Source organism: Chryseobacterium indologenes, from assembly GCF_001295265.1.
Lineage (GTDB): Bacteria > Bacteroidota > Bacteroidia > Flavobacteriales > Weeksellaceae > Chryseobacterium > Chryseobacterium indologenes_A.
On sequence record NZ_LJOD01000001.1, the window covers coordinates 288,358 to 346,028 of the forward strand.

Genomic DNA, 57,671 nt, shown 5'->3' on the forward strand with positions numbered 1-57,671 from the left:
GTGTACCCTCCATTCTGATTTAACACTGCAGCTCCCTTCGATAGAGCATCATCAATGCATTCCTGAAGATACGGTGGCTTATTAACTTCCGGAAGAGGGGTAACTTTAACTCCACTCTCCCATGGAAGTCCGGGTTTAAGAGCGGAAACGGCATCACTTAATTTTTGGGTAAACGCTGCAGCTACTTCTTTTTGAACAAAAATCAGCTTCAATGCGGTACATCGTTGCCCATTAAAAGACAGTGCACCTAAAATGCACTCATTCACTGCAACATCTAAATCGGCATTTTTAGTTACAATTGCAGCATTTTTTGCATCTAAGCTTAGAATAGCCCTAAGCCGGTTTACCTTAGGATGCAGCTTTTTCAGTCCATTCGCCACTTTGCTGGAGCCAATAAAAGCCAGGACATTTACTTTTCCGCTTTCCATGATGGGAGTAATGATCTCCGAACCTTTTCCGTAAAGGGTATTTACTGTTCCTTTCGGGAAGGCTTCCTTAAAGGCATTCAGTAACGGATAATGGGCAAGAACTCCATGTTTGGGAAGTTTAAACAGAATTGTATTTCCCATGATAAGCGCAGGGATTAATGTCGTAAAGATTTCATTTAAAGGATAATTGAAAGGTCCCATGCTCAAAACAACTCCCAAAGGAGCTCTTCTGATCTGCGCAATAGTGCCTTCTGCCTCCTGGAAGCGTGAAGATTCCCGATCCAGATCTTTGAGGGCATCAATCGTCTGATTGATGTAATCTACAGTTCTGTCGAATTCTTTTGTGGAATCTGCCAGAGTTTTCCCGATCTCCCACATCAGCAGCTTTATAATAAGATCACGCTGCTGGATCATCAGGTAAACAAACTTCTGCATACACTGTATACGCCCTTCTACAGACATTGTAGGCCATTCACCCAGGCCATTGTCATAGGCTTTAACACAGGCTTCAAGAACTTCCATTGCTTCTGCCGGACCAATATTGGGGACACTTCCGAGCAACTTCCTTTCCAGACCATTTTCTGTAGGAATGCAGACGGGTGAATAAATATTCTGTACTTCGCCTTTCCACTCTACCAATTCTCCGTTGAGAAGATAGACTTTCTGGTGAATCTCAGGAACTTTAAACTCTTCAGGAATTTCATTTTCGCTTTTAAAAATATTCTGAAATGACAATTTGCTTGCTGAATCCATATTGTATAAACTATTTAATATTCTGATTATTTTCTGAATAATAAAGGTAGAGGGAAAATTCGGTTTCAGGAATAATGATTTAATAGATTTGTTCTATTTAAAAGCTGTTTGAATGAAAATTAATCCTGCTTACTGAAAAAAAGAATAATTTTGCTGTAAAATTAAATCTCATGTATTCAAAAGTAGTTTTCAGTACGTTATTATTATTCTCAGCATTCATCTTTGCTCAAAATACCAAAACAGTCAATACCATTTTAATGAGGGGTAAACCGGTACATACTTATTCCCAGCTTCCGGCTGTGAATAAAACCGCTCCAAAGTTTACGCTTACTGATGTTGATATGAAAGATCAGACCCTAGATTCTTATAAAGGTAAATATGTGATTCTTAATATTTTCCCAAGTGTAGATACAGGTGTTTGTTCTGCTTCTGTACACCATTTCAATGAAGATGCCGCTAATCTTCCGAACACTGTTGTTCTTTGTATTTCCAAAGATCTGCCTTTCGCCCAGAAAAGGTTTTGTGGTGCGGAAGGAATTAAAAATGTAGTGATGCTTTCTGATTTCCGTTCTGATTTCGGGAAAACATATGGCGTGGAAATTACAGATTCTGCTATGAAAGGACTTTTAAGCAGAGCGGTTGTTGTCATTGATCCTTCAGGAAAAGTTGTTTATCAGGAACAGGTTGCCGATATTTCCCAGGAACCTAATTATGAAGCGGCTATTAAAGCAGTGAAGAAATAGAAAAAATAATGGAAGCTGGAAGCTCATTCTTGACTTATCACTTTTCACAGTTATCAATACTCTATGATTAGACTTAAACAAAATCTCCGGTCCTGATTACCGGAGATTTTTATTTTTTGAGTTTTTTCTTTTTAGTGGTTATCAATACGGCTCTATTTTTAGCTTTATCTCCATATAAAGCGATTGCTGCATCCCTTTTTAAAACCTTCATTTCTTTAATGGAATTTTGATCAAGACTTCTGGTTGACTCATAATCAGATATCTTCCCATTTAAAACGTATAGCGGTTCAATATCTTTCCGATTAACAACCGTTCCTCCCCCAACCAGCATCTGTTGATGGACTTTGCTGTTCTTTTGAAATCCCAATACTATCACATGATCATTTAATTCTGCTGTTTCTACCGTATCATTTTTTACATTTTGCTGTGCATTTACGGCTGTAAGGCCTCCTGCTGTTAAAGCAAAACCAACCGCAAATTTTGTAAAAAGAGCATTGATAGAGGAATAATGTAAATCCCTGTTGAGCTGCGACGGATTAAAGTTTCCGCATATATTTTCTGAAGAATCTGAAAAAGCATCCATAATTTCTTCATCTGTAGAAGTTCTGAAATCTCTGACTGTCTTGGAACAGACTGAACAGAATCTTCCTTTCTCATCGGGAGTCATGTTATTCCAGTTTTCATGACAAGGCTTGGGTATGGTAATTTTCATGAGGATGTCTTTTATTATAAAGATGATCCGGATGCAGAAAAGGTTGGAATGAAAAGTAAAATTTATTTAAATAATAAAAATATTTTTTTCTAAGCGTCTTTCAAAATCTCCCCATCCTCCAAAACCACATACTCCTGTCCCACCTCTTCCGAAACCCTCTTTAAATCCTCCTCATCAAACTCCTGCGGAACATAACATTTCTCATGGGTAAACAAACCATAATGAATAGGAACCAGTTTTTCAGCATGTAAAAGATGAGCGGCAGCAAAGGCTTCTTTCAGATTAAGAGAGGCCGGAACAGGGCTGTACTCCAGGCCGATGATCTCAAAATTCACCACAACACCGTTCACCGGAAGAAATGCATAATCAATACCCGGATTTTCTTTTCCCAGCTTCCAGAACTGATTATGCCAGATGGTATCCCCTCCATGAAAAATCTTTGTGGTTCCGTCATCCACGATCCAGGAAGTCTGGATTTCTCCTACACCATCCATGGCAAATACCGGTTTGAATGTGATATTATTTTCAGTAAAGGTTTCATCCAGATCCAGAATGATCATTTCGATATCCCCTACAATTTTTCTGACTATAGCTTCCAGCCCTGAATAGACAATCAGTTTTCCATCCTTTTTCAGGCATTTTCTGATCACGCTTTTGTCAAAATGGTCCAGGTGCAGGTGGGTAAACAGAATATAATCAGCCTGTACCTCATCTGAAAATATGATCAGATCTTCAACGGCATCTCCCAAAACCGGCTTATAGTAAGAAAAATCTTCGGCAGCATCTATCAGGATTGTTTTTTGTCGGGATACCAGCTTTATTCCGGCCCAGTTTAATTTCTGTATTTCCATATTCTTTTTTTCCAGCAAAGGAAAAGACTTATGGAAGACTGGTCAATAAACAAAAGATAATTAATGAGGGTTGATGGAAGCTGGAGGATGGAAGAAGGAAGTTATTGAGGTTATAAAAACAATTATACCTCTTCTTTTATATATTTTTAAAAGATTATTTTCAGAAGTTATAAGATTGACAGCAATTTACAGCTTATCTAATCATTAATTCTTTTTCTGATCCGGCTTAAAGAAATAGGAGTAATTCCAATGTATGATGCCAGATATTTTAATGGAATATTCTGAATGTAGTGCGGTTTATTCTTCAGAAGATATTCATAGAGATCCTGGGGGGTATTTTTCAGCAGCAGCATTTCTCTTTTCAGGGCAGCACTCAGTTTTCTGCTCAGGTAATAGTTCTGCACAAAACGGCATTCGGGATTTACGGCAAACATTTCCTTTACTTCATCCAGCGAAATTTCCCATGCAAGACCGCTGTTTATTGATTCATATACTGCATCAGACCCTTTTTCTCCAACCGTAAAAATATCTCCGGGAAAGTAAAAATCAGCACAGACTTCGGTATCCGTCTCTGATGTACTGTTGATATAATATTTCCGAACAAGCCCATCTTCAAGAAGATAGGCTTTATTATCGGAAAATATATTTTTCTTTTGAAATTCAACCCCAGCGAATTTCTCCCAAACGGGATCGTTGTCATCCACATTCAGATGGGTAAACAGTTTCTTATTAATTTCTGCCAAGGTTATATGATGATTTACAGTAAGTTTTCGTCTACAAAATTCGGAAGTGTTACTTTCAGGTTAGGTTCTGCTTCCATAGCTCTTTTGATGGCAAAAACAGCGCCTTCATTTCTGGCCCAGCTTCTTCTTGAAATTCCGTTGTTAACATCCCAGAACAGCATAGACTTCAGCCTTCTTTCTGCATCTGCGCTTCCGTCAAGGAGCATTCCGAAACCACCATTGATGACTTCACCCCAGCCTACTCCTCCACCGTTGTGGATAGACACCCAGGTTGCCCCGCGGAAACTGTCTCCAATCACGTTATGAATAGCCATATCTGCGGTAAACCTTGATCCGTCATAAATATTGGAAGTCTCTCTGTACGGCGAATCTGTCCCGGAAACATCATGATGATCTCTTCCCAGTACCACAGGTCCGATTTCCCCTTTATGGATGGCGTTGTTGAAGGCTTCCGCAATCTTCATTCTTCCCTCTGCATCAGCATAAAGGATTCTGGCCTGTGAACCTACAACCAATTTGTTTTCCTGGGCCCCTTTAATCCATTGGATGTTATCTTTCATCTGCTGCTGAATTTCTTCTGGGGAATTTTTGATCATTTCTTCTAAAACAGCACAGGCAATATCATCGGTCTTCTGAAGATCCTCCGGTTTTCCGCTTGTACATACCCAGCGGAACGGCCCGAATCCGTAATCAAAACACATAGGTCCCATAATATCCTGAACATAGCTTGGATATCTGAATTCCCTTCCCAAAGTCGGGTTTTCTGCCATTACATCAGCACCGGCTCTGGAAGCTTCCAGTAAAAAGGCATTGCCGTAATCAAAGAAGTACGTTCCCTTTTGGGTATGCTTATTAATAGCAGCAGCGTGTCTTCTTAATGTCTCCTGGACTTTCTCTCTGAATAATTCAGGGTTTTCCGCCATCATGGTGTTGGATTCCTCAAAGCTCTGCCCTACCGGATAATATCCTCCTGCCCAAGGGTTGTGAAGCGAAGTCTGATCTGATCCTATATCAATTCTCAGATTTTCCTGATCGAATTTTTCCCAGACCTCAACAATATTTCCAAGATAAGCCAGAGAAACAGTTTCTTTATTCTGCTGTGCTTCTTTTACTCTTTTTACCAGCTCATCAAGGTCTTCATGAATTTCATTGACCCATTTCTGTTCGTGACGGATTTTCGTAATCTTTGGATTTACTTCAGCACATACCGTAACGCAGCCTGCAATATTTCCTGCTTTCGGCTGAGCACCGCTCATTCCTCCTAACCCTGAAGTTACAAAAAGTCCACCTTTTGGTTCTTTATTTATTTTTCTGAATGCATTAAGAACGGTAATGGTTGTTCCGTGAACAATTCCCTGCGGCCCGATATACATATAACTTCCTGCAGTCATCTGCCCATATTGGGTAACCCCTAAAGCATTGAATTTTTCCCAATCATCCGGTTTTGAATAATTCGGGATCATCATTCCGTTGGTTACCACCACTCTCGGAGCATCTTTATGTGAAGGAAACAGTCCCATCGGATGTCCTGAATACATTACCAGCGTCTGCTCATCTGACATTTCCGATAAATATTTCATCGTTAACAGATATTGCGCCCAGTTGGAAAAAACCGCTCCGTTTCCACCATACGTAATAAGTTCGTGAGGGTGTTGTGCCACGGCATAATCCAGGTTGTTCTGGATCATCAGCATGATTGCTTTGGCCTGTTCAGATCTTCCGGGATAATCCGTGATGGGTCTTGCCTTCATTTCATAATCCGGACGGAAGCGGTACATATAAATCCTTCCGTAATCTTCCAGTTCTTTTTTAAATTCCGGAATTAATTCTGCATGAAACTTAGGATCAAAATAACGCAGCGCATTCTTTAATGCCAGCTTTTTCTCCTCTTCTCCCAGAATTTCTTTACGCTTTGGAGCATGATTGATATTGGTTTCGTAAGGTTTCGGCTGTGGCAGCTGATTGGGAATCCCCTGCTGTATCTGTTCTTGAAATGTCATATTGCTGTTTAAAATTCAATGTTTTGAAGTTTTAAAGATATTCAAATTAGGAAAAATAGGCAACTAATAGGGTGAAAAAGCGGATTTGTTTCTTCTAAAGCATAGGAACGCACGCAAAATAATGTAACTTCCGGAATATCTTATGCACAAAGTTTTTTTCTTGATTAACATTCCTGATGATGACCATAATTCCGGATAATTTTTATACCGCAAATACACAAATAAGTTTAATGAGACATCTGTTATAACAGAAAAATATAAAACAGAATGATTTAAAATAAAAACCTTACTGAAATTTCAATAAGGCTTTTCTGTTGTTATTCAATATTTTAAGTCAGAACGTCATCATTTTCCTCTTCATGATCATCTGCATTATCGCTGAGACTCCAATAGTTATTTTCTTCATCTTCAGATCCTATTTCTTCCATTTCATCATCGTCTTCTGCTCCGGGAATGTCTAATCCTTTGTCAATCTTATCGTCATCTTCTTCACTAAGGATCGGATTTCCGTCTCCGTCCAGCGGAATATGTTTTTGTTTGTTGAATATATCTTCATCCGGACTGTAATCCATCTGTTCCAGTTTTCGGTTCTGTTCGTTATTATTCTTTTCCGGTGCCATGGTATTGAGTATTTAAGGTTTATAAAGACAGAACAAAAATAATTCCAAGTTGTCTATTTTCTATGAATATACTTCAGGATTTGCACAGTATGGCAGCTTTTCTCTTTTTGAAAAAGCAATAATATTTTCTGCGGCCACCCTTGCCATTCCGTTTCGGGCTTCCATAGTAGCTGATCCTATATGAGGCAGCACACAAACGGTGGAAAGTTGCAGAAGAGGATCATCCTGAGACATGGGCTCAGGATTCGTTACATCCAGCCCTGCTCCCCAGATTTGTCCGGAAACAATCGCTGCGTAAAGATCTTTCTGGTTGTGGAAGCCTCCTCGTGCTGTATTAATGAAAATAGCACCGGATCTCATCTTCTCAAAAACCGAATGGTTGAAAAGGTCTTTCTGCTCAGGGCTAAAACTGGCATGAATACTCAGTACGTCTGAATTTCCGGCCAGCTCGTCAAAAGAAACATAGGCAGCATTCAGTTCTTTTTCTGCCTGTTGATTCCGATGGTGGTTATGATAGATAATTTTCATATCAAAGGCTCGCTGTGATTTTTTTGCCATTTCAAAGCCTATCCTCCCCAGTCCGAAGATTCCCAATGTCTTTCCGTAGAGTTCCTGTCCCAAGGCATCCATGGGATCAAATGTTTCCCAATTTCCATCCTTTACTTTCTGAAAATTATATCCAGCCCTCCTGGCTACAGACTGCATCAATAAAAATGCTGTATCTGAGGTAGCTTTACTCAGAACATCAGGGGTATTCCCAACAGGAATTTTTCTGCGGTCAGCTTCCTGAATATCCACATGATCAAAACCTACTGAGTATAATGCAATCATTTTAATATTCGGGCATTCCTCAAAAAATGTTTTATCATACGTGAATGTGTTTCCTACGTTTAAAACAGCATCCGCATTCCTGCAGTATTGCAGCCATTCTTCATAAGAAAGGTCTTCTTTTTCAGGAAAAATAATATGTATTCCTTCTTTTTCCAGCATGCTGATCCCGATTTCAGGAATTCTTTTATTGATAAAAACGTTCATATTATCGGATTAATAATTCCAATGAAAAACCTCACTCTCTTAAAAAGTAAGGTTTCAAACTTTAATATTAAAAATGTTTTTCTTTCGTCTTAATGAATTTTATTCTTCTCCCAGGCCTCTGAAGCCATTTCCTGAATTTCTTCCCAAACTTCTTTAGCCGATTTCTGGGCATGGGCCATGAATCCCTGTTTGGTAGCTTCCTGATTTCTGCTTTTCATATCACTGATATAGTCTTTTACCTGCTGTGAATAACTTTCCACACTGTATCCCGGATTATTATGCAGGTTTTTCTGAATATTGCTGAAGTCGTGTGAAGACTTGAATCTATTCGTATCCATGATAATAAAATTTAAGTGATTAGGTCCGGTTTTGAGTCCAATTTTCATTCCGAAATGGTCTTAATGATCATTAAAAATGAAAAGAAATTGTTTCAATTCAAAACCATAAACAATGGAGCCTGAATCTCAGAATATGAATCTTAAACGGAGGGGCCTGAAATTGCTGCTAATGGTTGGTGTTTCCCAGCATTGGCACAAATTTGTAGGCTCCGAATTCTTCTTTTTCAAACTGGGTAGGTCCTACTTTTGTAAATCTGTATAAAACCTGTTCATCTACAGGCCCCAGCGGAATAACCATTTTCCCTCCCACTTTCAGCTGCTTCAGCAATTCTGTAGGAAGAACGGCTGCTCCGCAGGTTACAATAATCTTATCAAAAGGTGCAAACGTGGGAAGTCCTGCAAATCCATCACCAAAGCTTTGGAATTTGGGATATAAATGCATTTCTCTAAGCTTTTTCTTTGAAAAATCGAAAAGGTCTTTCTGTCTTTCCACGGTATATACCAGCCCTTTCATCGCCAGCAGAACAGCGGTCTGATATCCACAGCCTGTTCCTATTTCCAGAATTTTTTCTCCAGGCTGTACCTGAAGCAGTTCAGACTGCTCCGCTACTGTTGAAGGATGCGAAATGGTCTGTTGGGCAAGAATTGGAAATGCCCGGTCTTCATAGGCAAAATCTTCGAAAATACTTTCAATGAAAAGGTGTCTGGGAACTTCATTCATTGCCGAAAGTACATTTTCATCTGAAATTCCGATCCTTTGGCGGAGGTAGTCAACAAGGATCTTTCTTTTTCCTTTATGTACAAACGTATCGTGCATCATGGGTGGATATGGATATTAAGGTTTGGATAATCGTTCTGCAAAAGTAAAAAAACTATCCATATTGATCAACAAAAGCTCCGGAGTGTTTCTTAATACCTAAAATTATTATCTTTACAAAAATTAAAAAAGCTATGTTAAAAGCAGGTTTGGTAGGTGCCGGACATCTTGGAAAGATCCATTTAAGGCTTCTTAATCAGTCGGATAAGTATGAACTGGTAGGTTTTCATGATAAAGATGTTGAAAATGGAAAAAAATTAGAAGCTGAATTCGGGTATACATATTTTGAAAATTTTGATGAACTTCTGGAGCAGATTGATATGCTGGATATTGTGACGCCAACGGTTTATCATTATGATTATGCCTTAAAAGCTATTGAAAAAAAGCTTCATTTTTTTATTGAAAAACCGGTTACCCAGACGCTTGAGCAGGCAGAAGAAATCTTACGCCTATGCCAGGAAAACGGTATCAAAGCTCAGGTTGGCCACGTAGAACGATATAACCCTGCTTTCATTGCCACTAAAGAATACATCCAAAACCCTATGTTTATTGAAATTCACAGGCTTGCTGAATTCAATCCACGCGGAACGGATGTTTCTGTTGTACTGGATCTTATGATTCACGATCTGGATATTTTATTGAGCATGGTAAAATCCAAAGTAAAACACATCCATGCAAGCGGTGTATGCGTTGTAAGCAAAACCCCGGATATTGCCAATGCCAGAATTGAGTTCGAAAACGGGTGTGTTGCCAATCTTACGACTTCCAGAATCTCAATGAAGGCTATGAGAAAAAGCCGTTTCTTCCAGAAAGATGCTTATATTTCCGTTGATTTCTTAGAGAAAAAAGCTGAAGTAATCCGAATGAAAGATGCTCCGGAGAATCCGACTCCTTTTGATATGATTATTGAAAATGCCGAAGGAGAAAAAAATCAGATCTTATTTGAATATCCTAATATCCAGGCGAACAATGCGATTCTGGATGAACTTAACTCTTTTGCAGATGCTATCACTGATGGTAAAAATGTAGAAGTTTCCCTGGAAGACGGAACTGAGGCGTTGAAAGTAGCTCTTGAAATTGTAAAGCTGATTTCTTAATCAGGACGGCCTTATGAAAAGAAAAAACTTAACTATCTATAAAAAATAAAAGAAAAATGATCAAAAACATCGTAGTTATCGGGGCAGGAACCATGGGGAATGGTATTGCGCATACTTTTGCACAAAGCGGATTCAAAGTAAATCTGGTAGATGTTTCTCAGGATGCGCTGGACAGAGGCCTGAAAACCATTACGACCAACCTTGACAGAATTATAGCGAAGGGAAATCTTACCGAAGAACAGAAGGCTGAAACTTTAGGTAACATCAGTACTTTTACTGAACTTAAGAATGCTGTTGGTACAGCGGACCTTATTGTGGAAGCTGCTACTGAAAATCAGGATCTGAAGCTGAAGATTTTCGGGCAGATGGATGAGTTTGCTCCTGAAAACTGTATACTGGCGACCAATACGTCATCCATCTCTATTACTAAGATTGCAGCAGCTACAAAAAGAGCTGACAAAGTAATCGGAATGCACTTTATGAACCCGGTGCCTATTATGAAGCTTGTAGAGATCATCAAAGGATATTCTACTTCTAAGGAGACTTTTGATTCTATCTATGAAATGAGTAAAACCCTGGGCAAAGTTCCGGTAGAGGTAAATGATTATCCAGGTTTTGTGGCCAACAGAATCCTGATGCCTATGATCAACGAATCTATCGAAACCCTTTACAACGGAGTGGCAGGTGTAGAAGAAATTGACACTGTCATGAAGCTTGGAATGGCACATCCGATGGGACCGCTTCAACTTGCAGACTTTATCGGACTTGATGTGTGTCTTGCTATTCTTAATGTAATGTATGACGGCTTTAAAAATCCTAAATACGCTCCGAACCCGCTTCTTGTCAACATGGTAATGGCAGGAAAACTGGGTGTAAAATCCGGAGAAGGGTTCTATGATTATTCTGAAAGCAAAAAAGCTGAAAAGGTTTCAAAAATGTTTTTGAAATAAATTTTTCGGGACTATTTTTAGCTTAATGAAAAGAAAAGAAAAAAATATCCAGATAGCAATGGTCATCATTACGGTAATGATGACCATTTTACGTTTTCTGCTGAATGAAAAAGGAAGGGTAAACCCAGACTCGATCCGCTTTATGCGGTTCGCCCATGTTTTCCCGGTTATTGACAACACCACTACTCCTCTGGGCTATCCGGTAGCCATCAAGCTATCTACTTTGCTGGGATTTGATGAATTCTGGGGGAGCAAAGCCCTGGGCATAGCCGCCTTGTTGTTTATTATCTGTTTCTGCTGGGTTAAAGACTTCTACAAAAGAGAAGCCATCATGATGAGTGCTCTTTTCAGCTTTGTTTCGCTTTATGCGTACACTATGAGTGAACCGTTCATTCTTCCGTTTGTTTTTCTGTTTCTGTATACCGCTTCACAGATCATTACCGGAAAACTTGAAAAAAGGAAAGCTGTTTTTTATCTTTCTCTTTCATTAATTGCCCTTTACAACATCAGATACAGCGCTTTATTCTTTATAGCAGGAGCAGGGCTTTACGGGCTGTTAACATGGAGAAAGAAGTATGGATCTGTCTTCATCATTTCCGGTATCATCGGGTTATCATTTGTAGTGGCTTATAAATTTCTGTTTATTGATTATTTTAACCAGAACTACGTTAAAACTTTTCTGGAAATAGGCCTTCATCCGACGTCTAAACTGCTGAAAGAATTTTTCCAGGGGCTGGCTACTTCTTTTAATCCTTTTATTCATATTGCCGATCCGGGCGGAGGCAAAATTAATTATGCTATTTACGGAATCGGAGCTCTGAATATTGCTTTACTGATTTACCTTTTAATCAGTAAAAAGCTTTCAGAAACAGAACGTTTCTTTGTAACCATCAGTGTTACAGGTATTCTATGTTCTTATTTCATCCAGTATTTCTATTCTGTGAATGCCATGGACTACAGGATCATAGGACCATTTCTTGTTCCGTTGTGGCTGATATATTTTAATAGACTGTTCGGTATTTTCGGAAATAAAACCTATTCTATCAGCGTCCTAAGTATTATGACCGGGCTGGCTTTTACCTGGCTGTCTAAAGGAAATTATCTTGAAAACAGAAAAGCGGTTTCAGAGTTCCTGAAAAACGAAAAACTGGACAAGGTTCCTTTACAGTTCTTTGTTACAAAAAAGGAAGAGGACATGAATAAAATGAAAACAGCGGAACTTGTCAGTACAGTAAATGCCGATGTTACACTTACTTATAAACCTCAGGATACGGTTCGTAAAACTACCTTAACATGGTATAAAGTTTTACAAAAAATTAAAATCGACAAGAATAAATATCAATAATTTTATTATCTTTGGTTAAAGTTAAAACATTAAAAAAATGAAATTACCAAAGTTTTTATTAGCAGATAATTCGGAATTTCCTGAAGATCTATTCGTAGTACACACAGAATATCCAAGATTTATCTTAAACGTTGAGGAAGAAGAGGTTGAGTGGTTAGATGATCTTGAAGGTGATGACGAAGAAACAATGGCAGATGAAGCTACTAAAGTGGTAGAAGCGGCATTCAAATGGTGCGATGAAGAGTTGGCTAAGTACGACGAAGAAGAGGAAGATTAATAACAGTCTAAACATAAAAAAGGAACTCAAATGAGTTCCTTTTATTTTTTATTCTGCTTTGTTGAACTTCAATAATAAAAGATTGTCTTTGTAAAGCTCTAAGGTATTCCCGGAAACTACATATTTATTAGCTTTTCCTACCATATCCATAAAATTCTGCTCCACGCTCATGCTGTTACACATCATTTTTGTAGATCCCAGCTGTCCGGCAGAGAAAGTACCCGTAGAAGATTCTATTTTAGCTGTTCCGAAATAATTGTTGCATCCTGCATTACCATTGATCTTTTCTCCTTCGAAATTCAGGGTAGGAATTTTTCCTTTTACATTATCTGCAAGAGTCCATTTTGTATTTTCTAATGAAGGTTGTGCTTTTCCTACTTTTGAAGCAGAGGCACTTGTTGCTGCACCACACGACGCCAAAACTGCTGCCGCACAAATACTTAAAAAAAGATTTTTCATTTTTTTCTTTTAGAATTAATCAAATTTACGGATTTTATATTATTTAAACGGTTTGCAGGAAATTTTATTATTTTTTTAAGAGGTTTATTTTAGTTGTTGATCCTGATGATTTTATTAAAAATTTATTATTAACCACCACGGATGAACAAATGATTTTAGTTTTTTATTCGCCGGAAAGCTGAACATATTGAGGAGGTTTTCGCAGTGAAAATAACAGAAATGCTGCCTGTTTCGGAATTGTTTTTATTGGCCAAGAGAGATCGTTTAAAACCTTGTGCACGTTGCGTTTTACATCCCAAAAATCCAATTTAAAGAGTTTATAATAATTGGATTTAGGAAAACAAAAAAACGGACTAAAAAGCCCGTTTATATGATGTATTATTCTGTTGAATTAAGATCTTAATTCTGCATTGTATTCTTTCTGGAATGCTTTAATTAAAGAATCCATTACTTCTGAAATTTCTTTTTCTTCCAATGTTTTTTCTTCATTCAGAAGCTCGAAGCTCATAGCATAAGATTTCTTTCCTTCCGGAAGGTTTTTCCCTTCATACACATCAAATAAGTTGATATTTTTGATGAACGGAGATTTATTTTTCTTCGCCGTCTGGTAAAGATCCTGATAGTTTACAGTCTTATCAATCAGCAGTGCAAGGTCTCTTCTGATCTTGTTGAATTTAGGAATATCCTTGAATTTCAGAGTATTCTTAGAACGCAGCTCCTGAGCCAGTTCCAGCTCTATTTCAGCATAGAAGCATTCCTGGTCAATATCAGCATCTTTCAGCAATGCAGGGGCAACTTTACCGATTCTTACCAAAGTTTTCCCGTTCACTTCATAGGCTAAAGCATCAGAGAATCTTTCATCGGATAAAGCGGTTTCTTTATAATCAACCGCTAATTTTTCCAATAAAACTTTTACGTAAGCTTTAAGGTTGTAGAAGCTTACCGCAGATTTCGGCAGCAGCCAGTTTTCGGCAGCGTCTCTTCCGGACACAAGAATGGCCAGCTGTTTTCTTTCTTCATATTTATCTCTCTTGTGGTAAATTTTACCCAATTCAAAGAACTTAATATCCTGATTCTTTCTGTTGATATTGTAAACAGCATTCTGAAGCAGTCCTTCCAATAGAGATTTTCTCATGAATGCAAGATCACCGCTTAAGGGATTTAACAGCTTCACGGCATCTGTTTCATCTTTCACAGAGGTGAGTGAATTGTTCATCACTTCGTTGAAACCTAATGCCTGTAATGTTCCTGCCCAGCTGTTCTCTAGTTCATCCTGGTCATTTGCATTCAATTTTACCGGGGTAAAGGAAATTTTCTGTGGAGCATCAATCTTGTTATATCCGTAAATTCTAAGAATTTCTTCAATAACATCAATTTCTCTTGTTACATCTGCTCTATAGGCGGGTACAGAGATTTCAAGACCATTCTGGATTTCGTTCAGCACCTGGATTTCAAGGGCTTTTAAAATTTCTTTTACTTTCTCTCTGTGAATTTTGGTTCCTAAAATCTGTTCGATCTTCGAGAATCTGATGATGACATAGCTGTCTTCAATTTTCTTCGGATATTCTTCCAGCAGCTCTCCTACAAACTTTCCTCCTGCAATCTCCTGAATCATTTTAATGGCATGGGTAATTGCAGTTCTTGTAATATTAGGATCAACTCCTCTTTCAAACCGGAAAGAAGCATCTGTATTCAGTCCGTGGAATTTGGCTCCTTTTCTTACCGCTACCGGGTTGAAATAAGCACTTTCCAGGAATATTGTTTTTGTAGCATCAGAAACCCCAGATTCTGCTCCACCGAACACTCCGGCAATACACATCGGGGTATCTTTACCATCTTTGATCATGATTTCAGAACCGTTCAACGTTCTTTCTGTACCATCAAGGGTTTTGAATTTTGTTCCTTCTTTTACGACCCCTACTTTCACTTTTTTATCTCCGATCTTATCTGCATCGAAAGCGTGAAGCGGCTGCCCATACCCGTGAAGGATATAGTTGGTAATGTCTACAATATTATTGATCGGACTTAATCCAATGGCTTTCAGTCTGTCTTTTAACCAGGCCGGAGAATCTGCTACTTTTACATCTTCAATAATGGCTCCTATATATCTTGGGCAAAGTGCCGTATCTTCTACTTCCAGCGTGAATTCATGAGTACCCTCACCGTTTAAAGCTACAGAAGATACTTTTTCAAACGTTGATTTCTGCTGGTTGGTGGAAAGGAAAGCATGCAGATCTCTTGCTACACCGTAATGTGACATGGCATCTGTTCTGTTGGGAGTCAGCCCTATTTCAAAAACTTCATCATTGGTCAGTTCAAAATAATCGGCAAAGTTTTTTCCTACTTCATATTTTGTTTCGTCTAAAACCATGATTCCGCCGTGGTCATCACTTAGTCCAAGCTCATCTTCTGCACAGATCATTCCCTGAGAAACCTCTCCTCTGATCTTTGCTTCCTTAATTTCGAAAAAGTTTCCGGTTTTATCATAAATTTTAGTTCCTACAACTGCTACAGGCACGGTCTGCCCGGCTTCAACATTCGGGGCACCACATATAATGTTTAAAACTTTTCCGCTACCTACATCTACTGTAGTTTTTTTCAGTTTGTCTGCATTCGGATGTTTCTCGCAGGTCAATACTTTTCCTACGACAATTCCTTCCAGACTGCCTTTTACACTTTCAAATTTTTCTATCCCTTCAACTTCAAGACCTATATCTGTAAGGAATTCTCCGATTCTTTCCGTTTTCAGTTCCGTTTTAACATAGTCTTTCAGCCAGTTGTTTGATATTTTCATTTGCTCAATCTATTTTTAATTGATCAGAGGTCAGGTTACGTTCATCTGATCATTTTTATTCTTTCCAATCACGATTTTTTTCATTAATCATGAAAATTTACGTGAATTTTTCGAGCTACAAATGTCGTGTTTTTTTGAGAAACAGCGAAATTTAGAAGCGACTTTAATAGGATAAATTCCTTTGATTTGTTTTGATCCCTGTCTGGCAGAACGATCTTCTTCCGCTGTATAAATATGCTTTTCGTTATGCCTGGATCCTCCAAAAATTCAGTATCCCCTGAAATATTTCTTTTTTTCTACAAGATATTCGGTTTATTTCCTTTACCTGTTCTGAAAAGGGTTTTTAGGGTTTTCATTTTCATTTCTTCCTCAAGATTAGGAATATAGCCCTGATGTAAGGTAGAAGCATTAAATTTCCCGATTATCTGCATAATAAGTTACTGTATCACCTTTTCTCTCATAGTACACTTTGGTATTTTTCTGAGAAAATCCGTGAGCAAACAGTATTCCTGCAATCAGGATAAGTATTTTTTCATGGGGTATTAGTTCATCAAAAAAAGAGACCGAAAATTCAGTCTCTTTTAAGTTTTTATGTATTTGAAATATTACAATCCGATTACCGGCATTGATAACATCAAAATATTTTCACTATCTTCAAGACCGTCAAGAGGCTCAATGATTCCCGGTCTGTTAGGCTGGGACATCTTCATCGTAATATCATCTGAGCCTAAAATGGTAAGCATTTCCGTTAAGAACTTAGAGCTGAACCCGATATTGATATCTTCTCCGTTATAATCGCAAGGAATCTGCATATCTGCTTTATTGGCATATTCTGTATCTTCTGCGTGAAGGTGAAGGATATTGGCCGACAATTTAAATCTAACCTGGTTGGTTGATTTGTTCGACATGATTGAGGCTCTTTTAATTGCCCCTAACAAAAGATTTCTGTTGATCGTCAGTACATTCGGGTTTTCTTTAGGGATTACCGCGGTATAGTTAGGATATTTCCCGTCAATCAGCCTACAGATCCAGATATGCTTGCCAAAAGTAAACTTGGCCATGTTCTCATTAAAGTCAATGGTAACGTCTTCGTTTGAGCTAGCCAGAATATTTTTGAAAATATTAAGAGGCTTTTTAGGCATGATGAACTCCATTGGTTCAGGGTTCATCAGGTCTGATCTCTTATATACTACCAGTCTGTGAGAGTCTGTGGAAACGAAATTGGTTTCATTTTCCCCAAACTGGAAAAGCACTCCGGTCATTACCGGGCGAAGAGAGTCATTGCTTGTTGCAAAAAGGGTATTGGTTAATGCTTCAGATAAAACACCTGCCGGCATGGTTACGCTTTGTGACGCATCAAATTCCGGCAATTCCGGATAATCGTCTGCATTATCCAGTGCTACAGCGAAATTATCTTTTTCATCCAGGATTTCAAGCTGGCTTCCGGTACCTTCTGCATTGTCTTTTACAGCAAGTGTTAAAGGCTGCTCGCCATAGGTTTTGATAAAATCCTGAAAAATCTTAGCAGGAACGGCAAATTTCCCTGAATCGTCAGACTTTACTTCTAAGGACGTCACAAGCGTTGTTTCGCCATCAGATGCTGTAATGGTAACATTATTTCCGTCTAATTCAAAAAGATAGTTTTCTAAAATAGGTCTCGACTGAGAACTTGATATTACGCCACTTACAGTTTGCAGAGCCTTCTGCAGTTCACCACTTGAAATAATAAATTTCATAGATTTAAAAATAATTTTTACAAATATAATAAATAGAAAATAGATTAAAAAAAATAATCCTGAGAGTTATTAACAACCATCAAAAGAATTTCCCCAACTATTTCTATTTCACTTTTTTGATAGGGAAGATAATCCTCCGATGATAAATTTATGAATTTTTTTGATCAAATAATTATATTTGTCAAGAATATTTTCCTGATGCGAAAACCACCCGTCCATAAAAGTTTTTTTAACGCTTTGCGCGGTATATTTTTAATGGTAAAAACGGAAAGGAATTTCCAGATTGAGCTTGCCGCCTTCTTTATCAATCTTTTTCTGATCTTTTATCTGCAGCTTTCTGCCCCAGATGCCCTTTTTATTCTTCTGGTCTGTTTTGCTGTCCTGAGCTCGGAAATCATCAATACAGCCATAGAAAGGCTCTGCGATATGGTTCAGCCTGATTTTGATAAGAGGATTGGCTTTATTAAAGATATTGCAGCGGGAGCCGTCCTTCTGATGAGTATTCTGGCTGTTATTACAGGAATTATCATTTACAGTAAATATTTATTTCAGTAAAAAAGCATTCCAAAAACAGGGTATTTCTAGTTTGCACTTATTATTTCTGTAATGTTCGGTAAGAAAATAAAATTGGGATTATAAATATTTTTCAATGATTGGAATTGCTATTTCGGCCATGATCCCGTAGCCTTTTTCATTGGGATGAACTCCGTCTGCTGACAGCAGAAACTCCTTATCTTCAATAAAAGCAGTGTAAAAATCGATATATCCAAGACCATGGTCTGCCGCAATATCTTTGAGAATCCTGTTGTACATGACAACTTCTTTATTGCTTCTCAATTTTCCTGAACTCACTACTACTCCATCTATTTTCTGTGCAACAGGTAGGATGCTTACAAGATAAATATCGGAAGCAAAATTTTTGGCCTGCTTGGCCGCAGTAATCATATTATTTCTGAATTTTTCATGTCCCACCGCCTGTTTATTGTCTTTTATGGCAAGATCATTGGCTCCGTATCCCAGAAAAACAATATTTCCATCTGCGGAATTTCTTGCACTCAATTCATGAGGTATTCTTTTAAGCAGTCCTTCTGTTGTTTCACCACCAATTCCAAGATTAAACAGGATAAGTTCATCACCGTTTCCTTCATGGAACCGTTGGAGTGCATATCTTTTCAGAATATCCACCCATCCGCCAAAAACGCCGTCATATTCCCCGTAGGTAATGCTGTCTCCAAAGAACAGCCCGTATACTATTTTCTTCATTCAATTTTAGTTGTATGTTTATTAAAAACAGTGTTATACACCAGATAAGCTGCTAAAAACAGCTGATACCATTCAAAATCCAGCTTAAATCTTGTCATTCCAGCCTGACCTATCATATAAGGTACCGTAAAGTTACTAAACAACAATATTGAAAAAAGAAATAATTCCCACTTTTTATGCCTGTATAGCTGGATCAGACTTATCAAGACAGTAAAATTCAAGATGATAACATAGATTTTCCTTCCCATGACTGTGGGTGAGGAATCATAAAAATATCTTGATGGTACATACCATAGCATAAGGGCATTGGCAGCGGCTTTTTTCATCGAGATATAGGGATTGTTTTTTTCAATATCCCTGACTTCTTTTTCATATATTTTCTCCATGGTGAACTCATCGGTATGCATCCTTTTTTTTCTTATTTCGGAGCTTTTCTGAAGAGATATTTTTTGTAATGATTCAAAAACCTGTACTTCATGAAAATATCCGAAATGTATATTCTGCCAAACGGGACTCTTGGATAGAATAATCTTATTAAAAGTTACATAATTCCGGACCACCCACGGGGTATATAAACAGCCGATGATTCCCAGTACAGCCACCAGTTCTTTCAGCTTAATTTTTTTAAATAAGAGAAGGCACAGTAAAAGAATCATGGAAAGCGGAACTGCAACCACCTGGGTTAAAAACAGCACTGCCGCACTGAATCCAAGCATGATAAGGTGTCTCCAGGAGTGTTTTCCATTCCATATGACTAAAAAAAAGTATAGAAAGACCAGAAAAATAAAAATGAAAACATTCGTAATTTCCAAAGTATTGGAATAGAGAAAATAAGCCGGTGAACCTATAAATAAATATCCGGTAAGGATTCCTATTTTATCTTTATTGAATATTTTCGAAATAAGAATAAAAAGCAGCGGGATTAGAAAAAAGATAAAATGCTGTGAAAGAATAACAGCTGTTTTTGCGTTGTCCCCAAAAATATAAATGAACAGGGACAAAAAAAGAGGATATACCGGGAGTTTATAAGCGGTGGGTCCTACCGTTATAAATTCGGAATATACTCCATATTTCACCAGATTACCGGCAATATCCCAATCTTCAAAGGTAAGTCCTTCAAAGCCTTTTTTGTAAGAATAAAAAATCTTCAGAAAAAGAACTGCGAAGTTAAAGATCATAAAAACTTTACATTTCAACAAAAGATTCATTAGTCTTGTCATGATCAATTCACTAGATAGACTGCAAAATTAATTATTTAGGATATAAGCGGAAGTATTTTTCCTGATTTCAGGATAAAACTAATGTAATATTCTTATGAGATACTATAATTTCAACTAAAATCTCAAACAGCGTCTGCCCTTTTCCATCCAGAAGCTCATTTAATTTCTGCTGAGTTAATTCGATGTTAAAAGGTTTGCCCTGCCTGATCTTATTCTCATAAAATTCACGTGTAGCCTGTAAGCCCAGTTCTTTTTCTGACTTACCGGACTGTTTCCAAATGATTTCTATTTCCTCATCATTTTCAAATACTCCGAAACCTCCGTATAAAATATCATCAAAGCCGTCAAGCGTTCCGACTTTCCAGTCCGTATCTTTCATCAACACGTTGGAAATTTCTTCATAAAAACCCGTTAAAGACGAAAAATGACCGCCATGGATGACGATCATTTTTCTTGTATTGTTATTTGAAGTATTCAACACCGTTTTTGAATATATTGTGATAATTCGCGGCAGGAATATTTTTCATGAGGCCTTCTGCAAAACGTTCAGGATGTCCCATTCTTCCGTAGATCTTTCCACATGGACTGGTGATTCCTTCAATTCCGAACAGTGAATTGTTCGGGTTGAACGGCATTCCGTGGGCAATATTTCCGTCTAAATCGATATATTGTGTTGCAATCTGTCCGTTTTCATAAAGCTTTTTAATTTCTTCTTCTGAAGCCATGAAACGTCCTTCACCGTGGGAAATCGGAATGGTAAACTCCTGATCTTTCATTCCTTTTAACCATGGGCTTTCATCATTTACCACTCTTACCGTCACCATCTGAGAAATATGTCTTCTGATAGCGTTATGGGCCAATGTTGGGGAGTTCTCATCCAGATCTTTAATTCTTCCGTAAGGCAGCAGTCCTGATTTTACCAACGCCTGGAATCCGTTACAGATCCCGATGATCATTCCGTCTCTGTCCAATAGTTCATGAACGGCATTTTTCATCTTTTCGTTTTTCAGAACATTGACGATGAATTTCGCGGAACCATCCGGTTCATCACCTGCTGAGAATCCTCCCGAGAATGCTAAAATCTGAGAGGTCCTGATCTCTTCTACCCAGGCATCAATGCTTTCATCCAATAATTGGTGACTGATATTGATCAAAGGTAAACTGCTTACTACAGCACCTTCTTTCTGGAATGCATTCAGCGTATCATACTCACAATTGGTTCCCGGGAATACAGGAGCGAATACTTTCGGCTGTGCAATTCCGTGTTTTTTGATGATGATATTTCTTGGATTGACTGAGTTTGATTTTTCATCAATTTCAACCGTTATTTTTTCTTTTTCAACCGTTGGGAAAAGGTTTTCGAATGTACCGGTATAGGCTGATTCGAGATCTGAAATTTGAAACTTGAAATGGTTGATGGTTACAACTTCATCCGCAACTACTTTTCCAATCATCTGAAGATTTACAGCGCTTAGCTCTTCTTTAGCTTCAATAATTAAGCTACCGATATTTTTAGCTAGCAGGGTGTTTTCATCAACATTGATTTCAGCACCTAATCTGTTTCCGAAACTCATTTTAGCCAGTGCTACTGCTACACCTCCATCTTTCACTGTTTTTACAGAGGCAATTTTTCCTGACTTAATATTTTCAAAGATGAATTCATAGACATCTTTTAAGGCAGCATAGTCCGGAAGGCCGCTTTCCTGAGCCACATGATTGAAGAAATAGATTCTGTTTCCTGCTGCTTTAAATTCCGGAGAAATGATATTTTGCTTTTCTCCGTTAGCGCATGCGAAAGAGATCAATGTTGGCGGCACGTTCAGATCCTGATAGGTTCCGCTCATGGAGTCTTTTCCTCCGATGGCAGCTAAACCAAGATTCATCTGAGCATCGTAGGCTCCTAAAAGGGAAGCTAAAGGTTTACCCCATTTTTCAGGGTTTTGTCCCAGTTTTTCGAAATATTCCTGGAAGCTCAGCCTGATATTTTTGTAATCTCCACCCATGGCAACAATCTTTGCAACGCTTTCTACAACTGCATAAGATGCTCCCAGCAATGAGTTCTGTTTTGAGATTTCAGCATCAAAGCCCCAGCTTGCCAGGGAAACGGTTTTGATATCTTTTGCTCCTAAAACGGGCAGTGTCTGCACACTTCCTTCCATTAAGGTCTGCTGATATTTTCCGCCTAGAGGCATCGCTACGGTAGTTCCTCCCACTGAAGAGTCGAACATTTCCAATAATCCCTTTTGAGAAGCTACATTTTTGTCGCTTAGTATATTCAGGAAGTTTTCTTTTGTGAATGCTTTGGTTTCTTCTTTTACTTCTTCAAGATGGGTGATTTTCACTTCCTGAGATTTTGAGCATCCGTTGGTATCCAGGAATGCTCTTGAAAGATCTACAATTTTATCGCCTTTCCAGAACATCTGCATTCTTCCTGAGTCTGTTACTTTCGCTACTTCTACCGCTACGATATTTTCAGCTTCACAGAATTTAATGAACTTTTCCTTATCTTTAGGATCTACCACTACAGCCATTCTTTCCTGAGATTCGGAAATAGCAAGCTCCGTTCCGTTCAGACCTTCATATTTTAAAGGAAGTACATCAAGATTTACCTCAAGTGAATCTGCAATTTCCCCGATGGCTACGGAAACTCCTCCGGCTCCGAAGTCGTTTGATTTTTTAATCAGTCTTGTCACCTCCGGATTTCTGAACAGTCTCTGGATTTTACGTTCTTCCACTGCATTTCCTTTCTGAACTTCGGAACTCATGGTATGAATAGAAGTTTCGTCCTGTTCTTTTGAACTTCCGCTGGCACCGCCAACTCCGTCACGTCCTGTTGCTCCTCCTAAAATAATGATGGAATCACCATTGGCTGGTTTTTCACGTCTTACCCAGTCTATAGGAACCGCTCCGGTTACAAACCCTACTTCCATTCTTTTGGCTTTGTAGCCTTCATCATAAATTTCGGAAACCATGGTTGTTGCCAGACCAATCTGGTTACCGTACGATGAATATCCGTTGGCCGCCTGTCTGGTAATGGTTTTCTGAGGTAATTTTCCCGGTAAGGTTTTGTTTACCGGTTCTAAAACATCTGCTGCCCCTGTCAGCCTCATTGCCTGGAATACAAAAGATCTTCCGGATAACGGATCTCTGATAGCTCCTCCCAAACAAGTAGATGCTCCTCCGAAAGGTTCAATTTCTGTTGGGTGATTGTGGGTTTCATTTTTGAATAGTAGGTACCAAGGTTCTTTTTTACCGTCGTATTCTGCTTCAATCTGGATGGTACATGCATTGATCTCATCGGAAATCACAAGATTATCCAGATTACCTGTTTTATGGAAATATTTACCGCATACAGTAGCCAGATCCATTAAGGAAATTGGCTTCAGCTCGCGGCCTAAGAATTTTCTTTTTTCAATATAGTCATTGAAAATGGTTTCCAATGTATGTTTGAACTGCCCTTCAAACTGAATATCTGACAATTCTGTTTCAAAAGTGGTATGACGGCAGTGGTCACTCCAGTAGGTGTCTAAAACTTTAAGTTCTGTTTCTGTAGGATTTCTCTGCTCTGTTTTGAAATATTCCTGAATGAACTTCAGGTCATCCAATCCCAGGGCGAAACCGTGGTTATTGTAGAAATTCTCAAGTTCAGCATCATTAAAACTGATAAAATTTTCATGAACCAAAACTTTTGAAGGGGTTTCATCGGCGGGAATATCCAGTACGGACAGGTCTTTCTCCTGAGATTCTACTTTATTGATCAGCAGGTCTTTGATCTTAACAAGGTCTGATTCAGAGATTCCTTCAAATTCGATGAGTTTACCGCTTCTTACTTTTGATTGTTCATTTTCCGTTAACAATGCAATACACTGCTGGGCAGAATCTGCTCTCTGGTCATACTGTCCGGGTAGAAATTCCATTCCAAAATGGATTTTTTCTGCCGGGTTTTCTGTGTGTAAAATATCGGTAACAGGGTCTACAAAAGTATTATATACTACTTTTTCGAATTCTCCGTCATTCAAACCGAAGATATCGTACACATTGTATACTTTTACGCTTTGAACAGCGGGAACAACCGCTTTTACTTCATCAAAAATTTTTGGACTTTCGACATCGAAAATTCCTCTTTTTTCTACGAAAATTCTTTTGTTTTTAGACATTAGATGTCAGATTTTAATATTAGATTTATTTATTCTTTTTACTTTAAAGTACCAGTGTCAAATTTCTATCCGGAGTTCCGTCTGCATTGGAAGCTCTTTTAGGTGCATTCATCCAGACCACTTTATTCAGTACAAATTTAAAGGAATATGTCTTACCTTTTTCAAATTTGGATATGGGAACTTCCAGTTCGAACCGGTTTTTCTCTTTTTTTGTCATTTGGTATTCTTTATTTACAGAATTCCAGCCATTGAAGGAACCTGCTACTGCAACAGTGTTGAGCAATCCTGCATCTGCATTTTGGGGATGGGTATAGCTGAACACCACCTTATTTCCTCTTACCGAATATCCGTACACTTCTTTTTTTGCTGATGATGAAGTGAGGTCTTCCATAATTTCTGAAGCACAGTCCAGAAGCACAAATCCGCCCCCGTCTACACTAACATTTACAATCATACAGATTCCTATATTCAGTTCGGGATATACTGTAAACCAGGTTTGGGTTCCAAAAGAGCCACCATGTTTAAATCCAACTTTTCCAAATTCACTGATGTAATAGTCATCCCAAAGATAGCCCTTCCAGGTTTCTTTACTGTTCTCTATATTTTTATGGGTTTCCTGAACGACCTTGTCTTTTGAATACAGCTCATCTTTCAGAAACTTCATCAGATCTCCAAGAGTTGATTTTGTTCTTGCTCCTGTAGAACCCCATAAATTAGAGGCAAAATGAGGCATTAACTGATGATCCCCGTCGTATCCATTGGCCAATGTTTCATTTTTCCCCAGGGTGAACTTAGTATTCTTCATTCCTAATTTTGAAAAAATATTTTCATTGAAAAGCGTTTCTACCTCTTTACCATAAATATTTTCAAGGATATGTCCTGCCAGTTCAAGACTTAGGTTACTGTATTGATATTTAAATCCGGGAACGGTATCCAGTTTTACCAGCTTCAGATCTTTTAAAAACTGGTCTTTGAAATAGCCAGCTTCACGTTCCATTATTAAGAAAGGGCTTTTACCCGTCCAGTTTTTACCTCTCAAATCATCTTCATCAGGCAGGCTTCTTGGTAATGCTGTAGTATAAGAAAGGATATTTCTGACTTTTATAGGAGTTCCGTTATATTCTAAATTCCGGTAATCGTCTTTAAGATATTTCCTAATGTCATCATCAAGGTTAATTTTTCCTTCCAATACTGCTTTAGACAGCATCTGACCTGTAAAAAGCTTAGTTACTGAAGCAATTTCAAAATAGGTATTATCATTTGCCCGGTTTCCCTTTCCTTTGTCGAGTTCACCAAAATGTCTGGTATAGATTTTCCCATCTTTTATGATTCCTATGGACACGGAATAAGCACCTGATTTTTCAGCCAGTTTTTTTGCATTTGCTTCAATGATTGAATATACCGTCTTTTCACTCTGTGAATAGCTTTTCACAAAGGTCAGAATAAATATAAACATCAATACATTTCTCATCAGGCTGATCTTTCTTTTATTTAAAGTGTGAATATTAAGTTCTTATCCGGTGTACTGTCTGCATTGGAAGCCCTTTTAGGAGCATTCATCCAGGCGGCCTTGTTCAGTACAAATTTAAAGGTATATGTCTTCCCTTTTTCAAATTTGGATACGGGAACTTCCAGTTCAAACCGGTTTTTATCTTTTCTCGTCATCTGGTAGTCTTTATTTTCAGGGTTCCAGTCATTGAAGGAGCCTGCTACTGCAACGGTATTGAGTAGTCCGGCATCTGCATTTTGGGGATGGGTATAGCTGAACACAACATTATTTCCTTTTACAGAATATCCGTACACTTCTTTTTTTGCTGAAGGTGCTGCAAAATCTTCGACCATTTCACCCACGGCGTTCTGAAGTATGGGAAATGTTGTGGGCGTACTGTTGTTGATGATCACACAAATTCCCATTTTAAGTTCGGGATAGATGGCAAACCAGGTTTGTGTACCGAATGCCCCACCATGTTTATTGCCTACCTTTCCGTATTCACTGATGTAGAAGTTATCCCAGAAGTAACTGTGCCAGTTTTCCTTGCTGTTATCAATATTTCTTTGTGATTCCAGAATGACTTTGTCTTTTGAGTACAGTTCATTTTTCATAAATTTCATCAGGTCTCCCATGCTGGATATGGTTTTCATTCCTGAGGAACTCCACAGGTTGGATTCAAAATGCGGCATCAGCTTTCCGTCGTAATACCCATTTGCTACAGGTACATTTTTGCCCGCTCCGAATTTAGTATGCTGCATTCCCAGTCTGGAAAAAATATTTTCATTGAAAAGGGTTTCTATGCTCTTTCCATATACATTTTCCAAAATAACTCCTGTCAGTTCGAGGCTTAGATTACTGTAGTTGTATTCTACTCCCGGAAGTCCTTTCAGTTTTACATTTTTTAAATCTTTGAAAAACTGCTCCCTGGAATAAGATGCAGAGAGATCTCTTAATAAAAACGGGGTTTCGCTCGTCAGATTTTTATAAATAGCTTCATCATCGGGTAATGTCCGTGGTAATGCAGAATTGTAAGCGATAAAGTTTTTGATTTTAATCGGAGTACCGTTGTATTGCAGATTGGGATAATCTCCTTTCAGGTATTTCCTGATATCGTCATCAAGGTTAATCTTTCCGTCAACCACTGCTTTTGCCAGTAATTGTCCGGTCATCACCTTGGTAACTGAAGCAATTTCAAAATAGGTATTATCGTTGGCTTTATTGCCTTTTCCTTTGTCTATTTCTCCGAAATGTCTGGTATAGATTTTCCCGTCTTTCAGAACCCCGACAGAAACGGAATACGCTCCGGATGTTTCTGCAATTTTTTTAGCGTTTGCATCTATTATGGTATAAACAGCTTTATCATTTTGCGCATAATTCTTTGTGAACGCTAAAGCCAGTACCAATACGAATATATTCTTCATTGAGTTTCTTCTCTGTTATTTAGTTTTATTGGGGTTATCAGGGTGTTCTTTCTGAAATTTTTCTGCGGCTTGAGTTTCTTTTTTCAGCCATTTTTCAAAAGGGAGCTTTTCATCATCATAATCTACAGCGTACACTGTTTTCCCATCTTCGGATACCGTAAATTTGAAGCGGTAGTCTGATCCTGTATTTTCTTTTCTGTAATCATAGGTATTCACCTGATAAAACGGGAAATTTTCTTTAGGTCTTTCTACGATTTCAAAGTATAATTTCTTTTCATTTTCAGATAGCTTATTATAAAGATTTACGTAATAAATATCGGAAAGTTTTTTATTCTGCTGATTGAAAAACTGAAGAATATTCTTCTCTTTTTCACTGTAACTGAACGGATACGGATAATATTTCCCGTCAATTTCCACATCCTTTTCAGACTTCTGTGATACGGGCTGAATTACTTCTCCTTTGGTATTCATAATACCCCATGTTCCTCCAACAATGGATTTGTGCTCGTCTTCTGTTTTTTCCCAGTCGCAGCCGTCACAGAAAGCGGCGTATCCATAATTGAAAGGGGATACAAAATCATGCTCTGCGGCAATCATTATTTTCCCGTTCCTGTCGGCAAAACCTATTTTTCCGTTTTTCACTATCCTCATCAGCCCTTCAGAAAAATAATCTGCTCCGTTATCATAAAAGAAAGGTCTGTACAAAAAATTTCCTTTTCTGTCATAGACATATCCCCATTCGTTCTTCTGACGCTGTTCTCCTTTTTTTTCTCCATCAAAATAAATGGTCTCCCCCTTAACCAGCTCTCCGTCTTTAAGGTCTGAGTAAATCATGAATTGGGCAGGAACAATTACTTTTCCGGCTTTATTCTTTACTCCAACCAGGGAATCTTTGGATTTGAAGTATTGTAAAACTTCTTTTTCCTGGGAGAAGGCAATAATGGGTGTCAATAAAATGGTTAATAGAATCTTTTTCATATGAACAACAGGGTCTGAAATAAAATATGCAGCCCAAAAGGCTGCATACTTCTTTATACCTTAAGATCAGCTTCCAGTCCTATCAAATCTTTATTCTGATCCAGGATCGGCTGGACTTCATTCTTGATGAATTCCTCCGTCTGAATTGGGGCAAACCCGATAAAGTTTTTAGGATCTAAAACTTCTTTTAATTTCGATTTATCTAATTTCAAAGAATCATCATTTAAGATTCTTTCAATAAGGTCATTTTCTTTTCCTTCTACTTTCACCTGCTTGGATGCTTCCATAGAGTGAACTCTGATCACTTCGTGGATTTCCTGGCGGTCTCCTCCTGCTTTTACTTCTTCCATGATGATGTATTCTGTTGCCATGAAAGGAAGCTCTTCCATAATATGTTTGTTGATTCTGTTCGGATATACTACGATTCCGTTCATGATATTGTTCCAGATCAGCAGGATTGCATCAACAGCAAGGAATGCCTGAGGGATTGTTAATCTTTTGTTGGCAGAGTCGTCCAGTGTTCTTTCAAACCACTGTGTGGAAGCTACCATGGCAGAACTTGTGGTTAAAGACATCACATATTTTGCCAATGCCCCGATTCTTTCGCTTCTCATCGGGTTACGTTTGTAAGCCATTGCCGAGGAACCGATCTGGTTTTTCTCGAATGGCTCCTCAATTTCTTTAAGATTCTGAAGTAAACGTAAGTCGTTGGTGAATTTATGGGCAGATTGTGCGATGTTTCCTAATAATGCAACCACTTTTGCATCAATTTTTCTGTCGTAAGTCTGTCCGGAAACTCCGAAAACTTTTTCAAAACCAAATCTTTTTGAAAGTTCTTTATCTAAATGTTTTACTTTGGAATAATCACCGTTGAACAGTTCAAGGAAACTTGCCGCTGTTCCTGTAGTTCCTTTTACTCCTCTGAAACGAAGGGTTTCCAGGAAGAAATCAAGCTCTTCAATGTCAAGAACCAAGCTCTGTAGCCAAAGTGTTGCTCTTTTACCAACGGTAGTAAGCTGTGCCGGCTGGAAGTGGGTAAATCCTAAAGTAGGAAGATCTTTGTACTGAATGGCAAAATCAGACAGATTCTTCATCACGTTTACCAGCTTTTTCTTTAAAATTAAAAGTCCGTCACGGATCTGGATAAGGTCTGTATTGTCTCCTACAAAAGCTGAAGTGGCTCCCAGGTGGATAATTCCTTTTGCTGAAGGCGCCACATCTCCATACGTGTGAACGTGAGCCATTACATCATGACGGAATTTCTTTTCGTATTCTGCCGCTTTATCATAATCGATGTTTTCAGCATTCGCTTTCAGTTCGGCAATCTGCTCTTCTGTAATGTCAAGACCTAAGTCTTTTTCAATCTCAGCCAGAGCAATCCAAAGCTTTCTCCAGGTACGGAATTTGTTATTATGTGAGAAATTAAACAACATTTCTTCACTGGAATAGCGCTCTTCCAATGGATTTTTGTAGGAATTCATTCTTTTCTTTTACTTTTTAGATGTACAAAAATACGGTTTTTCGGTGAGAGATAAAAATCCTGTTTTTATGATTTTTTAACCTTGTTTTTTTGTGGATTGATATAGATTTATTGAAAAATTTCAGGATTGTATTGATTATAAAAACCAAAGAGACTATCCACGGGGGAACAGTCTCTAATTTGTTTATTCAGAAATCAGTCCTATTCAATAGGCCCGCACGGTGATCCTACCGGAATACATTTTCTTACGAATGAACACCAGAAATACCCGGACAGACACATCGGAATACCTCCCTGAACGGTTTTCAATTCCTGCTTTGAAAGTTTTCTTAAGTTTTTCATAATAACATTTTTTTTGATTTTTCCTACTCTGTAAGCTTTTCGGATCCTGCTTTAATTTGGTAATACTAATATACCTATTTTTCGTATAAAAATTAAAGTCCGGAAGGATTTTTATCGCTGTTTTATTTCACAGATTTGCAGGTTGGTTATGTAGTTTTTTCGGGATAAAGCCTTATGAATAGTATTATTGTTTAGGCAGACTAGAGCTCTCCTCTATTGAAATCTGAGGGATTAAATAAAGATTAGGGTATAAGCGGCATAAAAAATAATTACAAATCTGACCAACAGCAACATTGTTTTTTAGAGCAGGAAAATTTCTATAAAAAAAGCCATCCTTACGGACGGCTTTTTCCATTTGAAAAATTGAATCTATTTATAAATAACTACGTTATCCTTCTTAAGCTGGTATCCTCCTTTTTTGAAAGAAACCAATGTATATTCTCCTTTTTTCCAGGCTTTTCCTTTTCCTGCACGGTCCAGGATAATACTTTCAGAACCTGTACCGGGTACAAAAACCTCTGCTTTTTTCATGTCTTTGCTGAAAATTACAGCAGCCATAGAAGTAGAACTTCCTTTAGGGGCAACTTCGGTCAGCCTGATTTTCTGCTCAAATACTCTTACACAGTCTTTTTTGATCTGAGAGTAGGTATATCCTGCAGAACCGATACATCCATGTGCATCTTTATCACCACCTAACACGGGAGTTTTCTGTGCAAATACCAAAGAACCAAGGAACATTGTGCTGAGTAAAATTGTTTTTTTCATTTCGACTGTATTAAAGTTATAACATTGTTATTAAAAATCATGCCAAAAAAATAAAAAAACACTCTTCCGGATGTTTTTTATCAGCCAGATGATTTTGCAGTTTATAACCATATTATTTTAAGTTTACAGAATTCAAAATACTGTGCTTTAACTGTAGAAAATATGATAAAGATATAGCTGCTATTTATCATTTAACTATTATTTCTAAATTCAGGGATAAAATAACAACAAAGCCCTGTCATTATAATCTGACAAGGCTTTTGTTTATATAAAATATATTAAAAAAATTTATTCCGAATTACTTCGTCCAATTGATCTTTGAATGTTTTACATTCTGAGAGTCTGTACCAATCATAATATCAAATTCTCCCGGTTCCCAGTCATATTTCAGATCTCCGTTATAGAATTTCAGATCTTCAGGGGTGATGCTGAACGTGATTTTTTTAGATTCGCCTTTTTTAAGCATTACTTTCTGGAAACCTTTCAGCTCTTTTACGGGTCTTGTAATGCTTCCTACAATATCTCTGATATAAAGCTGTACTACTTCTGCCCCATCAAAATTTCCGGTATTGGTTACGGTAACAGATGCCTGAACCGTTTGATTTCCTTTCGGATTTGTATTGGATACCGATATATCCGAATAACTAAATCTGGAATAGCTTAGTCCATACCCGAACGGATACAGAGGGGTATTGCATTCATCCATATAATTGGACCGGAATCTTTCATACTCACATTTATCTGTTTTCTCCTGGTTCAGCGGTCGGCCTGTATTTTTAGCATTATAATAGATAGGAACCTGCCCTAGGCTTCTCGGGAATGTCATCGGAAGTTTTCCTGAAGGGTTTACTTTTCCGAACAATACATCGGCAATGGCATTTCCTGCTTCTGATCCTGCAAACCAGGCATTCAGAATAGCATCGGGGGTATCTTTTACATTAGTCAGAGCCAGCGGGCGCCCTGTGAAAAGAACCATCGCAATAGGCTTTCCTGTCTTTTTCAGCTCATTCAGAAGGTCTACCTGAGACTGAGGGATGGTAATTTCTGTCCTTGAAGAAGATTCTCCGCTCATTTCCGCAGACTCCCCTATCGCCAAAACAATCACATCTGCTTTATTGGCCGTATCTACAGCTTCTTTTAACAATGCCTCTTTGGAGCGGCTGTCCCTGTCCGTTTTTTTGCCGTGAGCTGCATAGATTTCTTCCAGTTTAGCATTATCATCAATGTTAGCGCCTTTTGCAGAGATAAATTTCACTTCTTTTCCATAGTTGGCCTGTAATCCCTGCATCAGGGAGACGGAAATGGCATGTTTTGTGGCAACACTCCATGTTCCGGCCATATTCAGTGAATTATTAACCAAAGGTCCGATCACTGCAACCGTTCCTGATTTTTTAAGAGGGAGCACCTGATTTTCATTTTTCAGCAATACCATAGACTGGGCTGCAGCGTTTCTGGCAATGTTACGGTTTTCCATATTATACACCTCTTTTGCTGCTAGTTTAGCATCACCATAACGATAAGGATCGTCGAATAAGCCTAAGTCATATTTGGCTTCAAGAATTCTTCTGGCTGCCATATCAATCTCTGACTGGGTTACTTTTCCTTCACTCAGGGATTTTTTTAGCGTAGTAAGAAAGCCTTCTCCAACCATATCCATGTCAATTCCGGCTTTCAGTGCCAGAGCTGAAACCTGCTGCAGATCTCCCATTCCATGCTCTACCATTTCATTAATCCCGGTATAGTCTGTCACCACAAATCCTTTAAAGTTCCACATTTTTCTCAGTACTTCGGTCTGAAGCCATCTGTTTCCTGTAGCCGGAACTCCGTCCACTTCATTGAAAGATGCCATTACGGAAGCTACTCCTGCATCTACAGCGGCTTTATAGGGTGGGAAATATTCATTGAACATTCTCACATGGCTCATATCAACAGTATTGTAATCACGGCCGGCTTCTCCTGCTCCGTATAATGCAAAGTGTTTTACACAGGCCAGAATTGTATTGCTTAAAGACAGGTCTTTCCCCTGATAACCGTATACCATATTCTTAGAAATCTCACTTCCCAGGTACGGGTCTTCTCCGGAACCTTCGGAAACACGTCCCCATCTTGGTTCACGGGAAATATCCACCATCGGCGAAAACGTCCAGTTGATACCGTCTGAAGATGCTTCTTTTGCCGCTACTCTTGCAGATTGCTGTACAAGGTTCATATCCCAGGAAGCAGCCAGTCCTAAAGGAATAGGAAATGTGGTTTCATATCCGTGAATGACATCCATTCCGAAGATCAGCGGAATTTTCAGACGGCTTTTTTCAACAGCCACCTTCTGAACGGCTTTTATTTTATCTGCTCCTTTTATATTGAACAGTCCTCCTACCAATCCCTGTTCAACTTTTTTCCCGATATCCGAGCTTTGAGCCTGTCCTGTTGTAAAGTCTCCTGAGGTTGGAAGGTTAAGCTGGCCTATCTTTTCGTCTAATGTCATTTTAGATAAAAGATTTTCAACAAAAGCTTTTCTTTTTGCCTGATACTGGGCGGTCTGGAAGGACTGCACCGGCCTGGTAACCATTTCCTGGGCAGAAAACACCGGTGAAAGTGCCAGAGCTGCAAGTACAATGAACTTTTTCATAAATCTATCTTCTTTAATTATTGTTTCTTTATTGGTTTAACGCGATGGCGTTAAGGTTCTTTTTAATGCTTTATATTTAAGCCACAAGGGCGTTCACATTCAGCAAAGGATAAATGAATAAATATTTTTATCTTTTATTTGTTTTTGTAAAGGATTTCAAGCTGAATATGATCTGTTTCACCTGTTGCTTTATTCCTGACACAGGTCTCAAGTGTATTTCCATATTCATCATAGGTTTCATAAGTTTCCGCCCCTTCATCGGAGAACTCTTTTCTTACTTTTTTACCATTTTCAATATAATATACTGCCACCAGCCTGTCATGTCTGTATTCATTCACTCTATCTTCAAGATATTCTAAATGAGAACGGTGTTCCATAGCATCATCATAATCCTCTTTTGTCTTACAGTAAAAGCTTCCACATTCTATATTATACTGGTCAAAATAATCATATTCCTGCAGATAATGCGTAAGTCCGTCTTTTGAAAAATCGGGACGGTAAAATGATTTCTCATAGCTGGTCTGGTTATCAAACGTATCATATCCAAAGGTTTCCAGTCTTATATCCTGCATAATCTGCGGAAATATTTCCTCATCCATAGTTTCCATGTATGCCCGGTACAGCTTTTCCTTTTCTTCATTGAATCTGAAAGTTCCTATCCTTATTTTACGTTTTTTGTCATTATATACCGTATAGCTGATGTCGTCCTCAAACCGCTCAATCACTCCATTTTCAAAATAATCATAGGTTTTAACCTCATCAGGAAAATCATCAAGCCTTAGATATTTTTTCAACATACGGACAGGGCGGCCTTCTTTATCATATTCAGCAGTCAGATGATAAGATTCATCATAGCCTTCTATATCAAAAATAATCTCCACCAAATCAGATTCTCTGAAGCGATATACAATTTTATCATGTATTTTAAACAGCTGCTCATTTCCATTCTGCTCTATAACCAATCCAATTCCCTTAGATAGAAAATAGGGATAATACTTACCAAAGGGATCGTTGATGTGCACTACCTTTTCAAGAATATTTTTTTCGCTATCCAAAGCGGTTTCAACAGAATAATTCTGATGATATTCATATATGATCTCAGAGACTTCCGGATGCAGAAAATTCAGCTGTCTTATCTTTTTTGAATCCTCAAAAAAAGCAGAAACTGAAAGTTTTCCGTTTTCATACTGATTTACCTGAAGAATATCAGCAGGATCTCCTTTAAGGTATTCTGTTCGGACAATGTCTGTTTCTTTATAGTCAATCGGCATTGTATATTCTCTTTGGTTTTATTGGTTTAACGTAATGGCGCTATGCTTTTAAATTCTTTATGCTTTATTAGGGCGTAAGGACTATTTTATATTCTATTTATAATACATTTATTTTATGTCTTTTTTCATAGAGAGCATCCATTCATACAATTGAGGATCCGAATAGGCTGAATCCCACGAATTATGATTATCATTCGGAAATATTTTTAATTCTGCCGAGGGATTTACGGGATGAAGCTTCTGATAAAAATTAAGTGCATTATCAGGAAGAACAATATCATCCATTCCGCCATGAAAAATTTTCATATTTAAGTTTTTATACTGATGAATATTTGCATACATCACCCGATCTGTAGGGGCACATACAGAAACTACCGCGGCAAACATTTCAGGATGCTCCATGGCCAGTTTCAACGATCCCCATCCTCCCATGGAAAGTCCTGTCAGGTAAATCCTGGAAGGATCTATTTTATATTTTTTCTGGATTTCCTTTATCAGGTTATATATTGTCACAGTATCCCACCATGTATCTGCCGGGCACTGCGGAGCCAGAATGGCAACAGGTTCCTTAATGAGGTTTTTATAGGTAAACGGACTGTGAGCTTTCACAGCCTCAAGATTATTTCCTCTCTCTCCTGATCCATGAAGAAATACAATTAACGGAACGTTTCCTTTTACCCTTTGGGGATAATCCAGAATGTATGATATTTTTTCTGTTCTTTTAAATTCCTTATTAAGTTCAGCCTTTATTTCCTGAGCCTGCAGATGCAATGAAAACGGAAGGAATAGAAAGGGAATATATTTTAGTTTTAATTTCATATTATTCTTTTAGCCGGAGGTGTAATATTTTTTTTTATTAAACGGACTAAGCCCATTTTATTGAATCATGATTTCTTTTGATTAATATAAACCTTTATTATTTAATTCTCTAATCCTTATGAATGATGTTTATTTTTTAGTTAATTCACATTTCAATCTATTATCTTATTCCGTATTTTTCCGATTGGAAGCTTAGTTTTTTAAGACCCTGCCTGATCTCTGGGGCATTCATGAAAAGTTTCCACAGGAATCCGGTTCTGTAATTTTCAATCATGGGAGCAATGGTTCCCTGATCAATTGCAAGATACCTTGGCGTAAACCAATTGTTGTAATTGATGGAAGTTGCATCATAAGGGCCTGCAGATCCTATGAATTCAGATTTTTGGGTATAAATAAACCTTAGGAAATTCATGGATTCTTTTGGAGTATACGGAAAGCTGCTTAAGGCGGCAGTAGGAGTGATTACGCCATTATCATTGGAGGGCATATGTGCTGTGTAGCCTGTGCTTCCGTCTTCATTTCTGGTGTATCCGGCTGTAAGTCCCCAATAATCCGGACCATAGCCTTTCCAGTTTTTTGGATTTTCAACGCAGTATTTATAGTCGATTAAGACTTGATTTTTATTAAGTTCGAAATAGTTTTTTACCAGTTTATCAGATAATCCGGAAGGATCAAGCCCGATATATGAATATTGTGACCAGAAAAGCGGCCCGCCATATTCTTCAGCATAATTGTGTTTTACGTACAGAGGAAGTCCGTATTGGGTTTTATCGGTGAGATAGCTGCCATTTCTTGTCCAGCCTTTGTAATAGGTTTCAGCATCTATAGAATAGGTCGGTGACGAAGCCGCCAGAATATAGGTAATTAAACATTCATTATACCCTTCCAATGGAAAATTCATTTCCCATTGATATTCCGGTGACCAGTGCCAGTACAGGACTTTTTCACCGCCTTTGGTGTACCAGTTCCATTGAATTCCTTTCCAGAGTTCATCACATTTTGCGGCAAGGGCTTTTTCTTCGGGAGTTCCGTTTTTAAAATATTCCCGGACCATCAGAATTCCTGAGGTAAGAAAAGCCGTTTCCACTAAATCGCCTCCGTTATCTTTTTTACCGAAAGGAACTGTCTTCCCTGTTTCTCCGTTGATCCAGTGGGACCAGGCTCCTTTATGCCGATCGGCTTTAGCAAGAAAATCCATCATATGGGTAAGCCTTTTTACGGCTTCTTTCCTTGGGACAAATCCTCTTTCTACCCCTACCAGAATTGTTGCCAATCCGAATCCTGAACCACCGGTAGTAATGACATGTTTATCATTATCAGGATAAATATTATCTTCATGATAGCGCTCTCTTCCGAGCATTGACCTGGGTTCTGCATAGTCCCAGAAATATTTCAGGACGTCTTTCTGAACTCTGTCCATCAGCTGTTCATCTGTAATATCACTTTTTACAACGGCATTTTTAGACTGAAGAGCTGGGGTATTTTTGCATGAGCATACCAATAACAGAGAGGGTATAGCAATGGATACTATGGTCTTTTTCATGATTTATTTTTTACCTGATCTTATTAAAAGAAGAGGAGAACTTTCATTCTCCTCTAAAGTTTATATATTGATTAATAGCCTGGATTCTGGGTGAAAGCACCATTACTTTGATCCATTGCATCCAAAGGAATTGGAAACACTTCATTCTTTCCTGCCTTAAATCCATAAGGAGCCAATACTGTTGCGGCCTGACCAGTCCTTACTAAATCTACAAAACGATCTCCTTCTAAAGCAAGTTCAACTCTCCTTTCATGCCATATTGCATTTCTAAGCGCAGTTTGTGTTGAAGCTGTAGTTCCTAAAAGATTAGCTCTGTCTCTAACTTTATTCAGATTTAATATTGCTGTAGCCGTATTTCCTAATTCATTGGCTGCTTCTGCATTAATTAAAAGAATTTCCGCGAAACGCAGAATTCTGATATTCTGAATAGACCCATAGCCGCAAGCACTATTATTTAATGCTTTGGGAACATAGATTTTTTGATTATACGTAGTTACAGACTGAGCGTCTCCCATCGCAATTAAATCTCCCTCCGGAGTAGTTTCTCCATTTCTAAGTATGGTAAGTTCTTTTCTTATATCACCAGCTTCAAACGCATTTTCCAAAGCACTTGAAGGCGTAAAAAAGCCCCATCCGAACTGATCTCTTACTCCCTGAACCTCTGCATACTGACTTCCTTTATATGGAGGTATGCAATCACAGTTCACTTCAAAAACAGATTCTTTTCCAAATTCTCCCGCAGGTCTGAATAAATGATTAAAGTCCGGATCCAGATCATATCCCATTGCTATCACCTGATTGGAAGTATCATAAGCTTTTTGCCAGTCTTTTTTGTAAAGATAAACTTTTGAAAGTAAGCCTAATGCAGCTCCTTTTGTTACTCTCCCTAAATCTGAAGCAGGATAAGTCTGAGGAAGAATTTCTGCTGCTGCAGTAAGATCTGAAATGATAAAATTATACACTTCTTCAACTGAGTTTCTAGGCTTATTATATACGGTCTCAACTTTATCATAAATTGGAACTCCACCATAGATTCTTACCAAGTTAAAATAGAAATAAGCTCTTAACATTCTGGCTTCAGCAACCAATCTGGTTCTTAGATTAGCATTCATATCTATTCCCGGTACATTGGTGATGACCTGATTAGCTCTGTTTACGGCCTGCCATTGTCCGATCCAATAGCCTCTTACTCCTTCATCGCTTACTGTATATGTAAAATTATCATATACATTGATGAAAGAAGCATCTCCTGGATTGGAACCTTTAACCACATCATCTGCCGGTACTCCAAAAACAAATTGATAAGGAAAAGCAGAATTTTCCCAGCTTCTTAAAAAACTATAGATGGCACTGGTTGCCTGGATAGCATCTTCCTGTGTTTTGAAAAACGATGATGCCTCTGTATATCCCTCTTGTTTTATATCTAAATAATCATCCTTGCAACTTACAACAAGTGAAAATAATGCGATTGATAAAAATATTTTTTTCATAGCTCTTTCTTATTAGAATGTTAAGTTTAAACCAATAGTGTAAATGGCTGAAATTGGATAAATATTATTATCAACCCCCATTTGTACACGGTCTGTATTTAAGATTTCAGGTGAGAATCCATTGTATTTGAAGCTTGTCCAAGGGTTCTGCGCACTTAAGTATAGTCTTAATTTTGTAATGGACATAGCATCTGCAAATGCTTTAGGTAAGTTATAACCCACCTGAATATTTCTTATTCTTATATAACTTCCGTCTTCTACGTAAAAACTATTAGGCAAAATAATAGCCTGATCATTCGTTGCCATCGGATACGAATTGGATGTTCCTGCTCCATGCCATCTATTATTATAAAAATCTAAATCCCAGCTTTCATTTCCGTAACGCTGCTCTCTGTTAAAGTTATAAATTTTATTTCCGAAAACTCCCTGAAAGTCGATAGCGAAATCAAAATCATATATATTCAGATTAATACCAAACCCGTACGTTCCTTTAGGAATCGGACTTCCCAAAAATGTTTTATCTCTGGTATCAATTACCCCATTTCCGTCAATATCTGCAAATCTAAACCCTCCAACTTTAGCTCCATTCTGAGTTGCCCACGCGTCTACTTCTGCCTGGCTTTGGAAAATTCCTTCTACCTGGTATCCGAAATAGGAACCAACCGGCTGCCCTCCCTGTAGTCTTATAATAGAGTTACCATATAAACTTGCTCCGGTTTGTAAATAAGACCCATTAAAAACAGAGGTAATTCGGTTTTTCAAAGTAGTCATATTTCCATAAACACCCAATTTTATATTGTCATTAATCTTAGTATCATAATTAACAGAAAACTCAAATCCTTTATTATTAAAAGAGTAAGCATTGGTAATAAAATTGTTCCAGTTACCCGCACCAGACACTGTTCCCTGAACAATACCATAAACAACATCTTTGGTATCTTTATCAAAATAGGTAGCATCAATTTTCAGCTTATTATTCAGCAACGCCATTTCTAATCCAAAATCCTTACCTGTTGTTGTTTCCCAACCAATATTTGGATCTATAATCTGGTCTATTGTCTGAGCAGGATATCCCGTATTTCCATAATAGGTTCCTGCTTCAATAATACTTGTATTCAATGTATAAGCTCTCTGTACATCCGGATTTCCTAATTTACCCCAGCTTGCTCTTAATTTTAAAAGATTAAAAACATTCTGCTCACTCATAAAGCTTTCTTTAGAAACAACCCATCCTGCGCTTACAGCAGGGAATACACGATATCTATCGTCGGAAGAATATTTAGAAGTTCCATCTCTACGTAAGGATGCGTTCACTAGATATCTTCCGTCATAATCATAATTAAGTCTTCCAAAAAAAGATTCAATTCTATCCTGATAAGGAATCACATTTCTTTCTCCTTTATCAAAACTGGTCAGATAAATATCTGTTCCATTCGAAATACCCAACGAAGAATTTGTTCCGTCGTAACCTACATTCAATGCTTCTGCATAGTTCTGAGAATAAGAATTTCTTGTTCTGGAAAACCCTGCTAATAGCTCAATATTGTGTTTTCCGAAATCTCTTTTCCAGCTTAATGTATTATCCCAAATATAATTTCTGGTCTTTGCATCTCTTGTTATTAATTTGGTAGGTTTTTGATCTGCTGTGGGAACATAACCAAATGTTGGTGTATATTCGTACTTACTTGAATTGATATTATCAGAGCTATAACTTATTCGTAAAGTAAAATCTTTTAAAAATTTATATTCCCCCCATATATTATTCAATAACCTTTCCTCTCTGGTTTGAGATCTGAATAAATCTAATTTTGCTCTGGGATTAGGAATCTTTGCCAGCGTAAAATACTGATATCCTCCCGTAGCCGGGTCAATCGGACCATAAATAGGTGGTGAGGAGTAAGCATCCAGCAAGGTATTCTGCGCATGATCTGTACGCATTTTTGAAAAAGTGAAATTATTTCCGATGGTAATATTATCGGTAATTTTATAAGTAAGGTTTACTTTAGTAGTAAGCCTATTAAAGCCACTTCCTGAATTAATTCCTCGTCCTGCAGCCAAGTTCCCTTCATCCTGGAGATTTCCTGCGCTTAAATAATAATTCAGTTTTCCAAGATTACCCGATGCCGAAATATCATTAGAGTTAATGATACTTGTTCTAAAAATTTCTTTGAACCAGTCTGTATCCTGAGGGTAAGAAGACCTATTTAAAAATACAGGATTATTTACTTTGTCATTAATTAATTTTTCATTATATAATTCTAAATATTGGTCCGAATTAACCATTTTAGGAATATTAGTGACTGTTTTAATTCCTAAATAGGAGTTAAAATTGAAAACAGGCTTCTTTCCCTTTCCGGTTTTAGTTTTGATAATCACCGCTCCGTTTGAAGCTCTTGCCCCATAAATTGCCAAACTCGAAGGGTCTTTCAGAACACTCATGGATTCAATATCCTGAGGACTTAGGAAAGAGATATCATCAGTAATCATTCCGTCAACAATAAAAACAGTTTTACCTGTCAAAGAGCTGATTCCCCGGATATCAATTCTCGGAGAGCCTCCCGGCGCTCCGGAATTCAATACCTGTACCCCTGATAATCTCCCTTGAATAGAACTGATTGGATTAGCATTAGGTCTGTTAGCCAAATCCTTAGCAGAAACGATTCCGATGCTACCGGTCACATTCTCTTTTTTCTGAGATCCATACCCGATCAAAACTACCTCCTCGATCTTCTGCTCTTTCACAGCAGTGTCTTTTGGAGTAGTCTGTGCATTGGCGTTCATACCGAAGTATAGAACAGCAATGAGGCATGAATACTTTAAATCACGTTGTTTCATATAGTTCAATTTTATTTCGTACAATCAAATTTAAGAATGTCTTAATAGTGGAGTTATTTTAAATTCTCAAAAAAAGACATTAGTCAAAAATAAAAAAAAAACGAACAATGTTAACATTTGCCGAAAATTTAACAAAATCAGTTAATTATTATAAATAAATTCAAAATAAACAGAACTAATAAAAATAAGCAACAATACAAATCAAAATTAAAAACAAAATAAATAATTAAAAAAAACAGAATTTTAGTTAGAAGTTAACTAAATCAGTAGGATAAAATTAATATTTTGTTAAACTAGAGAATAGTGTTTACCTTTGGCGCAGTATTTGAAAAAAATAGAAAAAGATCAATGAAAAAATACCTTATCGCGGCAGCGGTTTTAATCGGAACCGGAGCAGCCGTTCTTACCACAACACAGTCATGCACTTCTATGGCTACTTCCGACCTGGGTTTATCGATCATTAAACGAATGCTTTTGAATGGCATCGACAAAGGAATGGGGATCTACAGCAATAAAGAAGCTTTTCTTCAGAACAATATGGTAGACAAAGCCCTTCCGAAGCAGCTTAGAGATATTAATGCCACTCTGGAAAAAATAGCTCCGTCCCTTGTTGCCAAAGAGAGAGATTATATTGCACAAGCTGCCTCATACACAGTGAACATTTCCAAACCGATCCTTCAGGGAGCCGTAAACAGCCTGAATGCACAGGATGTTACGAGAATTATCCAGGGCACAACAGCAACCCAGATCCTGAAAGAAAAAACTTCACAACAGCTTGTTGCAGCCATTGCACCAAAAGTTGATGAAAAGCTGAACGAATATGGCATTGTAAAAACCCTTAATACAGCACTTTCCGGAAACAGCCTTCTGGGCAGTCTTCTGGGCGGAGGAAATAATACAGTGAATGCCGGTGGATTAAGCCAGCTTGCTTCTGAACAACTGGTGAACGGGCTCTTCAATATTATTGAAGATTACGAGCACCAAAACTCCAAGGCACTCTTGGGACCACTTGGAAAATAGAAAAAAATTCGTTATATTTATATATAATTTACAAAGGCAGATGGATATATTACAAGGAAATCAACACGCAACTCCCGAAGATTTTTACAATTCTCTAAAGGAAAAACTGGAAGGCCACCACGACTTTCCGGAAGATTATTTATTTAAATTTATTATCCCTACAGATCAGGCAAAATTAACGGAAATTTACAAAGTTTTCGATGGTATTAAGTTTACCCTGGGAAACCGTGAAAGCAAAAACGGAAAATACACAGCCTGTAACATTAATGCATTCGTGCTGGATGCAGATCAGGTAGTGAATATTTATAAAGAAGTAGCAAAAATAGAAGGCGTAATTCTATTATAAAATAAACAGGCCGTTTTTAAAGCCTGATTTTTAAAAACTTTCCTTTAAACATAAAAACGGCTGTTTCTACTTTTGAAACAGCCGTTTTTCATTTTGTTTTATTTTTCAATAAAGAATTTCACATTTTCAATAGGTCTTCCCAGCATGGCAACAGAACCTTTGATGAGAATCGGTCTCTGGATCAGGGAAGGATTTTCAGACAGAATCTTCAGCCATTCTTCTTCTGAATACTCTTTATCAGCAAAATTCTCTAAATAAAGTTTATCAGTCTTGCGGATCAGATGAAATACGGTTTGATTCAGTTTTTTCAGTACCGTCTTAATTTCCAGAATACTTAACGGATCTTCAATGATGTTAATGATCTCGAAAGGCACCCCGTTTTCATCCAGATATTCCAGTACAGCATTTGACTTTGAGCAGTCTCCGTTATGTAAAACTTTTACCAGCATAATACAGACATTTAAAGGTTAAAATTTCCTACTCAAATTTAGCAAGAAACTGCATGCCCCGCATCTTAAATTCTGATAAAAATTGTTAAAAGCCAATTATTCATCAACTTTTACATATTCCAAAGTACCTGTTTTATCATTGGAAATGATTCTTTTCTTAGCATCAAAATAATCCACTGTAAACGGAAGAGAAATAACGCTTATACTGATTGTAAGTGTTTTGTTATCATCGGACAGCTTCCATTTTCCCTTACGGGAGCTATCACCGTTGATTCCCTGAAACTTACCTCCTTCAAGAAATACCTGATATGTGTTTTCAGGGGCTTTCTCTACACCGTTTTTGGTTTCTTTAACCAGCTTCCACTTTCCGATTAATTCTTTTGAGGTCTGTGCATATCCAGTGATACCTGTAAGACCGAACGCAAAAAGTAATAAAAATTTAATCTGTTTCATTTTGTATAGGTATTAAAATTTGAAGCAGTCTTCAGGTTTTTTAAAAGCTATGTTCCGCTTCATGCTCTCCAAGCACAATCTGGAATGACGATGGTAATGCTTCTTTATATTCCGGCTGCACACTAGGATTTCCCGGATATGCCTTGCCATTGTATTTAACCTGATAGTTTTTGCCTTTACTCGGGATAATAAGATCTGCCCAGCCATTTGTTTTACCGGAAGAAATAGCGACAGGCCCGCCCACCACTGTAAATCCATTAATCTTTTCACCTTTGCTGCTTAACAGATAAACCGTACAGCCTCCTGTCCCACAGAAGTAACTTCCATTCATGGCGACAAAGATTTCCTTATTTCCATCATCATTCAGGTCTGCTTCAGTATAACGGAATTTCCGATCATTTTCGGTCAGGCTGTTTAAATCGTTTTTCAGCAGGTGCTCTTTCAGAACGTTACCAATAAATAAAGCTTTCTGATCAGCTGGCGAAGCGTTATCTTTTGGGGATAAAGCAACCGTATCTTTTGATTCTACAGGCAGGGTTTTGTGGATTTCAGTAGTATCAGCAGCCTCAGAAGACTGTTTTTCTGTCTGTTTATTGCATGAAAGGCAAAATACGGAAACAAATGAATATGCCAGAATATGTTTAATCTTTAAATACATAGCAAAATTAGCGGTTAAAATGCGTTTTTCAATTCCTGTTAATTAACCAAAGTTACATATTTTTAAACAGTCAAGCTATACAAAAACACAAAACCGGTAAATATTAACCCAATAAACAGATTAAGCAAAATAAAATGATTATAATTTTATATTTTAATGTATTTTTTTAATCAAATCATTAAAACAATCCGTGTAGTTCTGCCTCTATTTTTTCAAGAATGAGTCCGAAATCTTCCGGTTTTTCCACAAAATCAAGGTCGTCCACTTCAATGACCAGCAACTTCCCTTCTGTGTAATTGGAGATCCACTTCTCATATTTCTGGTTCAGCTTGGAAAGATATTCGATGCTGATAGATGCTTCGTATTCGCGGCCTCTTTTATAGATTTTCTTTACCAGATTGGGAACATCAGATTTTAAATAGATTAAAAGATCCGGTGCAGATACGAAAGATTTCATCAGGTTGAAAACTGAAGCATAGTTATTAAAATCCCTGTCCGAAAGAAGATTCATATCATTTAAGTTTTCTGCAAAAATGTGTGCATCTTCATAAATCGTACGATCCTGAATGATATTTTTGCCACTCTCTCTGATTTCTTTTACCTGACGGAATCTGCTTCCCAGGAAATAAATCTGCAATGCAAAGCTCCACTTACTCATGTCTGCATAAAAATCTTCAAGATAAGGATTGTGATCTACGTCTTCAAACTGTGCATCCCATCCGTAATGCTTGGAAAGCATAGTAGTTAAAGTGGTTTTTCCTGCTCCAATATTTCCAGTAACTGCAATATGCATAATTCTTTTTCTCTTAGTATTTATTTAATTAAATTCCAACATCCTGAACTGTGGAGACAGTTTCAATAAGCTTCTGTAAAGCATCGTCAGTTTCTTTTGGCTGATCTTCTTTTTTTTGTTCAGCAGCCTCCGATGTATTTTCAGAGGTTTTTTCTGCCGTGGGCACAGAAGTTTTCTGTACAGTATCCGGTTCTGTCTGTTGCTTGGCTTCTTTTATTTTTTCAAGGCTGTAAAGATAGAGTTTGTTCGCTTTGATTGCAAAATATGACAGGATGTTTTTATCCACAATTTGTGCATCCGGATCTTCAAAAACTTTTGCCATTCCTTTTTCGGGAACGTATCTTAAAATAGAGTTACCGGCAATTACTAAAATCGCATCATTCTCTCTTCTGAAACGTTTACCGTCTTCCACCGGTGCTTCAAAGAGCTTTTCAAATTTCAGGGTATAAATTCTGATGTGTTTCCTGGTGAGAATATAGACTTTATTTTCATATACCAGAAGGTCTGTAAGATCATCAAAACTTACATCAAAAGGATAGGAGTTGATTGTGGTTTCATTTCTGAAATTATACTGTATCAGCCGCTTTGTACTGTCATCCAGAAGCCATAGCTGCTGAAGGTCTTCTGCATATGCCATTCTGATGAATCCGAATTTTTGCCTGAAATCAATTTTCTGAATCTCATTCATATTCTGATCTACAAATTTCATCTCCTGTGCATTTTCCGAAAATAAAGGCACACTGAGAGGATTCTGAACAGACTGGACTTTATACGGAACGGTAAGCATCATTTTTCCCAGCTGCTTTCCTAAAGAGTCATATTTGGTAAAACTGAAATCTTTATTCTTATAGATATACAGATTTCCGTAATCATCTGCCAGCATATCCTTTGCTTCCTTCAGTTTTAAGGTATCCAAAGGAAGTGTTTTCTGTCCGAAAGCTGTACAGAAAAGGAAAAAAAATAGTATGTTTAAAAATTTCACCCTTCTTTTTTAATGAGTTCAAGATACTGAAAAATTATTTCATCCAAAAGTTGATTTAACCTGATGTCATCATCTTTAATATTAATCAAAACAGAGACCACAAGACGTTCTTTAGGATATATCCTCAGATCCGCCATTCCTCCGGGATAAGCACCTGCATGGCCGAAATAATAATTTCTGTAGAAATCCCGTCCGGTAATGAATCCCAGCGCATAGGTTTTATCTTCATTTCTGGGAATAAGGAGTTCTTTAAATGTTTCTTTTGACAAAATTTTATCTGCATACAGGTATGAGTTCCCCAGCTTTACGAGATCTTCAGAGGTTGAAAGATAACAGCCGGGTCCATAATTAAAGCTGCAGTCTGTACAGGGTACAATTTTCAGCTCATTATTCAGCCGGTAGTAAAACCGCGAGGTATCTTCATCAAAATTACCATCGTCAGGAACTGTATGCTCTAAACCTGCTTTATCCAGCACCAGCTCTTTTTTCGCTTTTAAGAGAGGCTGTCCGGATAGCTTTTCAAGCAGAACACCCAAGAGGATATATCCATAATTGCTGTAACGGTAAGCGGTTCCCGGTTTAGATATTAATTGTGTATCCTGAAAAGACTGATAGAAATTATTCCTGTGAAGGTCATTTTTTCCGCACAGGAAGCTTTTCTGCTGGTCTCTCACAAGCCCTGCCCTATGGCTCAGCAATTGCTCAATTGTTATATCATATTCTTTTTTGGGAAGACTGTCCAGATATTTATAAATACTTTCTTTGAGGTTCACTTTATCCTGTTCCCGGAGGCTTGCTAATGCTACAGAAGTTATGGTTTTGGAAATGCTCCCAATCCTGAACTTGGTTTTGGACGGGATTACTTCAGCCTTATTTTCCACATCTGCATACCCCGATCCTTTGGAATAAACCAACTGACTTCTATGGGAAACAGAAACCGACAAGCCGGGGATATTATATTTCTTCCTGAATTTTTCAAGCAGTTTATCCGTCTTTTTATCAAGAACAGAAAAATCAGTTTTATTTTGTCCTTCGGCCATACAGAAAAACAAAAAAACGATCATCTGTATACCTCTTAAAGAAGCTTTTACATTATTCAACGTCATACTTTTTCCTGCTTTATTGAACAGAAACTTCGTAAATCTTCGGCCAGTTTTTACCGGTTACCAGCATATTATTTCCTTTGAAAGCAATTCCGTTGAGCACATGTTCACTGTCTTCCTGAACATTTTCTTCTGTTATTTTAGTAAAATCAAGTTTTCCGGCTACTTCTCCGGTAGCAGGGTTAATTTTAAGAATGAAAGGCTGATGCCAGACATTGGCATAAATAAAGCCATCATGGTATTCCAGTTCATTCAGCTTATCATAAACTGTGGTATTTCCGGCAACCGAAACTGTTTTCACTACCTCTGAAGGATCATTTACATCCAGATAAAATAAGTTTTTCGAACCGTCAGTAGCAATCAGGTTTTCACCGTCATAAGTAAGCCCCCAGCCCTCTTTCATTGCTTTTGGCATGCGGAATTCAGAAAGTCTTCTGAAGGTATTTTTATCGTATACAAAAATTTTCCTGTTCCGGTATGTTAGCTGGAAGATTTTATCCCCTACCACCGCACAGCCTTCAGAAAAAATATGGGCAGGCTGTCTGGTAACAAGGGTGGGAACAGCTGCACCCAACGTATATTTTATAAGCTGTGAAGCTCCTTCCAGGCCATCGCTTTCGTAGACGGTATTGCCTTCTATAAGAAATCCTTCCACAAAATTTTCAGGATCGTGAGGATAGTCTTTTATAATTTGATAGGTGATATTCTGTTCGGGAGTTTTGGCAAAAACATTGATGGTTGCGTCCTGATTCAAGGTTTCCCCATTTTTAGTTTTAATAATGAAGGTGACTTCATTATCACCCAATGTGAAAAACTTAGGGTCAATCGTTAAACGTGAACTTTCATGATCACCAAAGCTAATCGCCACCTGTTCTGCATTTTCAGTAACCTCTTTTGGAAGTTTTAACTGATCTCCAAAATGATATCCTTCTGCCTCTTTAGAATTATTAAAATTAACCAGGGCATCAAGTATCTTTTCTTTATTGCTGCAGGAAACCAGCAGGAAAAAGGCTCCCAGCCCAATGGTTATATTTCTTTTCAATGAGTAGTTTGTAATCATTTTCCAAAAATAGTAATTTTCCGGTCCTTTGAGTGCAGGATTATTCATATTTTATCCAGCAGATTGAGAAGATCTGACATTACACTTCCTTTATATATATCTATTCGTTCTCCGGTGCATGGCAATAAAAAACAGCGCTCCAAAAAAGGAACGCTGCTATATGATTAAAAAATTTCAGTCAGTTATTTGATCTGTACTTCATAGATTTTCGACCAGTTTTTACCGGTTACCAGCATATTATCTCCTTTGAAGGCAATTCCGTTCAGAACATCATCAGTTCCTTTGGTATTCTGCTTGGCAATTTCTGTAAAATCAAATGTACCTACTACTTCTCCGTTAGCCGGATTAATCTTTAAAATAATTGGTTTCTGCCAAACATTGGCGTAGATAAAACCTTTGTGGTATTCCAGCTCGTTCAGCTGATCATAAGCCTGAGAACTTCCTGCAACAGCAATATGCTTAACGAGTTTGGAAGGATCATTAACATCCAGGAAGTATAAAAGTTTACTACCGTCTGATGCAATCAGGTTTTTACCGTCATAGGTAAGTCCCCAACCTTCACCCAGCACGTTCGGGTAAGCAAATTCTGAAAGCAGTTTCAAAGAACTTTTATCATAGACATAACCTTTTTTGCTCTGCCATGTCAGCTGGTATACTTTGTCCCCTACTATGGTACTTCCTTCTGAAAAATCCTCCTGGGCCTGCTTTGTGGAAGCAAGCGGTGTTGTGGTTCCCAATGTATATTTTAAGATCTGCGAAGATCCGTTCTGCCCGTCACTCTCATAAATTGTATTTCCTTCCACCTGAAATCCCTGTACGAAATTTTTAGGATCATGCGGATATTCTGCTACAATTTCGTATGAAATTTTCTGTTCCGGACTTTTTGCAAATACATTGATGGTTGCATCCTGATTAAGTATTTTCCCACCTTTTGTCTTTATATTAAAGGTAACCGCATTATCGCCTAATGTAAAGAATTTAGGATCTACCGTAAGGCTTGAAGATTCTTTATCCCCAAAACTGATCGTAATGCTTTCTGCATTTTCCGTAACGTCTTTCGGAAGTTCCAGCTTATCACCAAAATGATATCCTTTTGCTTCCATAGAGTTGTTGTAATCATTCAAAGTATTCAGGATTTTTTCATCTTTATTACAAGATGCCAGCAGGAGAACCGCTGCAAAACCTGCTATGATATTTTTTTTCATTGAATTTCTAAATATTTCCCCAAAAATAGCAAATTTTATTCCGTATTGCCAATATTATCCACGGGTTGTCCAAATTGTAAGATATAACCATTATTATCGTAGATTCCAAATTCTCTCATGTCCCATTCAAAAGTTTCTATCTCGTAGCAGATTTTTGCTTTTGTTTTAAGGTCTTCCCAAAGATCATTTACATGGTCTACATTGAAATAAAATGAGCCTGTAAAGCCTATTTTTTCAGATTTCTCATGTTCATTAGGCTGGGAAAGCATAATCTGTACTTCATCTTTTCGCAGTGAGGCCCAGTTCCAGTTATCATTTCTTCCCTGTAACGTAAATCCCAGGATCTGGGTATAAAAGCCAATGGTTTCATCCATATTTTCGGTCCATAATATTGGGCGGACTGCTGTAAATCTTGTCATTGTTTTAAAGTTTCAAAGGTGTTTTTATTGATTTTCATATTGACTGAAAGCCAGATTTCATCATCAATACTTACTTCACTCATGACTTCCGGATCTGTTTCAAAGCCTACTTTTTTATAGCATTCAATAGCTCCTGTATTCCAGTCGTAGACATTAAGCTCTGCAGTCTCTCGATCAAAACAGCTGAATCCGTATTCCAGCAGATTTTCTACGGTCTTTCTTCCATAGCCTTTTCCTCTGTTGTTTTCATTCCAGATCAATATTCTTCCAAGGAGGAATGTCTTTTCCTTCAGAAAGATCTGAGCATGACCTATTACACGTCCGTTGGTCTGATCTTCAATCCTGAACATAAATCTGTTTTCATTTTCCAGATCGCCTTTCAGTTGCTCTTCCGTGAGTGGAAATTGATAGGCAGGTCCTGCAAACTGAAGAAGCATTCTTTTATCTCTGATATTAGAAATCAGTTCTGAAATATCCTCATCTTTAAAAGGCAGCAATTCAATCATTATATTTATTTTTCAAGAAATGATTTTAAACTCTTTCCGATAATAGTATTCCAGCCCTTAGTAAAGTTTTCACGGGAAAATCCTTCTCCAAGGTCATTAAAATCCTCAATATCTTCATGGATAAGTGTTACCAGTGTCTCCTCTCCTTTAGGTTGAAGTTCCCAGGTTACCGTTGTTTCAGCTTTTGAAAACTCAGGATATGACCAGGTATATTTTAGGCGCTGTTCAGGGATCAATTCTAAGATCCGGCCATGATGATGATATTTCTTTTCTTCTCCGGGTTCAAAAAAATTAAATTCTTTTCCTGTTTCCGGTTCAAAATCCTGAATATCGAAATACCAGTTTTTCATTTTCTCTTTATGCGTCAAAGCTTCCCATACTTTTTGTACCGGAGCATCTATTGTGTAGTGAACAGTGATGGGTGCATCCATAATAAAAATTCAAAAGATTTTCATATAAAATTACACATTAAAAACGGCACAAGCCGTAAAAGTATATCTAAAATAAACTTTTACGGCCTGTGCAGGGTGTTTAAACGTATGTTATTAATGAGCAAACCCAGTAATCTTGGCTTCATCAAAATCCAGCTGCATTTCAATGGTTCTCATCACATGATCGTCAAATATTTTTTCTCTTTTCATTCGGTGCAGCTCATTTCTCTGGGCCTGTATAATCTGGCGGAGAACATCTTTATTTTCATTGATCGCTGTTACATAATCTCCTGTGGAGGCCATACACTGGGCTTTGTCGGCCATCAGCATCAGTTCGTTTTCCAGCTTGTGTTTCTGGTGGCGGACCAGGCTGTTTCGTTCTGTCAGTTCAGAGAAATCATTTTCCAGTTTGTGCATGGCTGTTTCTTTAAGCTTACGCATCAGAATTACTTCCTGCTTTTCTTCCGGCAGTTCACTTCCTGCATCCTTTATATTCAGTAATTTAAGGATAGGCGTCAGAAGAAGCCCTTGCCCTACAAGAGTGATCAAAATGATAACAAAAGTTACAAATAAGATAATATTACGGTGCGGAAAAGCTTCTCCGTTAGGTAAAAATGCAGGGATAGATAATGCTGCTGCCAGCGAAACCACTCCTCTCATCGCTGCAAAGCTTATGATAAAAGGCTCCCTCCAGTCAGGTTTGGGTACTTTAAGCCTCAATTCTTTGGAACAAACCCTTGGGAAATACATCAGTGCGTAGCTGTACAGGATTCTTGTCAGAATAATGGCTCCACCAATCACAATACTATAGAAAATTCCTTCTGAAATGGTATATTCTTTCATTCCGGCTACAACTACAGGAAGCTCAAGCCCGATGAGGATGAAAATAATCGTATTCATCACGAATATGAGTACACTCCAGACATTTCCGGACTGGATTCTTGATGTATGGCTTAAATAACAATGTGAGTTATATGACATTAGCAGTCCTCCTGCTACTACTGAAAGCACTCCTGAAAAATGAAAATGCTCAGCTCCAACATACATGATGTATGGAACAATAAGGGTGATTACGGTATCGATATTGGAATTGGAAGGAATCAGTCTCAGCAATGCTCCGAACAGAAGACCTGTACCTACTCCAACCGCTACTCCTCCTATAGCCATGGTAAAAAAATCCTGAACGGCATCCCGCCAGATAAACTGTCCGGAAATAACGGCAGCCAGGGCAAATTTAAATACAATTAAGCTGGAAGCATCGTTAATCAGACTTTCTCCTTCCAGAATATTGGTGATCTTTTTTGGGATCTTCATATGCTTCAGAACGGATGTCGCGGCTACTGCATCAGGCGGAGAATTCACTCCACCCAACAGGAATCCCATGGCAACGGTAAGCCCTGGAATAATGGAAGATGAAAGGTAAGCAACTACAACTGAGGTTAAAAATACCAGTCCGAAAGCCATGGAAAAGATCTGTTTCCTCCATTTATGAAAATCCTGCCACGAAGTAAACCATGCCGCCTCAAATAAAATGGGTGGTAAAAAGATAAGGAATACAAGGTCCGGTTCTATTTCTATATGAGGCATCCCGGGAATGAGGCTTATCAGCAATCCGGCAATCACCAGAAAGATGGGATAAGCTACTTTCAGTTTCTGCCCTATCATCACTAATATCATTACAGACAGAAGTACTGCAATGGATATGATAACATAACTGTGAATCATCTTGAGTTAGTTTTTTAAGTTGTTTTTGGTTTTATCTGAGGTATGAAACGTATATAGATTATTCAATATCTACTCTCTACATCACGATATTATTCTTCGGAGCGATAGCGGGTGGAAGATCAGATTCGTCCAGCATATCTCTCATGTCAATTTCAATGGTACGGCTGATCTGGGTGATCGGCACGTCATTCGGGCTTCCTTCAAAGGGGTTTACAGAGGCTTCTCCCACACTGTCTAATGTATGAAAACACCATGTCACCAATAATGAGAACGGGATATTAAACCATAATGTCCAGCCTTCCAGTATTGTCCCGTCACCAAGCTTATCGAGTTCTTTCAATAACCCGAACGGAACAAAAAGGATGAAAAGCAACAAAAGATAAGTGGTAATCGAGGAAAAGTTTCTCGGATACGGAAAATTTTTAATCCTTTCTGCCTTCCCCTGATCATCGGTAAATTTTACCAGCTGCTGATTGATCTGCGTCCACTGGAAATCATTAATATCTCCTCTGGTGTATGCTTCTGAAAGATCCCTGCTCTGGGCAGCCATTAACTGAGTAGCCCTGTTTTTCTTGCTCAGAATATATTGAAGCTCATCTCCGGCAAGGTATTTTTTAAGCTCGTCTTCCAGTCTGGAGGTCCGTTCCGGAATATCATATTTTTGGGCATATTCATCAAACTGTGCAGTTCCCATGTTTTCCCAGGCCCTCGGCTCCCGGAGCTGAAAACGGAGTGCCGTAAGCCATGCATAATGACGGAGAAACATTTCTTTTACTTTTTGAGGATCTTTTGGGGTCAATGCATCCCTCAGAATATATCCGAAGCTTCTGCTGTTGTTGATGACGGATCCGTAAATCTGCCGGGCTTCCCATAGCCTGCTGTAGCTGGCATTATTTTTAAATCCTACAATGAATGCAACAGCAGTTCCCATAATAGCAATCGGCTGCCATGGTACTGAAAGAAATTTCCAGCCCAAAAAATATAATACTGTAGGAATTGCCGACAGTAATACTAAAGCGTAAATACTACGCCTTGTCCATTTCGCGAATTCGCGGGCTCCAAACCTTTTTCCTGCGTGCATATGTGTTTATTGTATTTTTGTTTCTGTTTATTGCTCACCAACAGTTTTTTTCTTCATCAGGCACCTTCAGGAATAACTGCCGGCATTAGTTTTTAGTAAAAGGAATATTATTATAAAAACCGATCTGAATCTGTCCGCGGTTTCTGTTTTCCTGGATCTGGTTCATATATCCGGCTTCAATCCTCATATTTTTATTTATTACATATCCCAATGCTCCATACACTCTGTTCCTGTCAAACACCGGACTGTCAAAATGCAGGAAAATTTCATTATAGACTGACGCATAAAGAGATTTCGGAAGCATTTCTTTCTGAGTAATAGGGATATTTAATCCTAACAGATAACGGAATCTCATTCTAAAATCACTTTCCAGGAAACGTTCTTCCAGACGGTACCGGTGCTGCAGATTAAAACGTCCGAACTTCTGTTTGGTGATATACTGCTGGAATATCCTGTGTTCAATATTTTCTTTCTTTTCGCCATTTACATAGGGCTGGCTTAAAATAAATCCGTATCCCAACAGCACATTGTTATTATTCTCGGTAAGGTCATATCCTACTCCTGTACGGATTAAGAGCTGTTCAAGGTCTCCCACTGCATCAAAGTTCCGGTACTGGATTTCATTGTGCCAGTTCAGCTTTTTACCGATCTTGTTATTTCCGAAATACATATACCATGCTCCCAGATCGTTCTTCTGTGCCCATGCACTTACTGATCCCAGACTTAATACTGTTAATGCCAGCTTCGTAAAAACCTTTCTCATAAATATCAATTACTATTATCTATCACACTAAACAAATTTAATACTTTAAATCAATAATAGCAAATGATATTTACCGGAAGGACCATTGAATCAGCCTGAGCTAAATATTTACTTATAAGCCCTGATGAAAAGAAGGTTTCATTAATCTTTGCCCGGAATATGTTCCAGCAGAACATCATTTCCTTTCTGGTCAAAATAGGTGCAGGTCATAGCATTAAGGTTCATTTTCCAGCCTTCAATTCCGTTTTCTGCACAATCATTACAGAAAGTAAGGTAATCAGTTTCTCCCTGCTGATGAAGTTTTAATCTTTTAATAAAGCTTTCAAGATTTACGATTCCTGAAACGCTTCTTATTCCGTCATCTTTTCCCCGTGTAGTGGCCATCTGGTTATCTTCATCAAAATAATCGGTATTTCCGTCAGAAATATAGGCCATATAATGGGAAACTCCCATTTCTTTCAAAGCCTTAATATATTGTGGGAAATCTGCACCGCTGCTTACTTTTTGGTGCTCTGCTTTAATATCATCAATGGTGAATTTCATCTTTATGGTTTAGGGTTTTATCTATGGCTTTTTTAAAAAGTCATTTATCAAATTTAAAAAATTTCGGGATGCAAATGTATGATAAAATAAAAACCGACAGATGGCCTGCCGGTTTATTTTTAACTATATTTCTAATACAAAATATTCATATTACGGATGTTGCTGCATCTTTGCAGGATCATCATAATTGACCATCCAGCCGATTCCGAATTTATCTGTGAACATCCCGAAATAAGCTCCCCAGAAAGTGTCTGCCATTGGCATTGTTACCTGTCCGCCTGCAGAAAGTCCTGCAAATAATTTGTCTGCCTCTTCTTTCGATTCTGCATTTACAGAAATGGAAAAATTATTTCCCGCCTTAAAACCGGAAGACCATTCTCCTCCTGTATCGCTTCCCATTAAAATGGTTTCTTTGGAAATAGGGAGAGAGACATGCATAATTTTGTCTTTGTCTCCTTCGGGAGTTTCTTTTCCGTCCATCGGAGGCATTTCTCCGAAAGTTCCGATGTAAGGATATTCACCACCAAACACTGATTTGTAGAAATCAAATGCTTCTCTGCAATTTCCGTTGAATGTAAGATAAACGTTTACTGTTGCCATGATTGTTTTTTATGAGTTAAGTTTTAATAAGTTTTTAAGAGGTTCAGACCCTTTCTTTTTTTGTAAAAAGGTTATCTGTGCTGATCGATCAGGATCATATTTCCATCCGGATCTTTAAGAAAAATATGCTCAGGTCCTGAGGTGGTTTCATCCACTGATTTATCAAGCTCAATTCCATTTTCTTTTAAATGCTTCTGAATCTCCCAGACATCGTCAAAAGATTCCAGATTATGAGCGTTTTCATCCCATCCCGGATTGAAGGTAAGCATATTTCCATCGAACATCGCCTGAAAAAGCCCGATCAATGTGCTCCCGTTTTTCATGATCAGATAGTTCTGATCCATATTTCCGCCCATGGCAGAGAATCCCAGCTTTTCATAAAAATCTCTGGATTTCTGAAGGTCTTTTACGCTTAAGCTGAGTGAAAATACTCCTAATCTCATATTGTCTTTGTTTTTAAAGCGATTTTACTTCCTATAAATACAAGGCCCCATACTGCAATCCCCAAAATCCAGAACCAGATAGGAGTAGGCAGGGACATCATCATATAAATTGTAATCATGAGAAAAATAAGACCACAAACAGCAGCGGATGTGTGCTTTCCATTGTCTGCTATTTTTGTAGCTGTATATCCGGAAACAAAAGCAGCCAGCGCATAGGCCAGAATAACGAAGAACAATGCCATAAAAGGGGCTGAGGCCACATATTCTTTCATGGCTTCCATATCATTATTGCCTGCTGCGGCAGGTCTTGGATAGAGCATGTGTCCTATCTTTTCCACGATGGTTATACAGATGATCCCTATAATGAGTCCTCCGGGAACAGCTAAGATTCTTCTTAACATAGTTATTGGTTTTTTAAGCGGGTTTTAAAGTCCAGTGTACCATCATAGCTTTTCCAGTCTCCCGTAAGTTCTATATCCTGATCTTCAATTTTTTCGGTTTTCTTATTCCATTTGAAGGTATAGGTAAATTTCCCTTTGAAAAGCCCTGAATGTTTTCCTTTATTTTCTTCTGCCAGCTCATATTCTCCAAATACAATTCCTTTTCTCCTGGCATCTTTATATTTGGTAATGATAAATTTCCCTTCGAATTTTGCATAATTATCATCAACAAGGGAATAACCGGAAACAAAATATTCCTGATCATTTTTCTTATTCTGCTCAGAAATGTTGATTTTCAGCTTTAATCCCTGCCCTTTGTCACCAATGGTTCCGGTGTAAGGTTTACTGCTGTTGAGCCAGACATTTGAAATATCCGGCATTTGTGCCCATGCAAAATTACAGGCAAGAATGAGGAGGTATAAAAGTTTTTTCATAAGTGTAAGTGAAGTTTAAACTCCAAACTGGGCTAAGTGATGGTTCAGATGTTTAGCAAACATATTATTCCATTCCTGGGAAGTAAGTTTTCCGAAAGAAAAGGACTCCTTGCCATCAAAGGCATCCGGACCCAGCTGCTGAGTTTTCTGGATAAATCCAATCAGCCTTTTCTTTTCTTCTTCGAAATTTTTTCTTCCGGAGATCAGAAACTGCGGAGCCGTAGGGGAATCTCTCGGATATGCCTTTTCTCCGACTACTTTGGGTTTTACAAAAGTCTTCAGAATAAATTTGGCGATAGCTCCCGGTTTTTTATGTTTTTCAGGTTCGTATACCATTTCATAAGATATACTGCAGTGTGCCAGCATCTGGTCTACTGTCATTTTCCCCCATAAACCATGGGTATCTTCTACCAATCTGTTTATTCTATCTATATAGTTCTGAGCATCTTTTGCATCAAATACATTTTCCATAGTCTGTTAAATTATCTGAAAGCAAATATATCAGTTTTTTCTTTTGATTGGACAGGGTGATAAAAAGTTGTTGATTGTTTTTAACTGAAAATTAACCGCTGAAAATTACAGACAGGCGAAAGTATTTAAATAAGGGCAGCCGACAACTGAAAATTTATACATCACTTATCTTTCTACTCTTCTATCTGCTGCGGAGCTGCCTTTTTAAAAATAAACCAGAGTTTAATTTTTAAAGCCATCCACCCTATCACGGCATATACTCCCAAAAGAATGCTCAGGTGCTGTAAGTAAGGATAGGTAAGTTCCACGGAGCCTTTCTGTATTAAAAGAATTTTGAATGCCTGAA

The 57,671-nt window shown here is 37.9% G+C and carries 57 protein-coding genes (2 of these 57 only partly in view); 8 read left to right on the plus strand and 49 right to left on the minus strand.

What is annotated here, in order from left to right; translation table 11 throughout:
• Window positions 1–1,181, minus strand: partial view of an NADP-dependent glyceraldehyde-3-phosphate dehydrogenase gene (locus AOB46_RS01260; RefSeq protein WP_062696230.1) — the 5' portion only. 448 nt of this gene lie to the left of the window's left edge; only the first 1,181 of its 1,629 coding nucleotides appear in the window; its start codon is at window positions 1,179–1,181; its stop codon lies off the left edge, out of view.
• 170 nt (window positions 1,182–1,351) lie between these two features.
• Between AOB46_RS01260 and tpx the strand changes: the two genes are divergently transcribed.
• On the plus strand, window positions 1,352–1,924 hold the full coding sequence (gene tpx / locus AOB46_RS01265) for a thiol peroxidase (protein WP_082376992.1): 573 nt from the start codon (window positions 1,352–1,354) through the stop codon (window positions 1,922–1,924).
• A gap of 109 nt (window positions 1,925–2,033) precedes the next feature.
• On the opposite strand, the gene AOB46_RS01270 is transcribed toward tpx, so the two are convergent.
• The 8 genes from AOB46_RS01270 to AOB46_RS01305 all read right to left on the minus strand — a co-directional run bounded on the left by AOB46_RS01270 (window position 2,034) and on the right by AOB46_RS01305 (window position 9,040).
• Window positions 2,034–2,636: a hypothetical protein gene (locus tag AOB46_RS01270; RefSeq protein WP_131724290.1), complete on the minus strand. Its 603-nt coding sequence runs from the start codon at window positions 2,634–2,636 to the stop codon at window positions 2,034–2,036.
• 89 nt (window positions 2,637–2,725) lie between these two features.
• Window positions 2,726–3,487: an MBL fold metallo-hydrolase gene (locus AOB46_RS01275; RefSeq protein WP_131724291.1), complete on the minus strand. Its 762-nt coding sequence runs from the start codon at window positions 3,485–3,487 to the stop codon at window positions 2,726–2,728.
• Between the two features lie 197 nt (window positions 3,488–3,684).
• Complete coding sequence (locus AOB46_RS01280) at window positions 3,685–4,230, minus strand: Crp/Fnr family transcriptional regulator (protein WP_062696233.1); 546 nt, start codon at window positions 4,228–4,230, stop codon at window positions 3,685–3,687.
• 14 nt (window positions 4,231–4,244) lie between these two features.
• The gene (locus tag AOB46_RS01285; protein ID WP_062696234.1) at window positions 4,245–6,230 is read right to left on the minus strand and encodes a urocanate hydratase; all 1,986 of its coding nucleotides are present in this window, start codon (window positions 6,228–6,230) and stop codon (window positions 4,245–4,247) included.
• Between the two features lie 329 nt (window positions 6,231–6,559).
• Window positions 6,560–6,850, minus strand: coding sequence for a hypothetical protein (locus tag AOB46_RS01290; protein ID WP_062696235.1), 291 nt, complete (start codon window positions 6,848–6,850; stop codon window positions 6,560–6,562).
• A 60-nt stretch (window positions 6,851–6,910) separates the two neighbouring features.
• Complete coding sequence (locus tag AOB46_RS01295; RefSeq protein ID WP_062696236.1) at window positions 6,911–7,885, minus strand: 2-hydroxyacid dehydrogenase; 975 nt, start codon at window positions 7,883–7,885, stop codon at window positions 6,911–6,913.
• An 89-nt stretch (window positions 7,886–7,974) separates the two neighbouring features.
• Window positions 7,975–8,223, minus strand: a complete 249-nt coding sequence (locus AOB46_RS01300; protein WP_062696773.1) for a hypothetical protein — start codon at window positions 8,221–8,223, stop codon at window positions 7,975–7,977.
• Between the two features lie 166 nt (window positions 8,224–8,389).
• Window positions 8,390–9,040: a protein-L-isoaspartate(D-aspartate) O-methyltransferase gene (locus AOB46_RS01305; RefSeq protein ID WP_062696237.1), complete on the minus strand. Its 651-nt coding sequence runs from the start codon at window positions 9,038–9,040 to the stop codon at window positions 8,390–8,392.
• Window positions 9,041–9,174: 134 nt separating this feature from the next.
• On the opposite strand from AOB46_RS01305, the gene AOB46_RS01310 reads away from it, so the two are divergent.
• Genes AOB46_RS01310 through AOB46_RS01325 form a run of 4 tightly spaced genes read left to right on the plus strand, consistent with a single transcriptional unit; the run spans window position 9,175 to window position 12,709 of the window.
• Complete coding sequence (locus tag AOB46_RS01310; RefSeq protein WP_062696238.1) at window positions 9,175–10,137, plus strand: Gfo/Idh/MocA family protein; 963 nt, start codon at window positions 9,175–9,177, stop codon at window positions 10,135–10,137.
• Between the two features lie 59 nt (window positions 10,138–10,196).
• Window positions 10,197–11,087, plus strand: a complete 891-nt coding sequence (locus tag AOB46_RS01315; protein WP_185113842.1) for a 3-hydroxybutyryl-CoA dehydrogenase — start codon at window positions 10,197–10,199, stop codon at window positions 11,085–11,087.
• A gap of 25 nt (window positions 11,088–11,112) precedes the next feature.
• The gene (locus AOB46_RS01320; protein ID WP_062696240.1) at window positions 11,113–12,432 is read left to right on the plus strand and encodes a hypothetical protein; all 1,320 of its coding nucleotides are present in this window, start codon (window positions 11,113–11,115) and stop codon (window positions 12,430–12,432) included.
• A gap of 37 nt (window positions 12,433–12,469) precedes the next feature.
• Complete coding sequence (locus AOB46_RS01325) at window positions 12,470–12,709, plus strand: hypothetical protein (protein ID WP_002977986.1); 240 nt, start codon at window positions 12,470–12,472, stop codon at window positions 12,707–12,709.
• A gap of 48 nt (window positions 12,710–12,757) precedes the next feature.
• On the opposite strand, the gene AOB46_RS01330 is transcribed toward AOB46_RS01325, so the two are convergent.
• The 3 genes from AOB46_RS01330 to dnaN form a co-directional block, all read right to left on the minus strand.
• The gene (locus tag AOB46_RS01330) at window positions 12,758–13,168 is read right to left on the minus strand and encodes an META domain-containing protein (protein ID WP_062696241.1); all 411 of its coding nucleotides are present in this window, start codon (window positions 13,166–13,168) and stop codon (window positions 12,758–12,760) included.
• Between the two features lie 391 nt (window positions 13,169–13,559).
• On the minus strand, window positions 13,560–15,962 hold the full coding sequence (gene pheT, locus AOB46_RS01335; RefSeq protein ID WP_062696242.1) for a phenylalanine--tRNA ligase subunit beta: 2,403 nt from the start codon (window positions 15,960–15,962) through the stop codon (window positions 13,560–13,562).
• Window positions 15,963–16,567: 605 nt separating this feature from the next.
• Complete coding sequence (gene dnaN / locus AOB46_RS01340; RefSeq protein WP_062696243.1) at window positions 16,568–17,698, minus strand: DNA polymerase III subunit beta; 1,131 nt, start codon at window positions 17,696–17,698, stop codon at window positions 16,568–16,570.
• Between the two features lie 198 nt (window positions 17,699–17,896).
• Here dnaN and AOB46_RS01345 point away from each other — a divergent pair, with 198 nt between their 5' ends.
• The gene (locus AOB46_RS01345) at window positions 17,897–18,253 is read left to right on the plus strand and encodes a diacylglycerol kinase family protein (protein ID WP_062696774.1); all 357 of its coding nucleotides are present in this window, start codon (window positions 17,897–17,899) and stop codon (window positions 18,251–18,253) included.
• A 78-nt stretch (window positions 18,254–18,331) separates the two neighbouring features.
• On the opposite strand, the gene AOB46_RS01350 is transcribed toward AOB46_RS01345, so the two are convergent.
• From AOB46_RS01350 to AOB46_RS01420, 16 genes are all read right to left on the minus strand, one after another.
• Window positions 18,332–18,961 carry an SGNH/GDSL hydrolase family protein gene (locus AOB46_RS01350; protein WP_082376993.1) on the minus strand — a complete coding sequence of 210 codons (630 nt, stop codon included), beginning with the start codon at window positions 18,959–18,961 and terminating at the stop codon, window positions 18,332–18,334.
• Window positions 18,958–20,139, minus strand: a complete 1,182-nt coding sequence (locus AOB46_RS01355; RefSeq protein ID WP_157845025.1) for a glycosyltransferase family 39 protein — start codon at window positions 20,137–20,139, stop codon at window positions 18,958–18,960. Before AOB46_RS01355 ends, AOB46_RS01350 begins: the two co-directional genes overlap by 4 nt.
• A 109-nt stretch (window positions 20,140–20,248) precedes the next feature.
• Entirely contained in the window at window positions 20,249–20,662 is a 414-nt protein-coding gene (locus AOB46_RS01360) for a hypothetical protein (protein ID WP_062696245.1), read from the minus strand.
• Window positions 20,643–24,338, minus strand: a complete 3,696-nt coding sequence (locus tag AOB46_RS01365) for a phosphoribosylformylglycinamidine synthase (RefSeq protein WP_062696246.1) — start codon at window positions 24,336–24,338, stop codon at window positions 20,643–20,645. Before AOB46_RS01365 ends, AOB46_RS01360 begins: the two co-directional genes overlap by 20 nt.
• 43 nt (window positions 24,339–24,381) lie before the next feature.
• Window positions 24,382–25,809, minus strand: coding sequence for a serine hydrolase (locus AOB46_RS01370; protein ID WP_062696247.1), 1,428 nt, complete (start codon window positions 25,807–25,809; stop codon window positions 24,382–24,384).
• Window positions 25,810–25,829: 20 nt separating this feature from the next.
• A complete protein-coding gene (locus tag AOB46_RS01375) occupies window positions 25,830–27,251 on the minus strand; it encodes a serine hydrolase (RefSeq protein WP_062696248.1) in 1,422 nt (473 codons plus the stop codon).
• Window positions 27,252–27,266: 15 nt separating this feature from the next.
• Window positions 27,267–28,229, minus strand: a complete 963-nt coding sequence (locus AOB46_RS01380) for a WG repeat-containing protein (RefSeq protein WP_062696249.1) — start codon at window positions 28,227–28,229, stop codon at window positions 27,267–27,269.
• Between the two features lie 53 nt (window positions 28,230–28,282).
• Window positions 28,283–29,710 (minus strand): adenylosuccinate lyase, encoded by a 1,428-nt coding sequence (gene purB, locus AOB46_RS01385; protein WP_062696250.1) that lies wholly within the window; start codon window positions 29,708–29,710, stop codon window positions 28,283–28,285.
• Window positions 29,711–29,910: 200 nt separating this feature from the next.
• Window positions 29,911–30,051: a bacteriocin-like protein gene (locus tag AOB46_RS23265; RefSeq protein WP_157845026.1), complete on the minus strand. Its 141-nt coding sequence runs from the start codon at window positions 30,049–30,051 to the stop codon at window positions 29,911–29,913.
• Window positions 30,052–30,420: 369 nt separating this feature from the next.
• Window positions 30,421–30,816: a hypothetical protein gene (locus AOB46_RS01390; protein WP_062696251.1), complete on the minus strand. Its 396-nt coding sequence runs from the start codon at window positions 30,814–30,816 to the stop codon at window positions 30,421–30,423.
• Window positions 30,817–31,114: 298 nt separating this feature from the next.
• Window positions 31,115–33,442, minus strand: coding sequence for a beta-glucosidase BglX (gene bglX, locus AOB46_RS01395; protein ID WP_062696252.1), 2,328 nt, complete (start codon window positions 33,440–33,442; stop codon window positions 31,115–31,117).
• Between the two features lie 134 nt (window positions 33,443–33,576).
• A complete protein-coding gene (locus AOB46_RS01400; protein WP_062696253.1) occupies window positions 33,577–34,713 on the minus strand; it encodes a hypothetical protein in 1,137 nt (378 codons plus the stop codon).
• 108 nt (window positions 34,714–34,821) lie between these two features.
• On the minus strand, window positions 34,822–35,532 hold the full coding sequence (locus AOB46_RS01405) for a prolyl oligopeptidase family serine peptidase (protein WP_062696254.1): 711 nt from the start codon (window positions 35,530–35,532) through the stop codon (window positions 34,822–34,824).
• Between the two features lie 160 nt (window positions 35,533–35,692).
• Complete coding sequence (locus AOB46_RS01410; RefSeq protein WP_062696255.1) at window positions 35,693–37,075, minus strand: glucoamylase family protein; 1,383 nt, start codon at window positions 37,073–37,075, stop codon at window positions 35,693–35,695.
• A 71-nt stretch (window positions 37,076–37,146) separates the two neighbouring features.
• A complete protein-coding gene (locus AOB46_RS01415) occupies window positions 37,147–38,565 on the minus strand; it encodes a RagB/SusD family nutrient uptake outer membrane protein (RefSeq protein WP_062696256.1) in 1,419 nt (472 codons plus the stop codon).
• A gap of 12 nt (window positions 38,566–38,577) precedes the next feature.
• Complete coding sequence (locus tag AOB46_RS01420) at window positions 38,578–41,400, minus strand: SusC/RagA family TonB-linked outer membrane protein (protein ID WP_082376995.1); 2,823 nt, start codon at window positions 41,398–41,400, stop codon at window positions 38,578–38,580.
• A gap of 348 nt (window positions 41,401–41,748) precedes the next feature.
• On the opposite strand from AOB46_RS01420, the gene AOB46_RS01425 reads away from it, so the two are divergent.
• Window positions 41,749–42,420 carry a DUF4197 family protein gene (locus AOB46_RS01425; RefSeq protein WP_062696258.1) on the plus strand — a complete coding sequence of 224 codons (672 nt, stop codon included), beginning with the start codon at window positions 41,749–41,751 and terminating at the stop codon, window positions 42,418–42,420.
• 40 nt (window positions 42,421–42,460) lie between these two features.
• On the plus strand, window positions 42,461–42,766 hold the full coding sequence (locus AOB46_RS01430) for a DUF493 family protein (protein WP_062696259.1): 306 nt from the start codon (window positions 42,461–42,463) through the stop codon (window positions 42,764–42,766).
• Between the two features lie 98 nt (window positions 42,767–42,864).
• Here AOB46_RS01430 and AOB46_RS01435 read toward each other — a convergent pair whose 3' ends face one another.
• From AOB46_RS01435 to AOB46_RS01535, 21 genes are all read right to left on the minus strand, one after another.
• Window positions 42,865–43,215 (minus strand): ArsC/Spx/MgsR family protein, encoded by a 351-nt coding sequence (locus tag AOB46_RS01435; RefSeq protein WP_062696260.1) that lies wholly within the window; start codon window positions 43,213–43,215, stop codon window positions 42,865–42,867.
• A gap of 96 nt (window positions 43,216–43,311) precedes the next feature.
• Window positions 43,312–43,668, minus strand: coding sequence for a lipocalin-like domain-containing protein (locus AOB46_RS01440; RefSeq protein WP_062696261.1), 357 nt, complete (start codon window positions 43,666–43,668; stop codon window positions 43,312–43,314).
• A 40-nt stretch (window positions 43,669–43,708) separates the two neighbouring features.
• The gene (locus tag AOB46_RS01445; RefSeq protein WP_062696262.1) at window positions 43,709–44,326 is read right to left on the minus strand and encodes a hypothetical protein; all 618 of its coding nucleotides are present in this window, start codon (window positions 44,324–44,326) and stop codon (window positions 43,709–43,711) included.
• 178 nt (window positions 44,327–44,504) lie between these two features.
• Complete coding sequence (locus AOB46_RS01450) at window positions 44,505–45,119, minus strand: deoxynucleoside kinase (RefSeq protein WP_062696263.1); 615 nt, start codon at window positions 45,117–45,119, stop codon at window positions 44,505–44,507.
• Window positions 45,120–45,147: 28 nt separating this feature from the next.
• A complete protein-coding gene (locus tag AOB46_RS01455) occupies window positions 45,148–46,101 on the minus strand; it encodes a hypothetical protein (protein WP_062696264.1) in 954 nt (317 codons plus the stop codon).
• Window positions 46,098–47,207 carry a serine hydrolase domain-containing protein gene (locus AOB46_RS01460; RefSeq protein ID WP_062696265.1) on the minus strand — a complete coding sequence of 370 codons (1,110 nt, stop codon included), beginning with the start codon at window positions 47,205–47,207 and terminating at the stop codon, window positions 46,098–46,100. The genes AOB46_RS01455 and AOB46_RS01460 overlap by 4 nt, the downstream gene beginning before the upstream one ends.
• A 13-nt stretch (window positions 47,208–47,220) precedes the next feature.
• Complete coding sequence (locus AOB46_RS01465) at window positions 47,221–48,246, minus strand: glutaminyl-peptide cyclotransferase (RefSeq protein WP_062696776.1); 1,026 nt, start codon at window positions 48,244–48,246, stop codon at window positions 47,221–47,223.
• 200 nt (window positions 48,247–48,446) lie between these two features.
• Window positions 48,447–49,469, minus strand: a complete 1,023-nt coding sequence (locus tag AOB46_RS01470) for a glutaminyl-peptide cyclotransferase (protein ID WP_062696266.1) — start codon at window positions 49,467–49,469, stop codon at window positions 48,447–48,449.
• A 35-nt stretch (window positions 49,470–49,504) separates the two neighbouring features.
• Window positions 49,505–49,888: a VOC family protein gene (locus tag AOB46_RS01475; RefSeq protein ID WP_062696267.1), complete on the minus strand. Its 384-nt coding sequence runs from the start codon at window positions 49,886–49,888 to the stop codon at window positions 49,505–49,507.
• The gene (locus tag AOB46_RS01480) at window positions 49,885–50,394 is read right to left on the minus strand and encodes a GNAT family N-acetyltransferase (RefSeq protein WP_062696268.1); all 510 of its coding nucleotides are present in this window, start codon (window positions 50,392–50,394) and stop codon (window positions 49,885–49,887) included. Before AOB46_RS01480 ends, AOB46_RS01475 begins: the two co-directional genes overlap by 4 nt.
• A gap of 5 nt (window positions 50,395–50,399) precedes the next feature.
• Window positions 50,400–50,825: an SRPBCC family protein gene (locus tag AOB46_RS01485; protein ID WP_062696269.1), complete on the minus strand. Its 426-nt coding sequence runs from the start codon at window positions 50,823–50,825 to the stop codon at window positions 50,400–50,402.
• 114 nt (window positions 50,826–50,939) lie between these two features.
• Window positions 50,940–52,550, minus strand: coding sequence for a Na+/H+ antiporter (locus AOB46_RS01490; RefSeq protein WP_062696270.1), 1,611 nt, complete (start codon window positions 52,548–52,550; stop codon window positions 50,940–50,942).
• 76 nt (window positions 52,551–52,626) lie between these two features.
• Window positions 52,627–53,631 (minus strand): bestrophin family protein, encoded by a 1,005-nt coding sequence (locus tag AOB46_RS01495; RefSeq protein ID WP_062696271.1) that lies wholly within the window; start codon window positions 53,629–53,631, stop codon window positions 52,627–52,629.
• Window positions 53,632–53,716: 85 nt separating this feature from the next.
• Window positions 53,717–54,394, minus strand: coding sequence for a DUF2490 domain-containing protein (locus AOB46_RS01500; RefSeq protein ID WP_062696272.1), 678 nt, complete (start codon window positions 54,392–54,394; stop codon window positions 53,717–53,719).
• Between the two features lie 141 nt (window positions 54,395–54,535).
• Complete coding sequence (locus AOB46_RS01505; protein ID WP_062696273.1) at window positions 54,536–54,937, minus strand: DUF1398 domain-containing protein; 402 nt, start codon at window positions 54,935–54,937, stop codon at window positions 54,536–54,538.
• 150 nt (window positions 54,938–55,087) lie between these two features.
• Window positions 55,088–55,537, minus strand: a complete 450-nt coding sequence (locus tag AOB46_RS01510) for a VOC family protein (protein ID WP_062696274.1) — start codon at window positions 55,535–55,537, stop codon at window positions 55,088–55,090.
• A gap of 71 nt (window positions 55,538–55,608) precedes the next feature.
• Window positions 55,609–55,980, minus strand: a complete 372-nt coding sequence (locus AOB46_RS01515) for a VOC family protein (RefSeq protein WP_062696275.1) — start codon at window positions 55,978–55,980, stop codon at window positions 55,609–55,611.
• Window positions 55,977–56,381 carry a hypothetical protein gene (locus tag AOB46_RS01520; protein ID WP_062696276.1) on the minus strand — a complete coding sequence of 135 codons (405 nt, stop codon included), beginning with the start codon at window positions 56,379–56,381 and terminating at the stop codon, window positions 55,977–55,979. Before AOB46_RS01520 ends, AOB46_RS01515 begins: the two co-directional genes overlap by 4 nt.
• 2 nt (window positions 56,382–56,383) lie before the next feature.
• On the minus strand, window positions 56,384–56,854 hold the full coding sequence (locus AOB46_RS01525; protein WP_062696277.1) for a hypothetical protein: 471 nt from the start codon (window positions 56,852–56,854) through the stop codon (window positions 56,384–56,386).
• A gap of 15 nt (window positions 56,855–56,869) precedes the next feature.
• Window positions 56,870–57,325, minus strand: a complete 456-nt coding sequence (locus AOB46_RS01530) for a DUF1569 domain-containing protein (RefSeq protein WP_062696278.1) — start codon at window positions 57,323–57,325, stop codon at window positions 56,870–56,872.
• 173 nt (window positions 57,326–57,498) lie between these two features.
• Window positions 57,499–57,671, minus strand: partial view of an ABC transporter permease gene (locus AOB46_RS01535; protein ID WP_062696279.1) — the 3' portion only. 1,009 nt of this gene lie beyond the right edge of the window; the window shows 173 of its 1,182 coding nt (coding positions 1,010–1,182); the start codon falls outside the window, past its right edge; it ends in the stop codon at window positions 57,499–57,501.

Bases quoted from the DNA above. Each gene is read 5' to 3' on its own strand.
- tpx (WP_082376992.1), top strand. From the start codon at position 1,352: ATGTATTCAAAAGTAGTTTTCAGTACGTTATTATTATTCTCAGCATTC.
- AOB46_RS01270 (WP_131724290.1), bottom strand. From the start codon at position 2,636: ATGAAAATTACCATACCCAAGCCTTGTCATGAAAACTGGAATAACATG.
- AOB46_RS01275 (WP_131724291.1), bottom strand. From the start codon at position 3,487: ATGGAAATACAGAAATTAAACTGGGCCGGAATAAAGCTGGTATCCCGA.
- AOB46_RS01285 (WP_062696234.1), bottom strand. From the start codon at position 6,230: ATGACATTTCAAGAACAGATACAGCAGGGGATTCCCAATCAGCTGCCA.
- AOB46_RS01290 (WP_062696235.1), bottom strand. From the start codon at position 6,850: ATGGCACCGGAAAAGAATAATAACGAACAGAACCGAAAACTGGAACAG.
- AOB46_RS01295 (WP_062696236.1), bottom strand. From the start codon at position 7,885: ATGAACGTTTTTATCAATAAAAGAATTCCTGAAATCGGGATCAGCATG.
- AOB46_RS01300 (WP_062696773.1), bottom strand. From the start codon at position 8,223: ATGGATACGAATAGATTCAAGTCTTCACACGACTTCAGCAATATTCAG.
- AOB46_RS01305 (WP_062696237.1), bottom strand. From the start codon at position 9,040: ATGCACGATACGTTTGTACATAAAGGAAAAAGAAAGATCCTTGTTGAC.
- AOB46_RS01310 (WP_062696238.1), top strand. From the start codon at position 9,175: ATGTTAAAAGCAGGTTTGGTAGGTGCCGGACATCTTGGAAAGATCCAT.
- AOB46_RS01320 (WP_062696240.1), top strand. From the start codon at position 11,113: ATGAAAAGAAAAGAAAAAAATATCCAGATAGCAATGGTCATCATTACG.
- AOB46_RS01325 (WP_002977986.1), top strand. From the start codon at position 12,470: ATGAAATTACCAAAGTTTTTATTAGCAGATAATTCGGAATTTCCTGAA.
- AOB46_RS01330 (WP_062696241.1), bottom strand. From the start codon at position 13,168: ATGAAAAATCTTTTTTTAAGTATTTGTGCGGCAGCAGTTTTGGCGTCG.
- pheT (WP_062696242.1), bottom strand. From the start codon at position 15,962: ATGAAAATATCAAACAACTGGCTGAAAGACTATGTTAAAACGGAACTG.
- dnaN (WP_062696243.1), bottom strand. From the start codon at position 17,698: ATGAAATTTATTATTTCAAGTGGTGAACTGCAGAAGGCTCTGCAAACT.
- AOB46_RS01345 (WP_062696774.1), top strand. From the start codon at position 17,897: ATGCGAAAACCACCCGTCCATAAAAGTTTTTTTAACGCTTTGCGCGGT.
- AOB46_RS01350 (WP_082376993.1), bottom strand. From the start codon at position 18,961: ATGAAGAAAATAGTATACGGGCTGTTCTTTGGAGACAGCATTACCTAC.
- AOB46_RS01355 (WP_157845025.1), bottom strand. From the start codon at position 20,139: ATGATCTTTAACTTCGCAGTTCTTTTTCTGAAGATTTTTTATTCTTAC.
- AOB46_RS01365 (WP_062696246.1), bottom strand. From the start codon at position 24,338: ATGTCTAAAAACAAAAGAATTTTCGTAGAAAAAAGAGGAATTTTCGAT.
- AOB46_RS01370 (WP_062696247.1), bottom strand. From the start codon at position 25,809: ATGAGAAATGTATTGATGTTTATATTTATTCTGACCTTTGTGAAAAGC.
- AOB46_RS01375 (WP_062696248.1), bottom strand. From the start codon at position 27,251: ATGAAGAATATATTCGTATTGGTACTGGCTTTAGCGTTCACAAAGAAT.
- AOB46_RS01380 (WP_062696249.1), bottom strand. From the start codon at position 28,229: ATGAAAAAGATTCTATTAACCATTTTATTGACACCCATTATTGCCTTC.
- purB (WP_062696250.1), bottom strand. From the start codon at position 29,710: ATGAATTCCTACAAAAATCCATTGGAAGAGCGCTATTCCAGTGAAGAA.
- AOB46_RS23265 (WP_157845026.1), bottom strand. From the start codon at position 30,051: ATGAAAAACTTAAGAAAACTTTCAAAGCAGGAATTGAAAACCGTTCAG.
- AOB46_RS01390 (WP_062696251.1), bottom strand. From the start codon at position 30,816: ATGAAAAAAACAATTTTACTCAGCACAATGTTCCTTGGTTCTTTGGTA.
- bglX (WP_062696252.1), bottom strand. From the start codon at position 33,442: ATGAAAAAGTTCATTGTACTTGCAGCTCTGGCACTTTCACCGGTGTTT.
- AOB46_RS01400 (WP_062696253.1), bottom strand. From the start codon at position 34,713: ATGCCGATTGACTATAAAGAAACAGACATTGTCCGAACAGAATACCTT.
- AOB46_RS01405 (WP_062696254.1), bottom strand. From the start codon at position 35,532: ATGAAATTAAAACTAAAATATATTCCCTTTCTATTCCTTCCGTTTTCA.
- AOB46_RS01410 (WP_062696255.1), bottom strand. From the start codon at position 37,075: ATGAAAAAGACCATAGTATCCATTGCTATACCCTCTCTGTTATTGGTA.
- AOB46_RS01415 (WP_062696256.1), bottom strand. From the start codon at position 38,565: ATGAAAAAAATATTTTTATCAATCGCATTATTTTCACTTGTTGTAAGT.
- AOB46_RS01420 (WP_082376995.1), bottom strand. From the start codon at position 41,400: ATGAAACAACGTGATTTAAAGTATTCATGCCTCATTGCTGTTCTATAC.
- AOB46_RS01425 (WP_062696258.1), top strand. From the start codon at position 41,749: ATGAAAAAATACCTTATCGCGGCAGCGGTTTTAATCGGAACCGGAGCA.
- AOB46_RS01430 (WP_062696259.1), top strand. From the start codon at position 42,461: ATGGATATATTACAAGGAAATCAACACGCAACTCCCGAAGATTTTTAC.
- AOB46_RS01435 (WP_062696260.1), bottom strand. From the start codon at position 43,215: ATGCTGGTAAAAGTTTTACATAACGGAGACTGCTCAAAGTCAAATGCT.
- AOB46_RS01440 (WP_062696261.1), bottom strand. From the start codon at position 43,668: ATGAAACAGATTAAATTTTTATTACTTTTTGCGTTCGGTCTTACAGGT.
- AOB46_RS01445 (WP_062696262.1), bottom strand. From the start codon at position 44,326: ATGTATTTAAAGATTAAACATATTCTGGCATATTCATTTGTTTCCGTA.
- AOB46_RS01450 (WP_062696263.1), bottom strand. From the start codon at position 45,119: ATGCATATTGCAGTTACTGGAAATATTGGAGCAGGAAAAACCACTTTA.
- AOB46_RS01460 (WP_062696265.1), bottom strand. From the start codon at position 47,207: ATGACGTTGAATAATGTAAAAGCTTCTTTAAGAGGTATACAGATGATC.
- AOB46_RS01470 (WP_062696266.1), bottom strand. From the start codon at position 49,469: ATGAAAAAAAATATCATAGCAGGTTTTGCAGCGGTTCTCCTGCTGGCA.
- AOB46_RS01475 (WP_062696267.1), bottom strand. From the start codon at position 49,888: ATGACAAGATTTACAGCAGTCCGCCCAATATTATGGACCGAAAATATG.
- AOB46_RS01480 (WP_062696268.1), bottom strand. From the start codon at position 50,394: ATGATTGAATTGCTGCCTTTTAAAGATGAGGATATTTCAGAACTGATT.
- AOB46_RS01485 (WP_062696269.1), bottom strand. From the start codon at position 50,825: ATGGATGCACCCATCACTGTTCACTACACAATAGATGCTCCGGTACAA.
- AOB46_RS01490 (WP_062696270.1), bottom strand. From the start codon at position 52,550: ATGATTCACAGTTATGTTATCATATCCATTGCAGTACTTCTGTCTGTA.
- AOB46_RS01495 (WP_062696271.1), bottom strand. From the start codon at position 53,631: ATGCACGCAGGAAAAAGGTTTGGAGCCCGCGAATTCGCGAAATGGACA.
- AOB46_RS01500 (WP_062696272.1), bottom strand. From the start codon at position 54,394: ATGAGAAAGGTTTTTACGAAGCTGGCATTAACAGTATTAAGTCTGGGA.
- AOB46_RS01505 (WP_062696273.1), bottom strand. From the start codon at position 54,937: ATGAAATTCACCATTGATGATATTAAAGCAGAGCACCAAAAAGTAAGC.
- AOB46_RS01510 (WP_062696274.1), bottom strand. From the start codon at position 55,537: ATGGCAACAGTAAACGTTTATCTTACATTCAACGGAAATTGCAGAGAA.
- AOB46_RS01515 (WP_062696275.1), bottom strand. From the start codon at position 55,980: ATGAGATTAGGAGTATTTTCACTCAGCTTAAGCGTAAAAGACCTTCAG.
- AOB46_RS01520 (WP_062696276.1), bottom strand. From the start codon at position 56,381: ATGTTAAGAAGAATCTTAGCTGTTCCCGGAGGACTCATTATAGGGATC.
- AOB46_RS01525 (WP_062696277.1), bottom strand. From the start codon at position 56,854: ATGAAAAAACTTTTATACCTCCTCATTCTTGCCTGTAATTTTGCATGG.
- AOB46_RS01530 (WP_062696278.1), bottom strand. From the start codon at position 57,325: ATGGAAAATGTATTTGATGCAAAAGATGCTCAGAACTATATAGATAGA.